The 40,684-nt window shown below is 43.7% G+C and carries 34 protein-coding genes and 2 pseudogenes; 21 read left to right on the top strand and 15 right to left on the bottom strand.

All coding sequences use genetic code 11. The features are described 5' to 3' along the window. Nucleotides 1-354: 354 nt before the first annotated feature. A complete protein-coding gene (locus F6K63_RS24965; RefSeq protein ID WP_287251472.1) occupies nucleotides 355-486 on the bottom strand; it encodes a hypothetical protein in 132 nt (43 codons plus the stop codon). A 188-nt stretch (nucleotides 487-674) separates the two neighbouring features. Between F6K63_RS24965 and F6K63_RS24960 the strand changes: the two genes are divergently transcribed. Beyond that, nucleotides 675-1,502: an ABC transporter permease gene (locus F6K63_RS24960; protein ID WP_287249193.1), complete on the top strand. Its 828-nt coding sequence runs from the start codon at nucleotides 675-677 to the stop codon at nucleotides 1,500-1,502. 59 nt (nucleotides 1,503-1,561) lie between these two features. Here F6K63_RS24960 and F6K63_RS24955 read toward each other — a convergent pair whose 3' ends face one another. The 4 genes from F6K63_RS24955 to F6K63_RS24940 all read right to left on the bottom strand — a co-directional run bounded on the left by F6K63_RS24955 (nucleotide 1,562) and on the right by F6K63_RS24940 (nucleotide 6,329). After that, nucleotides 1,562-2,872, bottom strand: coding sequence for a hybrid sensor histidine kinase/response regulator (locus tag F6K63_RS24955; protein WP_287249190.1), 1,311 nt, complete (start codon nucleotides 2,870-2,872; stop codon nucleotides 1,562-1,564). A gap of 2 nt (nucleotides 2,873-2,874) precedes the next feature. Then, nucleotides 2,875-3,324, bottom strand: coding sequence for a response regulator (locus F6K63_RS24950; RefSeq protein ID WP_008181452.1), 450 nt, complete (start codon nucleotides 3,322-3,324; stop codon nucleotides 2,875-2,877). 20 nt (nucleotides 3,325-3,344) lie between these two features. Beyond that, complete coding sequence (locus F6K63_RS24945; RefSeq protein WP_287313392.1) at nucleotides 3,345-5,381, bottom strand: PAS domain-containing sensor histidine kinase; 2,037 nt, start codon at nucleotides 5,379-5,381, stop codon at nucleotides 3,345-3,347. A 294-nt stretch (nucleotides 5,382-5,675) separates the two neighbouring features. Next, complete coding sequence (locus tag F6K63_RS24940; protein ID WP_287313391.1) at nucleotides 5,676-6,329, bottom strand: DUF8692 domain-containing protein; 654 nt, start codon at nucleotides 6,327-6,329, stop codon at nucleotides 5,676-5,678. 274 nt (nucleotides 6,330-6,603) lie between these two features. Here F6K63_RS24940 and F6K63_RS24935 point away from each other — a divergent pair, with 274 nt between their 5' ends. From F6K63_RS24935 to F6K63_RS24920, 4 genes are all read left to right on the top strand, one after another. After that, complete coding sequence (locus F6K63_RS24935) at nucleotides 6,604-6,807, top strand: hypothetical protein (RefSeq protein ID WP_287313390.1); 204 nt, start codon at nucleotides 6,604-6,606, stop codon at nucleotides 6,805-6,807. 49 nt (nucleotides 6,808-6,856) lie between these two features. After that, entirely contained in the window at nucleotides 6,857-7,750 is an 894-nt protein-coding gene (argB, locus tag F6K63_RS24930; protein WP_071104335.1) for an acetylglutamate kinase, read from the top strand. Nucleotides 7,751-7,847: 97 nt separating this feature from the next. Then, the gene (locus F6K63_RS24925) at nucleotides 7,848-8,366 is read left to right on the top strand and encodes a hypothetical protein (RefSeq protein ID WP_287313389.1); all 519 of its coding nucleotides are present in this window, start codon (nucleotides 7,848-7,850) and stop codon (nucleotides 8,364-8,366) included. 33 nt (nucleotides 8,367-8,399) lie between these two features. Next, nucleotides 8,400-8,594, top strand: a complete 195-nt coding sequence (locus F6K63_RS24920; RefSeq protein ID WP_154659714.1) for a hypothetical protein — start codon at nucleotides 8,400-8,402, stop codon at nucleotides 8,592-8,594. 20 nt (nucleotides 8,595-8,614) lie between these two features. Here F6K63_RS24920 and F6K63_RS24915 read toward each other — a convergent pair whose 3' ends face one another. Next, entirely contained in the window at nucleotides 8,615-8,938 is a 324-nt protein-coding gene (locus F6K63_RS24915; RefSeq protein ID WP_008181460.1) for a PepSY domain-containing protein, read from the bottom strand. A gap of 137 nt (nucleotides 8,939-9,075) precedes the next feature. Here F6K63_RS24915 and F6K63_RS24910 point away from each other — a divergent pair, with 137 nt between their 5' ends. Beyond that, nucleotides 9,076-9,909 (top strand): DUF3153 domain-containing protein, encoded by an 834-nt coding sequence (locus tag F6K63_RS24910; protein WP_008181465.1) that lies wholly within the window; start codon nucleotides 9,076-9,078, stop codon nucleotides 9,907-9,909. Between the two features lie 369 nt (nucleotides 9,910-10,278). Then, a pseudogene (locus F6K63_RS24905) lies at nucleotides 10,279-10,624 on the top strand (zinc ribbon domain-containing protein); the annotation flags it as partial. A gap of 274 nt (nucleotides 10,625-10,898) precedes the next feature. Here the strand turns inward: F6K63_RS24905 and secA are convergent. Continuing rightward, on the bottom strand, nucleotides 10,899-13,712 hold the full coding sequence (gene secA / locus F6K63_RS24900; protein ID WP_287313388.1) for a preprotein translocase subunit SecA: 2,814 nt from the start codon (nucleotides 13,710-13,712) through the stop codon (nucleotides 10,899-10,901). A gap of 164 nt (nucleotides 13,713-13,876) precedes the next feature. Between secA and F6K63_RS24895 the strand changes: the two genes are divergently transcribed. Further along, a complete protein-coding gene (locus tag F6K63_RS24895; protein WP_229414379.1) occupies nucleotides 13,877-14,020 on the top strand; it encodes a hypothetical protein in 144 nt (47 codons plus the stop codon). Nucleotides 14,021-14,053: 33 nt separating this feature from the next. On the opposite strand, the gene F6K63_RS24890 is transcribed toward F6K63_RS24895, so the two are convergent. Continuing rightward, the gene (locus F6K63_RS24890) at nucleotides 14,054-15,181 is read right to left on the bottom strand and encodes a hypothetical protein (protein WP_287313387.1); all 1,128 of its coding nucleotides are present in this window, start codon (nucleotides 15,179-15,181) and stop codon (nucleotides 14,054-14,056) included. A 359-nt stretch (nucleotides 15,182-15,540) separates the two neighbouring features. Here F6K63_RS24890 and F6K63_RS24885 point away from each other — a divergent pair, with 359 nt between their 5' ends. The 3 genes from F6K63_RS24885 (at nucleotide 15,541) to F6K63_RS24875 (ending at nucleotide 17,620) form a co-directional block, all read left to right on the top strand. Next, on the top strand, nucleotides 15,541-15,756 hold the full coding sequence (locus tag F6K63_RS24885; RefSeq protein ID WP_131827014.1) for a hypothetical protein: 216 nt from the start codon (nucleotides 15,541-15,543) through the stop codon (nucleotides 15,754-15,756). A gap of 178 nt (nucleotides 15,757-15,934) precedes the next feature. Beyond that, nucleotides 15,935-16,351 (top strand): hypothetical protein, encoded by a 417-nt coding sequence (locus F6K63_RS24880; RefSeq protein WP_131827015.1) that lies wholly within the window; start codon nucleotides 15,935-15,937, stop codon nucleotides 16,349-16,351. 81 nt (nucleotides 16,352-16,432) lie between these two features. Further along, nucleotides 16,433-17,620 (top strand): GNAT family N-acetyltransferase, encoded by a 1,188-nt coding sequence (locus tag F6K63_RS24875; protein WP_008181473.1) that lies wholly within the window; start codon nucleotides 16,433-16,435, stop codon nucleotides 17,618-17,620. A gap of 238 nt (nucleotides 17,621-17,858) precedes the next feature. Here the strand turns inward: F6K63_RS24875 and F6K63_RS24870 are convergent, their stop codons facing one another. After that, a complete protein-coding gene (locus tag F6K63_RS24870) occupies nucleotides 17,859-18,869 on the bottom strand; it encodes an Rpn family recombination-promoting nuclease/putative transposase (protein WP_287313386.1) in 1,011 nt (336 codons plus the stop codon). Nucleotides 18,870-19,189: 320 nt separating this feature from the next. Between F6K63_RS24870 and F6K63_RS24865 the strand changes: the two genes are divergently transcribed. The 4 genes and pseudogenes from F6K63_RS24865 to F6K63_RS24850 all read left to right on the top strand — a co-directional run. After that, entirely contained in the window at nucleotides 19,190-20,512 is a 1,323-nt protein-coding gene (locus F6K63_RS24865) for a P-loop NTPase fold protein (protein WP_287313385.1), read from the top strand. 645 nt (nucleotides 20,513-21,157) lie between these two features. After that, entirely contained in the window at nucleotides 21,158-21,733 is a 576-nt protein-coding gene (locus F6K63_RS24860) for a Uma2 family endonuclease (protein WP_044492501.1), read from the top strand. 195 nt (nucleotides 21,734-21,928) lie between these two features. Continuing rightward, nucleotides 21,929-27,757, top strand: coding sequence for a tetratricopeptide repeat protein (locus F6K63_RS24855; protein WP_287313384.1), 5,829 nt, complete (start codon nucleotides 21,929-21,931; stop codon nucleotides 27,755-27,757). A 199-nt stretch (nucleotides 27,758-27,956) separates the two neighbouring features. Continuing rightward, nucleotides 27,957-28,349, top strand: a pseudogene (locus F6K63_RS24850) (P-loop NTPase family protein); the annotation flags it as partial. Nucleotides 28,350-28,366: 17 nt separating this feature from the next. Here the strand turns inward: F6K63_RS24850 and F6K63_RS24845 are convergent. Continuing rightward, nucleotides 28,367-29,569: an RNA-guided endonuclease InsQ/TnpB family protein gene (locus F6K63_RS24845; protein WP_287313382.1), complete on the bottom strand. Its 1,203-nt coding sequence runs from the start codon at nucleotides 29,567-29,569 to the stop codon at nucleotides 28,367-28,369. A 601-nt stretch (nucleotides 29,570-30,170) separates the two neighbouring features. Here F6K63_RS24845 and F6K63_RS24840 point away from each other — a divergent pair. The 4 genes from F6K63_RS24840 (at nucleotide 30,171) to F6K63_RS24825 (ending at nucleotide 31,282) form a co-directional block, all read left to right on the top strand. Next, entirely contained in the window at nucleotides 30,171-30,317 is a 147-nt protein-coding gene (locus F6K63_RS24840) for a hypothetical protein (RefSeq protein ID WP_287313381.1), read from the top strand. Nucleotides 30,318-30,355: 38 nt separating this feature from the next. Beyond that, nucleotides 30,356-30,613: a hypothetical protein gene (locus tag F6K63_RS24835; RefSeq protein ID WP_287313380.1), complete on the top strand. Its 258-nt coding sequence runs from the start codon at nucleotides 30,356-30,358 to the stop codon at nucleotides 30,611-30,613. Between the two features lie 178 nt (nucleotides 30,614-30,791). Beyond that, nucleotides 30,792-31,121 (top strand): hypothetical protein, encoded by a 330-nt coding sequence (locus F6K63_RS24830; RefSeq protein WP_287313379.1) that lies wholly within the window; start codon nucleotides 30,792-30,794, stop codon nucleotides 31,119-31,121. A 14-nt stretch (nucleotides 31,122-31,135) separates the two neighbouring features. Continuing rightward, nucleotides 31,136-31,282 (top strand): hypothetical protein, encoded by a 147-nt coding sequence (locus F6K63_RS24825; RefSeq protein WP_287313378.1) that lies wholly within the window; start codon nucleotides 31,136-31,138, stop codon nucleotides 31,280-31,282. A gap of 18 nt (nucleotides 31,283-31,300) precedes the next feature. Here F6K63_RS24825 and F6K63_RS24820 read toward each other — a convergent pair whose 3' ends face one another. The 5 genes from F6K63_RS24820 to F6K63_RS24800 form a co-directional block, all read right to left on the bottom strand. Then, nucleotides 31,301-33,373, bottom strand: a complete 2,073-nt coding sequence (locus F6K63_RS24820) for a heavy metal translocating P-type ATPase (protein WP_287313377.1) — start codon at nucleotides 33,371-33,373, stop codon at nucleotides 31,301-31,303. 245 nt (nucleotides 33,374-33,618) lie between these two features. After that, on the bottom strand, nucleotides 33,619-34,014 hold the full coding sequence (locus tag F6K63_RS24815) for an ArsR/SmtB family transcription factor (protein ID WP_287313376.1): 396 nt from the start codon (nucleotides 34,012-34,014) through the stop codon (nucleotides 33,619-33,621). A 505-nt stretch (nucleotides 34,015-34,519) separates the two neighbouring features. Further along, complete coding sequence (locus F6K63_RS24810; protein ID WP_287313375.1) at nucleotides 34,520-34,774, bottom strand: hypothetical protein; 255 nt, start codon at nucleotides 34,772-34,774, stop codon at nucleotides 34,520-34,522. 679 nt (nucleotides 34,775-35,453) lie between these two features. Beyond that, a complete protein-coding gene (locus tag F6K63_RS24805) occupies nucleotides 35,454-36,803 on the bottom strand; it encodes a TIGR03279 family radical SAM protein (RefSeq protein ID WP_287313374.1) in 1,350 nt (449 codons plus the stop codon). Between the two features lie 13 nt (nucleotides 36,804-36,816). Further along, entirely contained in the window at nucleotides 36,817-37,803 is a 987-nt protein-coding gene (locus tag F6K63_RS24800) for an undecaprenyl-diphosphate phosphatase (RefSeq protein WP_502708354.1), read from the bottom strand. Nucleotides 37,804-38,516: 713 nt separating this feature from the next. Here F6K63_RS24800 and F6K63_RS24795 point away from each other — a divergent pair. Further along, a complete protein-coding gene (locus F6K63_RS24795; RefSeq protein WP_287313413.1) occupies nucleotides 38,517-39,158 on the top strand; it encodes a DUF3120 domain-containing protein in 642 nt (213 codons plus the stop codon). A gap of 320 nt (nucleotides 39,159-39,478) precedes the next feature. Then, nucleotides 39,479-40,519 (top strand): adenylate/guanylate cyclase domain-containing protein, encoded by a 1,041-nt coding sequence (locus F6K63_RS24790; protein ID WP_008181506.1) that lies wholly within the window; start codon nucleotides 39,479-39,481, stop codon nucleotides 40,517-40,519. Nucleotides 40,520-40,684 lie beyond the last annotated feature (165 nt).

The raw sequence follows: 40,684 nt of genomic DNA, 5'->3' as shown, positions 1-40,684 counted from the left end.
ATGTAGGGTGGGCAGTGCAGCAGACAGATCATCAAGCTTGCAAACCGCGTTGGTAGGCACTGCCCACCCTACGATTAATCACAATGGTGCTGAGGGTCAGTTGATGTAGGGTGGGCAGTGCAGCAGACAGATCATCAAGCTTGCAAACCGCGTTGGTAGGCACTGCCCACCCTACGATTAATCACTGTTACAATTCCCAGTCGGGAGTAGTTGATGTAGGGTGGGCAGTGCAGCAGACAGATCATCAAGCTTGCAAACCGCGTTGGTAGGCACTGCCCACCCTAGGATTAATCACTGTTACAATTCCCAGTCGGGAGTAGTTGATGTAGGGTGGGCAGTGCAGCAGACAGATCATCAAGCTTGCAAACCGCGTTGGTAGGCACTGCCCACCCTACGATTAATCACAATGGTGCTGAGGGTCAGTTGATGTAGGGTGGGCAGTGCAGCAGACAGATCATCAAGCTTGCAAACCGCGTTGGTAGGCACTGCCCACCCTAGGATTAATCACTGTTTGACTGAGTTGATGTAGGGTGGGCAGTGCAGCAGACAGATCATGAAGCTTGCAAACCGCGTTGGTAGGCACTGCCCACCCTACGATTAATGACAATGGTGCTCAGGGTCAGTGATAATATTGAGTGATGTAAAGGAAAATTAACTTAATTTAAACCAATACTGTGAAATCCAATCTATCACTGCCCCATCACAATACCTTCAAAGGGTCCCAGTTACCGACTATCGTGACCGATAGCTTCACGGTTTTGTGGGGGGACTGGCTAAAGTTACGGGTGCGAGTCACGCAAGTCGTTGCTAGTGGGCTAATCTCCCCACTGATCTACATATTGGCATTTGGTCTCGGTCTAGGGAGTACCTTAGATCGGACAATGGTTCCCCCAGTTGGTGAATCCTATTTAGAATTTATTCTGCCAGGAATGGTGGCGCTGTCGTCTATGACCATTAGCTTTGCTGGCACCACCTTTTCCATTTGCGGTGATCGGCTATACACGAAAACCTTTGAGGAAACCTTGTTGATGCCAGTCCATCCCTTAGCCTTGCATGTCGGCAAAATGATGGCGGGGATTTTGCGGGGATTAATGACATCTGCTTCAGTAATTTTGGTAGCAGTGCTGTTTACTGGGAAAGTATGGAGTTTTCTCAATCCCTTATTTTTCTTGTTGCTAGTGCTTAATTGTGCTGTGTTTGCCGGTTTAGGGGTGATAGTGGGATTGAATGTCAAATCCTTGGAAATGGTTGGTCTTTTCAACAACTTCTTAATTGTGCCGATGTCCTTCCTAGGTGGGACGTTTTTTGACCCAGCTACCTTACCTACAGCCCTAAAAGTTATTGTCTATCTATTGCCTCTAAGTTATACCAGCACTGGACTCCGGGCTGCTGCTTACTTACCTGTGTCTGAGTTTCCCTGGTATGCGATACCGATTCTGCTGGGGTTTGCGATCGCACTTTCTCTATTTGGTGCTCACCAATTTGCTCACCAGCAAGACTGATTAGGCACACTTACACGCTTACAGTAGGTATTAAGCGTTAACGACTAACCACTATTAACCTAAGACCTAACACCTGAAGAACGGGATGAGTGTAATGGTAATGTGACCGTAAAGGCTGTACCAACTCCCACTTCACTCTCTACACAAATCTCACCACCGTGGAGGTTAACACATTTTTTGACAATTGCTAATCCTAGTCCGGTACCAGAGATAGTACCAACATTACTACTGCGCTGAAAAGCCTCAAATAACCGTTCTTGGTCTTCTGGGGGGATGCCAATTCCGGAATCTTGGATCCGGAACATGGTACTATGATCACTCATGATCAGATCAAATTGGATATCACCCCCATCCGGTGAATACTTAATCCCATTGGAGAGCAAATTAGACAGAATTTGCCGCAATAGTTTTTCATCTAGATCAGCTTTTTCAAACCAACCCTGATTAATACAGCAGGAGGTTTCCTTTGAATTATTTGTACAGTTAAAGTTAATAGTCAACCCAGTATTAGCTGTTAGTTTAAATTCTTCGACAATTTCCTTACAGAAGGCTACCACATCTATAGGTAATGGTTTGAATTCCAATTTTCCTGCCTCAGCTTTACTGAATAGCAGTACATCACTCACTAACTTAGTCAGATGTTGAACCGTGGTTTGAATCCGCTGAAAATGACGTCGCTTTTTTTCGGAAGACCATTTATGACTATAATGTTCTAGTAATTCTGTCGAAGAGAGGATGGTGGCTAGTGGGGTGCGATATTCATGAGAAACGACAGAAACAATCCGAGATTTGAGGTCATTGAGTTCTTTTTCTTTATTCAACGCCTGACGAAGTTCTTCTTCCAAGCACTTCCGACTGGCAATTTCCCGTTGCAGGTACTGATTTTTTTGCCTTAATTCATCAGTTTGTTCCGCAACGCGATGCTCTAATTCTTCATTGAGTCGTTGCAATTGCTCCTCACTTTGTCGAAGCTGCTTCATAGTATTGGCTCGCTCAATAGCATAGCGAATGGTGCGGATCAGCAATTCACTATCAATTTTGCCCTTGACTAAATAATCTTGTGCTCCTTTTCGTAAAGCTTCTAGGGCGGTCACTCTATCATTAAGACCCGTTAACACCACAATGGGTAAATCCGGTACTACCTCGTGGGTTTTTGTGACTGTAATCAATCCCTGTTTATCCGGTAACGATAGGTCTAACAAGATTATATCAAAATGATGTTTACTGAGAGAATCAATAGCATCTTGTAACTTTTCTACCTGCACCAGTGACCACTGAATCTCTTGGGCATCAGTTAAAATGATTTGGAGAAGATCCGCATCAGCTGGGTTATCTTCTACTAGGAGTATTTTCAGGGAATTGGTGTCCATATTTATTGATATGATGGCAGTCTAACAAGGTCTAACCAAAATTCTTCAATCTGCTTCACCATCGACAGAAAATTTTCCCAATCAATGGGTTTACAAATGTAGCAGTTAGCTTTTAGCCTGTAAGTATTGATAATATCTTGCTGAGAGTCAGATGTGGTTAATATAATAATTGGTATCGTACTTATCTGGGGGTCTTCCTTGATTTCTTGGAGAACCTCGCGACCATCTTTTTTAGGTAAATTCAGATCCAGAAAAATTAAATGTGGACGTGGGGCTTCCTGATATTTTCCCTGCTGACGGAGGAATGCGATCGCTTTAGCACCATCATCAACCCAATGAAAGTTACTAGATAGGTTGCTATCACATAATGCCTCTAAAATGAGTTCGGCATCACTCGACGAATCTTCTACCAGCAGAATATCAATTGGTTGAGTATTTGTGATAATATTCATGATGCCAGTTCCTGAAATTTCTAGATAATGTTTAAATCCTGGTGATGCTGTGGTATTGAGAAGTAAAATGTTGTGCCTACTCCTAGCTCTGACTCTACCCAAATTTTTCCGCCATGACGCTCTACAATCTTCTTACAAACTGCTAGACCAATGCCTGTGCCGGGATACTCACGGCGGGTATGCAAGCGCTGGAAAATAGTGAAGATGCGCTCAAAGTATTCAGGCTCAATACCAATACCATTATCACGAACTGAAAAGATAAATTCTTTAGCCTTCAGTTCCGCTGAAATATGGACTCTGGGTAGCTCTTGGCTGCGAAACTTAATGGCATTACCGATCAGATTTTGCAGAAGTTGACTCAGTTGTATATCATCCCCCATAACTACAGGTAAGGAGTCATGGGTAACTATGGCATCGCTCTCGATAATCGCTACATTTAAATTGTCTAAAACCCGATTCAGTACTACCTCACAGTCAGTAGCTGCTAATTCTTTACCATGGGTTCCCACCCGAGAAAAACTCAGCAGATCTTGGATTAACTGCTGCATGTTAGTAGCGCCATCTACGATGTAATGAATATACTTATCTGCTTGAGCATCCAGGTTACTCTGGTATTTTTTAGCTAAGAGTTGGGTGTAGCTACTAATCGCTCGCAGTGGTTCTTGTAAATCATGGGAAGCCACGTAGGCAAACTGTTCTAACTCACGGTTAGATCGGGATAAATCTTGATTAAGTCGTTTGAGGGCCTCTTGAGCTTCTTTACGCTCTGTAATCACCTCAGTACTCATAATGATACCGCTAATTTTCCCAGCAATGTCAACCCAAGGACCGATTTCCCACTTGAGCCACTGTTGTTCACCATTAGCGCGAATAAACAAATCTTCTTCACACTCTGCTGAATAACCCTCTAAGCACCGTTGGTGTATTTTCTTCCAACCCTCAGGAGTTTCTGGAAATACCTCGTAGTAGCTTTTGCCAATGATGTTGTCATCAGATATGTTGTAATCTGAGTACCAGTGGCGACTAACAAACTGGTACCTCATCTGCTTATCGAACATGGCAATAGCTGCGGGTACATATTCCAAAAATCGGTTAAGCAGCTCTAGGTTGTTGCCTAATTCCGACTCAACCTGGCGTCGCTCTCTGATTTCAGCTTTTAAGACTTGATTAGCTGCTGCTAGTTGCTTTGTCCGTTCTAATATTCGTTGTTCTAACTCTTCATAGGCTTGGGTGAGGACATCATCCTCTAGCTTGCGCTTCGTGATATCCTGTACCACGGACACCACTCCGATGATGGTGCCATCAGATTCAATTAAGGGAGCATTGTGCCACTGGCAAAATATACTACTGCCATCTTGTGGATGGTAGTTTTCGGTAATGCAGTTGCTATACTGAAAATTCAAACAGTCTTGCAGAACTCGCTGGAACTGCTCTACGGAAGATTGCGGCTTGATCAATTGATGGGCACGATGTCCAAAGGCTTCCATCTTGGAATAGCCAAAAATTTTCTCGGCTACATGGTTCCACTGCATCACTTCACCATCCAGGCTCCACTCAATGAAACCAAGAGGAGTTTGCTCTACCAAGAGGGACAAGGTTTGTTGGGATCTCAGTAGTTCTTCTACGGTTTGCTTACGTTCAGCAATTTCCTTTTCCAGAGCTGTGTTAGTCGCTTCTAGTGGAGCTCGACTGGAGAATGCTAAGACTTTTGGCATCACTACTACTAGTGCGATCGCGCTAGAAAGAGAAAGTATGGCACTAGTCCCTTTGACTAAACCAGAGAGCCAATAATCGGGATGCCAAATTCTCCAGACCTCCAGCAAGTGACTGTTGCCACAGAACAAAACCCAGGCACTAAATAGTAATAAAATCTTGAGTAATGGCAGATCTTGGTTTTGAGACCAACAATAGATCAGCAACAGCAGAATAGAGTAATAGGATAGGGCAATTAGCAAATCCGATCCAGCATGAAGTCCAACTAATTCAGGCTTCCAGACATAGCAATGCTCCTGGGATAGATAATGACCGGAGAACATGTCTTGTAAGGTTTTGAGCATATGCCGTTGGTCAATTGGGCAAGAATTTCCAGCAGCACCGACGGTAACAGCAATGGTCAGATTAACCAGCTTGGTTTCGTACCAAGTAGCAGATCTCCCACTTATCCGTTGGAGTTAATTCCCTTTTGAAGTGGAACTGGGTATCAAGAAGGTAATCACCTCCGAGGACACTAAGACACACTTAGTTCTTATATTGTTAACGTTTTGACCACCGACTGTAAATCTGTGAAATTACGGAATTTTAACTTGCCCCATAACTCTTTGCCCAGAGAACTTTAAATCCCAATTTAGGAATTAGATAGCTCGATTTCTCTTTCTATTCCAAGATTGCAGCATCACCTGCCAGCATACCTGGCTGAAATAGAGAGTGATGTTCATAATACCCAATAACCGAGTGGCATCTTCTAGCATGGCTCGGGTTCCTTTTCCTGACAAATGGGAGAAGTCCACCAAACCAGATATGACAAATAAAATTGCCGCAATCATCAGGAGTATATATGGTGTAGCTCGAATTATCCTCCAAAAAGCTAATCCATAGAGGATGGCACCTATGCCATACATAAAATACACCGGCGCTTTGGAAATCCCTTGTTTTGCTAGTATTAAATTAATCCTGAAGACATCATCAATTAATAATATTCCAATGCCAAGGGCAGAGTATAAAAGAAATCGATTTATTTTTTGATTGGGCTGGATTTTGTTCAGCAATAACCAGCACCATAAACAAATGGTTACTACTACGCACCACATTAATTCAGACACAGCTGATAAAGTGCCGATGTAGGGGCGATTGAGAAGAAAAGGATCATCAAAAAGTCCTACGACTATATAACCCCTGTCCTGAATCTTGACATAGATACTTAAAACTAAAAATAGTATAATAATAAAGCTGTTATACCAAAGAATATAATGCTCGTGGCGCAGCTGTTTGAGAAGGATTTTCAGCATGGAGGTGAAACAGGTAAATAAGCAATTGTTTGTTGGGCTATATACTTAAGCTAACACAGGAGCTAATGGTAATCGGTCATTGCTCAGTAGTAGTGAGCGAAAATTACTGATTACTAATTACCCATTAAGGTAAATCTAAGATAAAGCCCTGCTTGAAGCTAGTAGCCTTGTTTTCTTCTGTTAAATTAGTCTTGGGTTTTGCTTCTAAATCCGCAATTTTTTCTAAAAACTATCTGATTTCAAGATCTGGGTGAGGTAGCTCGTCCTAGGTTAATTGGAGTCGGGAGTCGGGAGTCGGGAGTCGGGAGTCGGGAGTCGGGAGTCGGGAGTCGGGTCGAAAATTATACCCATATCACCATCTGACCATCTGACCCATCTATCTTTTACGAGAAGAAAACAGCTCTACCCCTGTTCCGCTGAAGCTTTGTCTGTTCCAATTCTTAAGGAACGAGCCATTCCATCTAGCCCTAAGCCATGAAAATGATTTAAACTGCTGTGGATGTGATTATAGATTTCAGTGATTGCCTATGCTCTATACTCAAGAGTACATTAGGGAAACTGAAGCAACCCGCGTGCGGGTACTCAGTGAAGCACTACCCTACATCCAAAAGTTTGCTGGTCGCACAGTCGTGGTTAAGTATGGTGGTGCGGCAATGAAAGACAGCAATCTCAAAGAACAGGTGATCCGGGATATCGTCTTCTTAGCTTGTGTAGGTGTACGACCAGTCGTTATCCACGGTGGTGGTCCAGAAATCAATAGCTGGCTGGGGAAATTAGGGATTGAGCCACAATTTAAGAATGGTCTGCGGGTGACCGATGCTGCCACGATGGATGTAGTGGAAATGGTGCTGGTGGGTCGGGTGAATAAAGAGTTGGTCTCTGGGATTAACTACGCCGGTGGTAATGCTGTTGGGCTGTGTGGCAAAGATGGTAACTTATTCGTAGCACGCCCAGAAGGTCAAGAGGGTATTGGCTTTGTTGGGGAAGTGAGCACTGTGGATGTGCGGCTAGTAGAGTCTTTGGTCAATAGTGGCTACATTCCAGTAGTGTCTAGCGTGGCGGCTGATGATACTGGCCAAGCTTACAATATCAACGCTGACACGGTGGCCGGTGCGATCGCAGCTGCTTTAGAAGCAGAAAAGCTGATCTTGCTGACTGATACCGCTGGGATTTTGAAGGATCCATTAGACCCATCTAGCCTGATTCCTCAGCTAGATATTCAACAATCACGGCAGTTGATTGAGAGTGGGGTAGTCTCTGGTGGGATGATTCCTAAGGTAAACTGCTGCGTGCGATCGCTTGCTCAAGGGGTACGTGCGGCTCATATTATTGATGGTCGCATTCCCCATGCCCTGCTCCTGGAAATCTTCACCGATGAAGGAATCGGTTCGATGATTGTCGGATCAGCATTTACCAACTAAGGACAAATGGAAAATGGCAACTAGGAAATTGTTAATTGAAAATGGAAATTAATAATTAACAATTAACAATTAACAAGGAAAAATTAACAAATTACTAATGGCTAATGAAAAATTTTACCTTGAGTACCAGTCAGGAAAAGCTGCATTTGAACGAGGAGAGTATCGTGCTTCTATAGAGCATTTGACTACAGCCAGGAATTTGGTAAATCTATCCTCTGGGCTCGGGGGAGAGGTGCAAATGTGGTTGGTGATGGCTTATGAGGCAGCTGGGCAAAAAGCGGAAGCGATCGCACTATGTCAACAGCTGACTAGCCATCCTGACCTAGAAACCTCCAAAGAAGGCAAAAATTTACTCTATATTCTGCAAGCTCCTCAGCTTACTAGACCAGCAGAATGGATGACCAACATTCCTGACTTAGGTGCGATCACAGAAAGTGACGACCGGGAGAGTTATGTGAATTATAGGTCTTTTAGCGGACGCAAGCAGCCTAGCCTAGGCTTGGTACCAGAACCCCTAGATCCTGCTGAGATTAACACTAAGGATAATCAATTCGTCTGGCTAGCTGTTGGTTTGGTGAGTTTAACCCTGGGTGGATTGATTTGGTTTGGGCTTTGATATGACTAGCTAGCAGAGACTGTTTTTTTAACTTTGCTTAAATCCAAGGGTTGGGTGGGTCGCACCGCGTCGCAAAAAGCGCGGGTCGCACCGCTCCCGATTCCCGATTCCCGATTCCCGATTCCCGTTCCCCTCCTGGGAGGGGTTAGGGGTGGGTTCCGATTCCCGATTCCCGATTCCCTGCTCCCTGCTCCCTGCTCCCTAGAAAAATGTACCTCACCGAATTAAAAACTGCTATAGTCAGTTGATTAACTATCTGGGGCGGTTTTTTTATCCATCGCTTTGCTAGAAAAAAGACCTTTCTTGCTGATACTTCTCCAATACATTACTATACCTGTAATTAACATAAAAAGTAATCCTAAACCATTTAAAAGTACATAAATTGGCCTCAGTTGATCACCAAGGAATCTTCCTTCGTGAATCACCATTAAAAAGTGGGCTTGATCTTTGGAAAGCCCAAACCAGCTTCTCCCTAATCGATAGGCTATCCCGGTGATTGCTGTGATCATGAAAGGCAGTAAGATGATTGGAGCTAAGGTACTATGCAGTTTACGTAAAGTAGGCTGATTCATAGGATTTCGGCTGGTTTTTGATATTCTATAACATGATTACAGCATGTTATGGTATCAGTTTTGGGTTATGTATGTAACAAATCGACCTATTGTTTAAGAAATCCCTAAGGACACTAAGAAAAAAAGGAGAAGGGTTGGTGAAGTTAAATTTTGTGAGTTTAAGGCAGTTGGTTAGTGGAACTCTGGGGCATTTACGGGTTCTGGGGGTGATTGTGCTGGCATCAGTGCTACTGTCTGGTTGTGTCAAATATGATCTTGGGGTCAGGTTTGACGGTGAACACCATGGCAAGATTGTCCAGCAGATCAAGCTTGGAGAACAGCTGACAAAGTTGAGCGATGCTGAAGCGACTGAATGGCTCAGAAGTCTCGAAAGTCGGGCAAAGCAGCTTCAGGGGAAAACTCAGCGCCTCTCAGACCGAGAAATTGCGATCGCAATTCCCTTTAACAACGGTAAGGAATTAGTATCCAAGTTTGAGCAGTTTTTTAACCCAGTTGGTCACCCAGAAGATGCCCGATTAGCACCAGAGAGTGATAGTAACCCCAGTTTTAACTCTAATTTACGCCTAGATCAAAACAACTTTCTGGTGGTGCAACGAAATCACTTAAGCTATGACCTGGATTTGCGCAGCCTAGGGGTAATCAACTCTGATAATGGCAAGATTGTGGTTACTGCTGGTTCACTGTTCGATTTGCAGTTTAGCCTAGAGACCCCTTGGGGAGCACACAGTATTGAGAAATCCCCCAATGTCATTAGCCCCAAAATTTATGATGATGGACATCAGCTAGTTTGGACACTGCAACCTGGTCAAATTAACCATATCGAAGTGGCATTTTGGCTACCCAGTTTCCTAGGTATTGGTATGATTATTATCATACTGGTGGTATTAGGTGGTTTCTACATAAAATACAAGTCTTTCCCCTGGGAAAGAACTGAAACTAATCAACCAGCAATACCATCAAAGGTGATGTAGTTTAAACCAGTTAGAGTTATACCAGTTAGAGAAACCAGTAATAGCTATTGGTTTCTTAACCACTAAGTTAATCAACATTAACTGGTAAGCATTCAGCCGTTAGCTGTCAGCCGTGAGCCTTTGGCTCACGCTACGCGAACAGCCTAATGCTTAAAATAAACCTCGAACCAAAAAATTTAACAGTTCGAGATTTTATCAAATTGAAAGTCTGGGTAAAAGCCCATCTAAGCATTCAGCAGTCAACCATTGGCCTTTGGCAAAGTGTGCCCATAAGCACATCAAGTAGCGTGCCCATAGCCCATAAGCTGATACGCGACACGCTGATAGCTGAATGCTTACGTTAACTTTCTATCATCTTATGAATAATTGTGGTTGGAGCACTTTGGTAATAAATTTGGCAGGATAACGGTTGCAGTAAATCCTGCTTATACTAGCCAGAATTGTTCTGAGTGCGGCGAAATTGTGAAAAAGTCTCTATCAACTAGAACCCATATTTGTAAGTGTGGATGTCAGTTAGATTCGCCGAAGGCGACGCTACGCGAACGAGACCATAACGCCGCCATTAACATCCTCGCCCATAGCATTGGGTACGGTGGGGCACATCGGAACCCTGGTCTTAGACCGAAACGCTTTCGGAGAACTGTCCTCTACTCTTCCTGGTTCCGACCTGGTTGAGCAAGACGGTTCTGTGAACAAAGAATCCCCGCGTCTTTAGACCGGGGAGTGTCAAATTCCTTTGCAACGAGCCAGAAAGATTGCTCAGTATCGTCAGGCAGAACGAAAGTTGATTCGACCATAGAGTTAAGTGCAACATTTTTGAATTAAGAATTAAGAATTAAGAATTAAGAATTAAGAATTAAGAATTTGGAATTCTACATTCTACATTCTACATTCTTAATTCTGCATTCTACATTCTACATTCTTAATTCTGCATTCTACATTCTACATTCTTAATTCTGCATTCTACATTCTACATTCTACATAAGACATCAAACTGCTTGTGGTTGCATTTGTGGCTGGAACTGGAACAGGGAGAATACCACATTGCGGCGGATATCGATCATCATTTCCAAGAACATCTCATAGCCTTCCTGCTTATACTCAATCAGGGGGTCTTTTTGGCCATAACCTCGTAATCCCACTGACTCCCTTAGGGCATCCATGGATTGTAAATGCTCTCGCCAGAGGTTATCGATTTGATTCAAGATAAAGAATCGCTCCGCTTGCCGCATTAGTCCTGGCTGAATTTGATCGACTTGAGCTTCCTTGATATCGTAGGCTTTGCGGACTTCTTCATGGAGGAAGGTTTTGATTTCCCCGACCGTCATATCTTCTAGATGCTGTGGTTCTAGATCTTGCAGTAAGTAGACAAATTCTTTGACCTTTCCTACCAAGCTCTCTAAATCCCACTCTTCTGGTGGTAACTCTGGGTTAACGTAGGCGTCTACAATATCACTCATAGTCTTTTCGGCATACTGGATGACTTGTTCTTTGAGGTCTAGTCCTTCCAGCACTCGCCGTCTTTCTGCATAAATTGCCCGCCGTTGGTTGTTCATTACCTCGTCATACTCAAATACCTGCTTCCGGGTATCGTAGTAGAAGGTTTCCACTTTCTTCTGGGCATTTTCTAAGGAGCTGGTGAGCATCCCGGATTCGATGGGCATATCTTCCTCAACCCGGAACATATCCATCATTTTTGCTACGCGATCGCCTCCGAATATCCGCAGCAGATTGTCTTCCAAACTGAGGAAAAATCGGGTAGAACCGGGGTCCCCTTGCCGTCCAGCTCGTCCTCTGAGCTGGTTATCAATACGGCGGGATTCATGACGTTCAGTACCAACAACGTGCAGGCCACCTTTTTCTACCACCTCATCATGTTCTCGGGTGGTGAATGCGTCATATTCCCCTCGAATTGCTTTATAGACTTCCCGCAGCTTTTGAATGACTGGGTCATTGGTGGGAGCATTTTCTGAAGCGATCGCTAATTTCTCTTCTGCTTCTAGTTCCGGTAAACTCTGCTGTCCATATTGTTCAACTGCAAAATTTACTGCCTCTTTTAGGCTTTGTTCCGTTTCCCGGGACAATTTGGTCGGGAAAATCTGAGGGCTAACTTTCCAGCTTTTCGGTTTCTTTCCTGGAGCAAACCCAACAGCATCTTTAGGCTTGGCAGTAGTTACCGCTATGGGGGCCAAGGCTTCGTCTTCCTCCGGCTGCACTATTTTGGGCATAAAATATTCCCGTAGCTTCAGCCGTGCCATGAAGTCAGCATTACCTCCCAAAATAATATCTGTACCTCGCCCGGCCATGTTGGTGGAAATAGTCAAAGCTCCTTTCCGTCCTGCCTGAGCCACAATTTCTGATTCCCGCTCTACATTTTCGGGTTTAGCATTGAGCAGGTTATGGGGTACCCCTTTTTCGGCTAACAGACCCGACAACAACTCGGATTTTTCTACACTCGTGGTTCCCACTAGCACCGGACGGCCTTGTTCATGGAGTTCAGCACATTCTTCTGCTACTGCCCTCCACTTAGCTGGCTCGGTCTTGTAAACCACATCGGAAACGTCTCGACGTTTAGAGGGTTTGTTAGTGGGAATAATCGTAACTTGCAAGTTGTAGATTTTTTCAAATTCCGCTTCTTCTGTTTTCGCGGTACCTGTCATACCGGCGAGTTTGGGATAGAGCAAGAAGAAATTCTGATAGGTAATGGTTGCCAGGGTTTGGGTTTCATTTTGAATGTCTACCCGTTCCTTGGCTTCTATGGCTTGGTGTAGACCATCACTCCACCGGCGTCCTGCCAACACTCGGCCAGTGAACTCGTCTACAATCACTACTTCCCCATTCCGCACGATATAGTTGACATCTTTCTGAAAGAGTTCCTTAGCCTTCAGGGCATTGGAAATATAATGAGCCCAAGGGTCTTTCGGGTCGTACAAATCTTTAACCCCTAGAAGTTGCTCTGCTTCGATAAACCCTTCATCGGTCATCAAGATGTTACGGGCTTTTTCATCAACTTCGTAGTGTCCTAGTTGATCAGGATTGTCTGGATCTTCTGGATAGAGCATGCGGGCAATTTCTGCGGCCTTAATGTACTTCTCGGTCGGTCGCTCCACTTGCCCAGAAATAATCAGTGGGGTTCGGGCCTCATCAATCAGTACTGAGTCTACTTCGTCAATAATGCAATAATTAAATGGACGTTGCACCACATCTGACATTGCTGTGGCCATGTTGTCCCGGAGATAGTCAAAGCCTAATTCACTGTTGGTGCTATAGGTTATATCACAAGCATAGTTCTTTTGCCGCTCGACCGGGGACATGCCCGATTGAATCAGCCCCACCGTCAGACCTAGGAAGCGATGAACTTGTCCCATCCATTCCGCGTCCCGACGGGCTAAGTAGTCGTTAACGGTTACAATGTGAACCCCTTTACTATCGATGGCATTGAGATAAGCTGGTAGAGTAGCCACCAGGGTTTTTCCTTCACCAGTTTTCATCTCTGCGATTTGTCCTTTGTGCAGGACAATGCCACCCATGACTTGGACATCATAGTGACGCATACCCAGCACTCGCTTTCCTGCTTCCCTCACTACAGCAAAGGCTTCTGGCAGAATTTGATCAAGAATTTCATCACGCTCTTGACTAGTGTTGGCTTTCTCCAGCTGCTGTTTAAACTCTGCGGTTTTGCCCCTGAGTTGTTCATCCGATAGTTGCTGGATGTCTTCTTCGAGGAGGTTAACTTCTACAACATCAGGTTGGTACCGTTTGAGCTTACGTGCGTTGGGATCACCAATTAGTCTCTTAAGCATAGCAGGAGAGGGAGATGTATAGTTGTGGGATGTATAATTGTGCGTTTAGGTACACTTTTATAGATATACTACCAAACTCCTGTGTCAAAATATGGGAAAATAGGGTAATAGGTAATTCAGCACTGACCCAACTATACCTTATTCTTTTGCTTGGGATACCCATCATGCCATCATCCCATCTTAAGCATTCAGCATTCAGCATTCAGCATTCAGCTAATGGGCTACGCCCACGCTACTTGAGGTGCTATCAGCTAATGGGCTACGCCCACGCTACGGGAACGGCGGACGCTACGGAAGGTTTAGTTTAAGCTGACCGCTGACCGCTGAATGCTTACATCCCATCATCGCTTTTCCATTCCTGCGATCGAGTCACTCTTCCAAGGAGAAATTAAAACAATTAATCGCCGGAATAGGTAAGTAATCATTCTTTTTGAAAGGTATGGTGTCAGGGATTTTAATCCTTCTCGCTGGACTTTTCTGAGGTAAAAGACAATTCCTCTGAAAAAATCATGCCAGCGTCTCCCCCAGTATTCTTTCTGAATTCCACCTGGATCAAGACGTATATTGTATGGATTGTAATTATATATATTTAATGAATTGAGTTGAGTTAGACCTTCTTGAGCGGCAAACTGTTCATAAGTGATGCCATTGTTCCGAAACTGGGGATTAGTATCGGGATAAATCCATTCCGATACCATCCAATCTTGACTAGCAAACAAGAATTCTGCACAGTTTTTCGTTACCTGAGCATATTTCAGTCTAATCCCAATGGGAATTTCAGCCCAAGGACCATGCTGCCAGACGAAATCTGGGTCAAAAAATGCTTTAAATGCCACGTCTTTGCCATTAATTCTGAGGCGAGCTACCCGACCAACCATGCCAGCTCCAGCTATTTCTACCTCAACTTTCATTCCCCCTGTAGATAGCATTTCAGGATGAATTGGAGCTGGTTGTGTAGGCAAATCCTGGGAGGGCAAATCCTGGTATAGCATGGCCTTGGAATATAACCCCTTGGGGTTGACTTCTAATTTTTCTCTGGAAGGCTTCACCTCTCTTGGTGCGCTTTCCCTAGGTCGGGAAACCCGACCGGGGTCGCACCGCTCTACAACAGATTTTGGACTGTGCTGACATACTCTGGTTTTTTTTACTAAAACAACTGTCTTGTTTACCCTACCTAATCTAAGCCGCACTCTTTTTAGGTAGAGTGTGACTCGGTGTCCTTCTGAGGAGGTACTACTGACATAGTTGGCTAATTTGTCGAAAAATTGTCTTAACTCTTTGATGGTAATCCCGTTAGTTACATCCAGTAGCTCGGAAGGTGGTGGATAAAAGTATAGCTTTTTTTGACCAGTAGATTTGATCACCTGTTGGCAGAGGGCATGAAATTTCCTGGGAGACATCAGTTTTTGCTGAGCCTGACGTATAATTGGTGCGACGAGCGATTCCTCCCACTGCTGGTAATCTGCCATGGTATTATCCTTTTTATGCCAAATTTATTATTATCTACTGTTTTAACTATCTTTGAGATCTAAACTTCACACTTTTTAACGATTTTGGTGAGGGGTGAGGGTTGGTGGTCAGTAATCGTAAGCATTCAGCAATCAGCCTTCAGCCTTCAGCCTTCAGCCTTCAGCCTTAAGCCTTCAGCCTTAAGCCATTCCCCTAGCGTGCCCATAGGCCAAGGCTCAAGCTAAGGAAACAGCAGACTTAACTCAGATTAAACAAATGCTTACCTCTTTTATTCAAAATGCTTTCCTCATCAATAAGAATGTGCATAACCCATGAGCTGATACGCGACACGCTGATAGCTGTTCGCACCTCAAGGAGCGTGGCCATTCGCGTAGCGTGGCCAACGGCCAAGGCCAAGCGTGCGCGTAGCGCATTAGCTGAATGCTTACGTTCCTTTGGAACCGCTTCGCGATCGCATAAAAATACCACCAGAGAGGGGGGTATGGGAACATTCGTTAAGGTAAGCTACGTCTATCTCGTCTATCTGTGTAAGTATTTAGCGATCAGTTATCAGCTATCAAGGATGGATCTTTAGTTCGACTCTCTTGGTGCGCCTTCCCTAGGTCGGGAAACCCGACCGGGGTCGCACCGCAAAAACACCTGACTAAAAAGGTGAAACAAACCTAACTAAACGCCTTTAGCTGATAGCTGACGCTTTTACCTCATCTATCGCTAGCTGAAATAGCATTGCTCTTCCACAGGAGGTCAGCAATATGAAATTCTCAATTGTGCTTCTCACAGGACTGATGGCTCTAGTGCCTGTCGCTCCAGTTAAGGCTGAAAGCGGTGCGACCCCGGTCGGGTTTCCTGACCTAGGGAACGCGCACCAAGAGAGTCCCATCGTTGTTGGGGATAGTAACCGAGACGTTCTCATCTCTTCATTCGGGCGTAAATACAAGAATCGTTCACGCCGCAGGCGTCGGCGCATCTATTATCCCAGGCGTGGGCGTGGGCGGGTGCGCATCTATTCTCCTAAGCGTGGGGGGGTGCGAATCTATTCTCCTAGGCGTGGGCGCGGGCGAGTCTATTATCCCAAGCGCAGGGACGATGAAATCTACTATCGTAACCGTAGGGGAGTAAGAATATATTCTCCCAGGCGCAGGCACGATTCGATTTTTTATCGTTACTAAAAGATTCAAATCCGATTGGTATCGATCACCATTAAGGGAAGTTTGTATTATAGTAGTATATGTAATACAAACTTCTTTAATATGACACTTGGGTTGGACTATAGTCCGGTTGACAACTCACAAGACCTTGAGCAGATTGGGGTGATTATATCTCAGTGCTTTGGGGTTTCCGTAAGTGACTGTGAGGCTTACATTGAGCGTATTGGTACTGAAAACTTTCGCATCATTCGCCAAGCTGGAAATGCGATCGCTCATTTAGCAATTTATCCGATGGCACAATGGTACGGTGGTAAACCTGTGCCGATGGCAGGAGTTGCTGTGGTTGGTGTAGCGCCAGAGTATCGCGGTCAAGGGGTAGCTTACCAATTAATGGCTGAGACTATCATGCAACTCCATGACCAGGGCGTGCCAATTTCTACTTTATATGCTTCTACTGACACCCTATACCGGAAAGTAGGCTATCAACGAGCAGGAAACCGTTGCCTGTGGAAATTGTCTACCAAAACGATTTCGTTAAGCGAACGCAATCTTCCCATGCATCGAGTGGAGCCAGAGAATTACCAGATCTTCGAGGAGATCTATCACCAACAAGCTCAAGCCAACAATGGGAATTTAGACCGCCATCACGCTATCTGGAAACATCTGGTGAAACCAATAGTAGCAAAACCAGAAGAAACTATCTATAGCTATCTGATTGGTTCAGAAACTCTACCGGAAGGTTACATTATTTTTACTCAACAGGAAGACGATCACGGGCTTCGGATTACGATTGACGATTGGGCATTGCTGACCACAGCTGCTATCAAGCGTTTTTGGACTTTTATCGCTGATCATCGCTCCCTAGTCAAGCAGGTGTATTGGTATAGTTCTCCCCATGACCCGTTAATGTTACTGTTACCAGAACAAACGGCAAAAATTGACACTCGATATTACTGGATGTCACGAGTGATTGATGTTCCCAAAGCCTTAGAAAAGCGAGGTTATCCGGTAGGAATTGATGGGGAATTACACTTAGAAGTTGAGGATGATTTGATTAGTGCTAATAACGGTAGATTCCGTTTACGTGTTAATCAAGGGCAAGGTGAAGTTACTCCAGGAGGTAATGGGGATCTTCAAATTAGTATCCGAGGCTTAGCGTCTTTGTATACTGGTTTATATAGTCCTAGACAACTGCAACTTACCGGTTATTTGAAAGCCACAAACGAAGCTTTGTCAGTAGCGACATTATTGTTTTCTGGATCTGAACCTTGGATGCCAGATATGTTTTAATATAAGCAGTCAGCGCTCAGCGCTCAGCTATCAGCTATCAGGTTATGGGTCACAGGCTAGAAGCCTGTGCCACGATTTGTCAGAGGCTTGTTATATCATATTCAGATAATAATTTATCAAAAAACATAGCTTACTTCTGGTAAGTAATTTCCATCTTCATCCCCTGTTCCCTGTTCCCTGTTCCCTGTTCCCTGTTCCCTGTTCCCTACTATTTATAAATGTTCAACCGAACATGATATTACTCTTGAGTTGGATTCAACCAAGCTCTTAAATCCTCAAGATTAGAGAAATCTAAACAGGCTTCACTCAACTCTTCCAACTGCTCCAGTGATAGTTCACTAATTTGCTGTTGCAGTTCACTGGGTATTTCTCCTAAGCTACGGGTTAGCAGACGGAGGATCAGTACTCGTTCTCGTTGTGCTCCTTCTTCTCGACCTTGTTTTAGCCCTTCTTCTCGACCTTGTAGCAACCCTTCTTGTCTAGACGTCTCGACAATATTATTCATGTCTCGGTAATATTTGAGACTATTTTGGTAGTTATCCTGTTCAGTGCGAGAAAAGTTAGCAATTTCTGCCACGTCAAACAGTTGATTAAAGATTGACTCTTGGAAAGGTTGAGGGCGATTGTTTAATTCTGAGAGATTTTTCAGGACAAACAGCCATTTATCAAAATGTGTTTCTAATTGGTCTATAGTTTTGGTAAATTTGGGCAACTCGATATAGCGGTGCGACCCCGGCGAGGTTTCCTCGCCAAGGGAACGCGCACCAAGAGAAAGGAATTTGAGTTTATCATAAAACACCTGACAATCCTGATTTTTTAGATCCACAGTATGTAGGATTGTCTGATCATTTTTATGGTCGTCAAAAACAAAATCTAACACCCCGACAGTATAAACCGCCTTTAATTGATAATCCCAATCGCCTTTTTGCGCTTGTTCTTGGATTGGAAATGTGGAATAGTAAACACTTCTATCTTTAAAGAAGTTTTGTTTGGCTTTTTGAATCTCGACTATAAAACGTTCCCCAGTTTTGGATTGACAATAGATGTCAAAAATTCCTTTGCGGTCTACAGGAGTGTTTCCTAAATTTTCCGTATTCTTGAAGGTGACATCTTCAATGTGATGACGGGGTGGTAAAAGGGTGTTTAAAAAATCAATAAGTAGCCCTTTATTTGGCTCAGTACCAAAGACACGCTTAAAGCCAAAATCGGTGAGTAAACTAATGTACTTATCTTTGAGTGGATAGGCCATGACACTGCTAGAGCAATCGCCCCATTGATGCTCATGTATGAATGGATTTATTTGATTAAATTATACTATATTTTTGATAATTTTGCAAGTTACAAAACCAGTATAAAAACACTTTTATTTAAATCAATAAAAACTGAAATAAATGTCAAAATTATCTGAATGCTTCTAATTCACTGAAAAATTAAGTTATTCTAACTCCTGACTCCTGACTCCTGACTCCTGACTTATTCAGGTATAGTGTTTATGATAGTTATCAAGTACATCTAAATTTTATTCCCTACTCCCGACTCCCTACTCCCTACTCCCTACTCCCCTTAACGATGAGCAACGCCAAGTATTGGAAACCAGCTTACCAACTGTTTAACCCAGATAAAGCCCTGACCACACCAGAGGAAATGAAAGATTTTTATATCCAGCGCACCGATAGTCCAGTAGAAGATGTAATCACTACTCTGGAAGTGGAAGACCAGCCAGTTAAGTTTTTATTAGCTGGTCATCGGGGCAGTGGAAAAACAACGGAATTGCGACGCATTCAACAGGAGCTAGCAGAAAATTATGCTGTAATCTGGGTTGATACGGCAACAGCTCTCGACCTGTATAACATTGGTTATGCTGAGGTGCTAGTCTTGATTGGAATGGAGGTTTGTCGCCAAGCCATTAAACCAGGCTGGTGGTCAAATCGGGCTCAGCACTTACTGGATGATTTGGAAAATAGCCTGACTACCGTAATTTATCAAGATAAAGAAACGGAGAATTATGGGTTAGAGTTACCAGAGGTTTTGAAAAAAATGGGGTTAATCCTGAAACGGGGATTAACTCGAGAAATGACCAAAATTATTGAGGTTCGCCCTGTTCTTAGTGACATCATTGCTCGGATCAACGCTATTATCAAAGCTGCTGAAAAAGACCGTAAGCAAAAATTATTGGTAATTGTAGATGGTCTCGATCGCCATGATTTGAAAACCGCTCTGGAAATGTTTGCTAGTCCGCTCCTGACAGAATTAGAGTGTCATATCATCTACACCATTCCAATTTCTTTACGATATTCCCCTAGCTTTCAGCAACCGAGAGAAAGCTTCCAATGTTTGGATTTGTATAATTTGCCTGTATTTGAATGCCATTGGCCTACGGCCACGCTACGCGATCGCAATTCTGGTCCCACCTCAACCCCTAACCAAGTTGGTCGAGATATCTTGAAGTCTGTGATTACCAAACGATTAGCTAAAATTAACGAGACGGATCTATTCACTCCCGATGCCCTAGAGCTATTATCTGAGAAGAGTGGTGGTGTGATCCGGGATTTAATCCGACTAGCGCGGGGGGCTTGTCAGGTCGCCCTGAAGAAACGAAAGGAATATGTAGACACAACCATTGCTAAGGAGGCAATTCAAGAAGAACGCAAAGCCTATACTATCAACGACTATCATTTTCCGGAATTGGCTACTGTTCACGAAACTGGTCGCTTAACTACCAATACCCATCATTTGCCCAAGCAAGGCAACATTGTGATTTGTGATGAACTTTTACAAAATAAGTATGTCTTAGGGTATTACGGTGACCATACCTGGTTTGATGTGCATCCGATTATTATCGAAGACTTGGAACAGTGGCAAGCTAGTCAGAATTCAGCTGTTAGCTCTTAGGTTTTAGGTAAGCATTCAGCATTCAGCATTCAGCATTCAGCATTCAGCATTCAGCATTCAGCATTCAGCTATCAGGGGCTTGTGGCCAACCTACTTGAGGTAATTTTGGCGTTGCTGATTCTGGGTATGGTTTTGCCCCCCTAGGGTGTGTTTTCAAAGTTTTCCGCAAGATATTAGATCCCCCCCAGCCCCCCTTATTAAGGGGGGAGCCATACTCAAAGTCCCCCTTTTTTAAGGGAAACGGGGGTACTCGGAGTTTGAAGACACGCCCTAGCCCCCCAATTTTGGGGGGAACAAGACTTTCAAAGTCCCTTCCGGTGCGCTTTCCAATGGGCGAGTAAATCGCCCTTGGGTCGCACCGCAAAATTGGGGGATTTAGGGGGCTTGACTAAAACCAGATGTCCGCGCATTCATTCCTTGATTCAGCAACGCCGTAATTTTGAATAAAATAAGCTGTTCGCTTAGCTTGAGCCTTGCCCTATGGCCACGGGACAGGAATGGCTGACAGCTGACTGCTGACGGCTGAATGCTTACGTAGCGTGAGCTAAAAGCGGACGGCTGACGGTCTAGGCTTTGGGTTTTGTTAGAATTAAACAGCCCTGCTTAAAAAGGGGGGAAGGGCATGGGTAATCGGGAATGGAAGCAATGACACAGACACTCTCAAAACCAAAAGACCAACGGCTGATTCACTCTGGGATGAATTGGCAACAATTCAAATTACTGGAACAGAGCTTTGTTGATTCACCAGGAATACGGTTATTCTACTACAGAGGAGAAGTAGAAATCTTGGCAGTTTCTCAAGACCACGAAACCTTTAGCCGCTTGATCGGGATTCTGTTAGCTATCTACTTTGAAGAAAAGGGAATTGAGTTCACCCCTACAGGAAGCTTTACCCAAGAAAAACCAGGGGTAGCCTCAGCACAAGCGGATGAGTCTTATTGTATCGGAAAGCCAAAGAAAATTCCAGACTTATCTATCGAAGTAGTTTTTACCAGTGGTAATCTCTCCAAACTCAATCGCTATCGGGAGTTGGGTGTACCTGAAGTCTGGTTCTGGGAAGATGGTCTATTTACCTTACATCATCTCAGAGCAGACGGTTACGAACGAATTTATACCTCAGAGGTGTTACCAGACCTAGATATGGAGTTGTTAACTAGGTCTGTAGTAATGGCGTCTACAGTTGAGGCAATGAGGTTTTTCAGAAAGGCAATTTCTGAGTAGTCGCGATGGTAATGGGTAATAGGGAATTTAGAATTTAGAATTTAGAATTGATAGGGTTTCTTGCATCTATTATGAGGTACTCTTCTCAACCTCATAAATCCAATAAATTAACGATTTTTGTGAATACTAATCCTCGCTCCCACACTCCCCATCTCCCCATCTCCCCATCTCCCCACTCTCACTCAAGATTCACCCATGGAAACAGCCCCTGACCCATTGACGCCTGCTGACCATAATGAGCTGGATAGCTTAGTCACGACTCTAGCACTATCTAGTGGCACCACCATTATTTTTGCTATTGCTCCCGAAAGTGGTCCCAACCATCCGGTGGTGCAGCAGTTTACATCTGTTGTTAATCAAGAAGCCTTTAGTGAGGAAGAGTTTCAGGTTCGCAACTTTTTCTACAGTCAGGATTCTTTAATTAATTTTCTATACCGTCTCAATCCCGTTGATCAAGAGACCTCTGTCAACACTCCTGCTCCCAGTCGTCCTCTGATCATGGCCTTCGGGATTGATCAGTTGGAGATACCTCGTCGCATCAAAGAGCTAAAACGACTGAATGTCGGTAGAGAATCCCTGTTTGAGCGAGACATGGTATTGATGTTTTGGCTCAATAAACCACAATTTTTGGATGAGTTTCGCCTCCGGGCTCCGGATTTCTGGGATTGGCGGGAGCAGATTGTGGAATTTCAAACCCATCCCCCCCTGGCACAGTTATTTTATCCCTATCTGGATTGGTTAATTGCCCAGAATTCTTATCTCAAGTTTAGTGGCGTGATGCAGGTGCAGCGCCAAGTCGATATTTTTCTGGATCAGGTTTATATTTCCCTCAAGGCTGAACGTCAGAAGCTGGTGGTTGATAGCTCCGATGCTAGGCATTTATCTAAAGCTAATTTATCTAGCCCTTCGATTAGGTTTGATGAGTTTGAAGCAATACCCCAGGATATCGATATCTCTAGCAGTACTAAAACTATTCCGGAAAAGGTTGATTTAGCGAAAGCTATACAGGATAGTCAGTATAGCGTGATTTTGGGAGACCCTGGTGCTGGGAAAACTACCCTGCTGAAATATCTAGCGCTCCATTTTGCCACCGCTCAACGGGATGACCAGAAAACGGTATTGGCAGGGGAGGCTAACGAGAATTTGGGGCAAACTCGCTTACCGGTGTTCTTTCGGATTGCTGATTATGCGGAACGCTTGGCAACCCAATCCGACTTGAGCTTGCAACAGTTTCTTAGGGAATTCTCTCAGCAGTGGCAAAGTGAATTTACAAATCAGACTGATAACGAACTTAGCAATAGCCCCCTAAATCCCCCAATTCTGGGGGACTTTGATAGCATTTCCCCCCAAAATTGGGGGGTTAGGGGGGCGGGGGACTTTGATAGCATTTCCCCCCAAAATTGGGGGGTTAGGGCGTGTTTTCAAAGTTTTCCGCAAGATGATGATCCCCCCCAGCCCCCCTTAATAAGGGGGGAGCCATACTCAAAGTCCCCCTTTTTTAAGGGGGATTTAGGGGGATCTCCGAGTTTGAAGACACACTCTAGGGGGGCAAAACCAAGTCAACTTTGTAGATCCGATAATACTACAACCATTTTTGAGCATTTATGTCACAAACTCCATAGTGGGATGTGTCTAGTGCTGTTGGATGGCTTAGATGAAGTGTTTAATCAGGAAATACGCCAACAGATAGTTAACCAAATTGAAGAGTTTGTTACCAAATTCCGTGATAACAAGTTTGTGATTACTAGCCGGATTGCTGGCTATCGGGAGGTTAAATTAAGCCAACGGTTTTCCCATTTCACCATTACTGAGATGGAACCGGAACAGGTGGAGCGGTTTCTGGACCGATGGTGTTTAGCGGTGGAAAAAGCTCAAAGGCCGGATGCCAGTAAGCACTATTGGCAGCAGGAAGCGGATCATCAAAGTCGGGAACTTAAGGAGGCGATCGCAGCCAGTGAGGGAGTCAAGCGTATGACCGGGAATCCCTTATTGTTAACGATTTTGGCATTAATTCACCGCAATGGCTCTCGCTTGCCCAATCAACGGGTAAAACTCTATGAATTAGCGGTCCAAACCTTGACCGAAGATTGGCAATTGAGCAAAAAATTGCCTGGTGTTGAGACCGTAGTGCTCAAAGAAAGTCAGGTGATGGGACTGTTGGCTCCCTTGGCTTACTGGATGCATGAACAGAAACCCTCGGGATTAGTCAGTGAACCAGAGGTTAGGGAAAAACTCGCCCAAATCCATGGGAAGTTCAATGATGAAGACCCGGATTCCCAGAGTGTGCAGTGGCAAATTAATGATTTTTTGCGCAGGGTCAGGGAAACAACCGGTTTGTTTGTGGAACGTGCCCCTGGTAGTTATGGGTTTATGCATCTGACCTTTGAAGAATATTTTGCCGCTCGGTATATTGCAGATAATGATGTTAGTGAGATTCTCGATATTATTAATTCCCATCGATATGAAGCCCGTTGGGATGAACCAATTTTGTTAGCCTTAGGGTATTTGGGCAGTGAGAATCCCAGACGGATTAATAAGTTAGTTCCAAAGTTGTTTAAACCCTTAGACGAGTATCAGCCTAGGATTGACGATGGCGAAATTAAGATTAGAAAAACCTCATCGAAGGATGTGGTTTTAGTTTGGCCAGTTTTAGGGGAAGATTCAACCGTTTCATATCGGGAGTCCCCATCGGTATTGCAAGATTTACTGTTTGCGGGTCAGGTTTTAGCTGATGTTGATGTCAACAGCAAGATTCGAGCCAGGGTGATTCAGCAGTTAGTCTCGACTTACTTGGGATTAGATGAAGACTTTGAACATGAAACTATTAAGGAATTGTTGACCAGGCTACGGGAGATTGAAAGATTTAATCAGAAGGATGAAGTGATTAAGTATTTCAAAGAAGCAGCTAATAATTTAAACCTAAATGAAGAGAGATGGGTAAAGACTAAGTTAGCAAGTTTATACGTAGCTTGTGGTCAAGCGGGAGAAACCTTAGTTAGTGGTGTAAATGAATTTGTTCAACAGCTAGTTAACCAAGCAGAGCCTAAGCTATTCAATAATCTGATCGATTTAGTGACAGATCTAGGGGAAGAGATGACCTCAGCTCTGGAAGCAACCAGACAACATCCGATTCGGGATCATGGAAGTCAACAAGCCATAGAGTTTGTGACAGCACTGTCTTACCTCCGCCCGGATAACTATAATCAGGCTATTGGGATTTTAGAGGAGATTAATCAAAACCCAGATAGTCCAATCAAAGGTTATATTGCTTGGGCAATAGCTACCTGTTACCGGAAAAAGGAGGAATATGATAAAGCGATCGCATTCTACCAAGAAAGCCTTGACATCAATCAGCAATTGGGGAACCAAAAGAATGTAGCCGATTTGTGGTCTTGGCTGGGTATTTCTTATCGAACATCCGATAATTATCAGCAAGCTCTCGATTGTCAACTCAAAGATTTAGCCATCCGTCAACAGCTTGATGACACACCAGAAAGAGCATTAGCTTACTATCAACTAGCTAGAATCTATCAAGCTTGGGGTAAGTATGACGAAGCGATTCGATACCACGAACAAAGCCGTGAACTCTATCACCAGTTGGATTTACAAAAGGATGTCGCCGATTCCTGGTATTGGCTAGCTGATTGTTATCGAGACTGGGGTAAATATCAGCAAGCTGTCGATTGTCAACTCAAAGACTTAGCCATCCGTCAACAGCTTGATCACCAATCAGATGTAGCATTAGCCTACTATCAGCTCGGTAGAATCTATCAAGATTGGGGTCAGTATGATCAAGCGATCGCATGGTACCAACAAAGCCGTGAACTCTGTCAGCAGTTGGATAAACAGAAAGATGTCGCCAATCAGTGGTATAGGCTAGGTGATTGTTATCGAGACTGGGGCAAATATCAGCAAGCAGTCGATTGTGAACTCAAAGACTTAGCCATTCGTCAGCAGCTTGATGACCAACCTAGAATAGCATTAGCTTACTATCAACTAGGTAGAATCTATCAAGATTGGGGTCAGTATGATCAAGGGATTCGATACCACCAACAAAGCCTTGACCTCTATCAGCAGTTGGATAACCAAAAGAATGTAGCCAATCTGTGGTATTGGCTAGGTGATTGTTATCGAGACTGGGGCAAATATCAGCAAGCAGTCGATTGTGAACTCAAAGACTTAGCCATTCGTCAGCAGCTTGATGACCAACCTAGGATAGCATTAGCCTACTATCAACTAGGTAGAATCTATCAAGATTGGGGTCAGTATCAAAATGCGATCGCATACTACCAACAAAGCCGTGAACTATATCACCACTTGGATAAACAAAAGGATGTCGCCGATTCGTGGTATTGGCTAGGTGATTGTTATCGAGACTGGGGCAGATATCAGCAAGCTGTTGATTGTGAACTCAAAGACTTAGCCATCTGTCAACAGCTTGATGACCAACCTAGGATAGCATTAGCCTACTGGAAGCTCGGTTACATGTATCAAACTTGGGGTCAGTATGAAAATGCGATTCGATACCACGAAAAAAGCCGTGACCTTTATCAGCACTTGGATTTACAAAAAGATGTCGCCAATTCGTGGTTATTCCTAGCTGTTTGTTATCGAAACTGGGGTAAATATCAGCAAGCTATTGATTGTCAACTCAAAGACTTAGCTATCCGTCAGCAGGATGACCAACCAAATATAGCATTAGCCTACAATCAGCTCGGTAGAATCTATCAAGATTGGGGTCAGTATCAAAATGCGATCGCATACCACCAACAAAGCCGTGACCTTTATCACCAGTTGGATAAACAGAAAGATGTAGCCAATCAGTTGTATTGGCTAGCTGATTGTTATCGAAACTGGGGTAAATATCAGCAAGCTGTCGATTGTCAACTCAAAACCTTAGCTATCCGTCAGCAGCTTGATGACCAACCTAGGATAGCATTAGCCTACTGGAGCCTAGGTAGAATCTATCAAAATTGGGGTAAGTACGACCAAGCTATACGATACCACCAACAAAGCCGTGACCTTTATCAGCAGTTGGATTTACAGAAAGATGTTGCCGATTCCTGGTATTGGCTAGCTTTTTGTTATCGAAACTGGGGTAAATATCAGCAAGCGGTTGATTGTCAACTCAAAGACTTAGAAATGCGTCAGCAGCTTGATGACCAAAAAAATCTTGCTGATGCTTACTATCAGCTTGGTAGAATCTATCAAGATTGGGGTCAGTATGATCAAGCGATTCGATACCACCAACAAAGCCGTGACCTGTATCAGCAGTTGGATTTACAAACAGATGTAGCCAATCAGTGGTATTGGCTAGCTGATTGTTATCGAGAATTAGATGATTACACAACAGCCATTGACTATTACCAGCAAAGCCTAAATCTCCATCAACAACTTGGTCAAAATGAAAAGATTGCTAATCGGTATCGAAAAATTGGTAACAGCCAACGCCTCCTAGCCAGAAATACTCCAGACACAACCCAAGCCCTCCACTTACTCAGCCAAGGGGAGCAAAGTATTGGTCAAGCCATCGAAATTAGTAAAGCTAACGACTACAAAGCCAACCTAGCCTACAACTATACCGCTCTTGGCTTACTCTATTCCGAACGCTTGCGCCGATTACCCTCCAACCACGCTACTTTACCGGAACAGATTGAGCAATTTGAAACCAACTACACCATGGGCTTAAGGTTACTTTCAGAACTTGGAGAAATTGTCGATAGGGCGGAAGAAATTCTAGATATGTCCCGAGCTTACCTAGAGGTTAATGTCTTAGAAAACCTTGACCGAGCGGAAGCGTTAGCCATGGAATCTTTACAAGTCTTCCTAGACTACAACCGTCGGAAACTACAAGCCTCGGCTCGCCAGCTCTTAGGGGAAATTTACTTGCGTCGTGTTGAGGGTAATCAACCGAATGCTAAAGCAAGGGCTTCCCAATTTTTTAGTGAAAGTTTAGAATTTTACCGGACCTTAGATATTCAGGGAAAAGTGATAGAATTGGAGCAACAATTAAAGGGAATTTAGAATTTAGAATTTAGAATGGAGAATTTAGAATGGAGAATTTAGAATTTAGAATTTAGAATTTAGAATTTAGAATTTAGAATTTAGAATGGAGAATTGGGAACAGTATAGCGTTTTTTAGCCTAATGAGGTACACAGGATTTTTCCCTGTTCCCTCTTATCTGTTCCCTGTTCCCTGTTCCCTGTTCCCTACTCCCTAACTATGAAGAGAGTTGCAGTATTTGGCAATGCTGGCGCTGGCAAATCGACCCTCAGCAAACGTTTAGCGGAAATAACTGGATTACCCCTGGTACCCCTCGATCTCATGCAATATAGACCGGGCGGTGCTGAGGTGCCCCATGCCGAGTTTAAAGCCGCCCATGATCACCTCTTGCAACAGGAGCAATGGATCGTTGATGGATTTGGCTCACTCGATACGGTGTGGCAACGGCTAGATGTAGCCGATACCCTGGTCTATCTCGATATGGCTGTGCTGCGACATTACTGGTGGGTCACAAAGCGATTTGTTAAAAGTCTTTGGGTACCACCGGAAGGCTGGCGTGAAAATAGTCCCCTAGTAAAAGGCACACTGAATTCCTATAACACGATCCGGCTGTTTGACACTCCCCATAGCTAGAAGCTAGGGGATTCTCGGTTCAACGAGTCAACTTGCTCAACCAGGTCGGAACCAAGAAGAGTAGAGGTCGATTCTCCCCGAGCGTTTTGGAAAGTTCCCGTGTGCCCCACGGTACTTAAGGCTCTAGTTAGGATGTTTTTGGCGGCATTATGGTCGCGGTCTAACCGGCACCCACATTTGCAGACATGGGTTCTAGTTGACAATGACTTCTTGACTACTTCGCCGCAACTAGAGCAATTTTGGCTTGTATAGGCAGGGTTAACTGCAACAGTTATTCTGCCAAACTTTTGACCAAAATACTCTAGCCATTCTCGGAACTGATACCAACCTGCATCATTAATAGACTTGGCGAGACAGTGGTTTTTGAGCAAGTTCTTAACCCTTAAATCTTCGTAGGCGACCAGGTCGTTAGACCGGATTACGCAACGCGCCAGTCTCTTGGCATGTTCTTCACGCTGCCTACTTATTTTAAGGTGCTGTCTACCTAGTCTGTTAATCGCTTTTTTGCGATTGGATGAGCCTTTCTTTTTCCGAGAAATTCTACGTTGATAAAACTTTAAACGTTTTTCCCCTTTTCTATAAAACCTGGGATTTGGTTCTGAACATCCATCAGAGTCAGTGTAAAACTCTTTTAGACCTACATCTAAACCAACGGAGAAACCTGTAACTTCCAACTGTTCTGAGTCATCTACTTTGACGCAAAACTGGACGTAATATCCATCAGCTTTTTTGACTATACGAATCCGTTTTATTAGCTTTTGTTCGAAACGCCACAAGTCCCAGGTACCTTTGAGCTTGACCTGTCCGATTCCTTTTTTATCGGTAAACTTTATCGACTTCTTATCTGGGGACAGTTTCCATCCAGATTGCTTATATTCGACTGACCTAGAATACTTTTTAAAGCGAGGATACCCTTTCTTTCCAGGAACCTTTTTCTTGCAGTTGTCAAAAAATCGCTTGATAGCACGCTCTACGTTTTCAACAGAAGCTTGACAAGCATGACTGTTGAGATCTTTGACAAACTTAAATTCATCCCTTAACTGAGTGTTGTACCGGTAGAGTTCTTTCTTCCCTGTCCCGCGATTGTCCATCCAGTACCGAAGTACCTTGTTACGGACAAAGCGAGCTGTTCTAATAGCTTCATTTATTGCCAATTTTTGATGCTCTTTTAAAACAGCTTTGAACTCCATAACTAACACTCAAAATTACCTCCTTGATTCGTTGGTTTTATTTGTTAATATAGTCGATATTTTAGCACAAAATTTCCTGGACTGTCAGGGAATAAATTCCTGTTCGGGCTAACCCCATGGTTTGAAGTTACCGTAAGGAGAGTGGAGCCTTAATCAATAAGTTTTAACCTTTTTATGCATAGCCTGCCAACCATAAAGGCTCCACTCTCCTAAGGTTTCGTCTCCGGGATAGAATCCAGGGGCTTGCGCCCTCAGGATTTTCGGTCATAAAAAGCTAACGCCCAAATACCGCACTTATGTGGAAGCGGCTAAAGCAACAAAGCAGGTTTACCATTTGCGATCGCCCCAAGAGGTAAAGCATTTTTTGCAAACTATGGTCACCGAATTTGAAAGGTAGCTGAATTAAGGAATGAATGCGCGATCATCTGGTTTTATTAAAGCCCCCTAAATCCCCCAATTCTGGGGGACTTGTCTTGATGCAGTCGCTCATGGGGGAAACCCCCAAGACCGCGCTGCATCGCTTGATAGTTTTGTTCCCCCCAGAATTGGGGGGCTAGGGGGGCGAAACCATACCCATAATCAGCAACGCCATAATTTGAAAGGTAGCTGAATGATTACCTCCCAACACCATGATAAATTTGGATGGTTTAAGGATGACCCGACCTTTGACGATCTACAGGCTGAAATTGCTGCCTATCGGCAAGAAATCGATCAAGAGATATTGATTTTACCAATTCTATCCCCTGATTGTCTATAATATAGTTGCCCATTGTTATCGTTGCTGGGAATGTGACCATGACGACTTTAGTAAAAACTCAAAAAATATATGATGAATTTATTAATTTTATTGCTCAAGGAACTAGCCCAAAAAGTGTAACTAAGTTTCAATATTCGGAAGCTACAAAAGAACAGATAGACGATTTAGTGGAACGAGCAAAATTAGGAGATTTATCCCCATCTGAAAAAAACGAACTTGAACAGTTTTTAGTGGTCGAACATCTGATTAGATTGGCGAAAGCTAGAGCTCATCAATACCTTAAATCTGTCTCTTAAGTATAGAGAGAAGTATATAAATAAATTAATTATGCCTAGACAGTACATGACTAAAGAACTGAAACGATTAGTCAGTCAGCGGGCTATTTGTCTTGACACCCTGTTTACTTTCTAGCCTTGTTGTTACCACCTCAGCTAAAATTGAAATAGCGACTTAATATGAGCAGGAGATAGGGTCATGATTTATGAAGTTATCCTCAGTAGAGAAAACGATAAATATATCGCCCGTGCCAAAGAATGGCCCGAAGTCATGGTTGTAGAAAATAGCCGTGATGCTGCCATCAATCAGCTTAAAGCTCAACTACTTGACTATCTAACGAATCAGGTTGAAGTAGTTGAAGTTGACATTCCCCTACTAGGGAAGACAGGAAATCCTTGGCTGGATAAATTTGGATCGTTTAAGGATGACCCGACCTTTGAGGATCTACAGGTTGAAATTGCTGCCTATCGGCAACAAATCGATCAAGAGATATTGATGTTTCCAACTCTATCCCCTGATTGTCTATAGCGTTTATCATAGCTATGAGGTACACAAGATTTTTTCACTCTTGCCTCTTGCCTCTTGCCTCTTGCCTCTTGCCTCTTGCCTCTTGCCTCTTGCCTGCTCCCTACTCCCTGCTCCCTGCTCCCTGCTCCCTGCTCCCTAAAAAATGTACCTTACTTAATTGAAAATCGCTATACTCATCTTCAATTCTCCCTTATCTGCAATACCCGACTAGCATTAATAATCGCTAATAGAGCCACTCCCATATCAGCAAATACAGCTTCCCAAAGAGTTGCTACGCCCATCGCACCCAGGGCAATAAAGACGACTTTCACTCCCAAAGCAATAATAATATTTTGCCAAACAATACCTAGGGTTCGGCGGGCGATGGCGATCGCTTCTGCTACTTTAGAGGGAGCATCAGTCATAATTACCACGTCGGCGGTTTCGATAGCAGCATCTGAGCCTAATCCCCCCATAGCTATACCCACATCAGCACGAGCAATTACTGGTGCGTCGTTGATGCCATCTCCCACAAATGCGGTTTTATGGTTAGTTTGGTTTACTGCTGTGAGGATCTTCTCTAAAGCATTCACCTTATCCTCTGGTAAAAGTTCGGCTTGAAAATCATCTATCCCTAGCCTTCGAGCCATAGTATTAGCTATGGTTTGACTGTCTCCGGTCAGCATCACAGTTTTAATCTGCTGTTGGTGCAGTGCTTGGATAGCATTGATGGCATCTTCTTTGAGTTCATCGGCAATTAAGATACGCCCACTGTATTCACCATCCACCGCTAAGTGAGCTACCGTAGTATCAGCCACACAGACATCATGGGAAATTCCCTCTCGATGGAGTAAGCGATCGTTCCCTGCGATGACAACTTTTCCATTAATTTGGGCGAGAATACCCTGTCCCGCAATTTCTTGATAATTTTCAACCTTAGAACTGTCAATCGGTTTGCCATGAGCTTGTCGAATCGATTGAGCGACGGGATGATTTGACCCAGATTCTACATGAGCAGCTAATTCTAGTAGTTGCTCTTGACTCAAACCATTATGGGTAATAATATCGGTGACTCGAAAGTTTCCTTTAGTAAGGGTGCCAGTTTTATCAAAGACGACGGTTTTCACCTGAGTTAAGGCATCCAAAAAGGTAGAACCTTTAATCAAAATACCGCGCTTGGCTGCCCCTCCAATACCGCCAAAATAGCCCAAAGGAATACTAATTACCAATCCACAGGGACAGGAAATCACCAATAGCACCAAGGCTCGATAAGTCCAGGTACTGGCGCTTGCTCCGGAAATCAGCAAAGGTGGTAACAGGGCAATTGCTAAGGAAAGAAACACCACAACGGGAGTATAGTAGCGGGCAAAGCGAGTAATAAACTTTTCCGTGTCGGCTTTTTTGCTTCTGGCGTTTTCCACCAAGTCCAAAATTCTGGCAATGGAAGACTCGTCAAAGGGCTTAGTAACGCGAATGGTTAGCCCTCCAGACTGGTTAATCATCCCTGCTAACACCAGATCTCCTGTTACAACCGTACGGGGGACTGATTCTCCTGTGAGGGCAGAAGTATCCAGTTCGGAACTTCCTTCAATAATCTCACCGTCCAGGGGAACTTTCTCCCCAGGGCGTACCCGAATCATTTCTCCAACAGCAACTTGATCGGGGGAAACAGTTTTTATCTCGCCGTTAACTAGTAGATTAGCAGTATCGGGACGCACTTCCAGCAAGGCTCGAATCGAACGACGCGATCGCCCCACCGCAGACCCCTGTACCAATTCTCCCACCTGGTAAAACAACATCACCCCCACTGCTTCCGGTAGTTCGTGAATAGCGATCGCGCCTATGGTGGCAATGGTCATCAAAAAGTTTTCGTCAAAAATCCGACCCTGTAGGATATTTCGCCCCGCAGTGGTTAGCACTCCCCAACCACAGAGTAAGTAAGCAGGAATCAAGATGGCATATTCAGCTATGGCAAAACGAGTCTGATGTAAACTATCTTGAAAAATCAGTCCGATTAACAAAAGAGGAGTAGCGATCGCGACCGCTCTTAATTCGCGCCACAATTTAAATTCATTCTGTCCTTGAGTGTTGCCGCAGCAGTGATCATGGGTTGTCACCTCCTTTCTTTGAGTGTTGCCGCAGCAGTGATCATGGGTTGTCACCTCCTTTCTTTGAGTGTTGCCGCAGCAGTGATCATGGGTTGTCACCTCAGCAACCGCTTCAACGGAATGCCCAGAGTTGCAGCAGTCTTGATGATGATGGTGTTTTGCCATAGCAATATCTAACTGTGAACATCTCCTGAATATCTGAAAGACTATTCAGATGAAAGATTATTCAAATTATATAGTAAGTAGCTGTGCAAAATAAATTATTTACAGCGTTTTATCATAATTATGAGGTACACATTATTTTTTATATGTTTCGATATACCAGGCTTACTAGTCCCTAAAACCCAGATATTTGTACCTCAGAATTCGTAAAATTATATATTACTTCTTTCCCTATCTGTGCTCAATAATCAACTTTGATCAAGGTGTTGAGCGACCTCTCGATAAAAAGTCACAATATGTTCATCGGCAAGGCTATAGTAAACGTTGCGACCTTGACGGCGATATTTGACTAGCTTTTGCGATCGCAATACTCGTAGCTGATGAGATACTGCCGATTCCCCCATTTTTACTATCGCTGCTAAGTCGCAGACACAAAGCTCTTGCTGTGCCAGGGCTGAAAGCAACTTTAGCCGATGGGGGTCGGAAAGAACGCTAAAAAACTCTGCCATCTGTTGCGCTTTTTCCGTTGCTAGAACCTTACTCTGTACCTGCCACACATTATCTAGATGAACTAGGGACTCATCACAGCTTGGAGCATCAGAAGAGTAGACAGTTGGTTTATTTAAGGAACTAGAATCGGCCATGATCAATTATATTTACTATTTAATCTCTAGATCTATGATACTATAGCGTTTCCCGCAGTTATGAGGTACAGTTTTCTTTTACATTGATTCCCTGTCTGATGCGCTCTTACCATTAAGAATTAAATTCGCTCAAGGTGCGACCCGAACGCGCACCTTGAGGCAAAGCCGACGCGGGGCGCGTTCGGGTCGCACCTCTTGATGCAGCGCATCGCTATTCCCAATTCCCGATTACCTACTCCCAATTACCGATTCCCGATTCTAAATTCTAAATTCTAAATTCTAAATTCTAAATTCTAAATTCTAAATTCTAAATTCTAAATTCTAAATTCTAAATTCTAAATTCTAAATTCCCTACTCCCTTAAAAAAAAATAGCCGCAGAAATACTATCCACGGCTAAGAAATTGACCATTAGTGATTCCGTTTTCAACCCTATCGGGACCTGCTCCCATGGGAGCAGACTCGATGATTTTGCCAGGGGGCAAAGCCCCCCAGAAAGTTAATCCGTTAACCCAAAGTTAGGTACTTCGTCATCATCGTAATAAATTCCCCAGGAATCCCCGTTGGTTGCAAAGGACTCCACTCAGAAATCTCGGCATAACGCAGCGCATAGAGGCTATGCATCGTGTTAATTATAGCCTTGCGGGAGCCCTTCAAAATGTGCTGAACAGGGTATTTTTTTGGAGAAGATTCCTGAGGATTATAACTAGGAGTTATATCCTCAGGGTTGTTTTCAGGGTTTGGGCGAAATTCGGAATCCATAAGGTTCACCTTTGGTTTAGTGATTATACTATAATCATAACGATTATAAATTATTTTGTCAAGGGTTTTTAGAATTTTTTTTTTGGGAAAGGTAATTGAAATAAAATGTACGGTAACGGAATGGAAACTGATTTTTTTAGGAGTAGTAAAAAAAAGATATCAGGAAGCAGTAAATAGTTATATATTTATGATTGATGACTGATTAGGTAAGCTAGCAGCCATCAGCTATCAGCTATCAGCTATAACTATTTGCGATCGCAAGACTGATACAGCGCTTCTCTTATTAATCAGGTACACAGGATTTTTTCCCGATTCCCGATTCCCGATTCCCGATTCCCGATTCCCGATTCCCGATTCCCGATTCCCGATTCCCGATTCTAAATTCTAAATTCTAAATTCTAAATTCTAAATTCTAAATTCTAAATTCTAACTTCTAAATTCTAACTTCTAATATTAGCTATAACTATTTGCGATCGCAAAACTGATCTAGCGCTTCTCCCATTAATCAGGTAAACAGGATTTTTACCTATTGCTAGCTTGCCTCTTGCCTCTTGCCTATCCCCAATTCTAAATTCTAAATTCTAACTTCTAACTTCTAACTTCTAACTTCTAACTTCTAACTTCTAACTTCTAACTTCTAAATTCTAACTTCTAACTTCTAACTTCTAACTTCTAACTTCTAACTTCTAACTTCTAACTTCCCTATTGCCCCATCGATCAATTCCTCAACACCATTAACCGGAATAATCGGAGTCTTGAGCTGATCAGCCACTTCTGCCACAGTCATATCATCCAGAAACCGGGTATCACCATGCTTAAGCATCAACCCAGGTAACAGAATCATTTCCCCTAAATCTTTTCCTGTTAATCCCTTCAGTAAATCCTGTCCAGTCAGCAAGCCAGTAACCGTTATCTCCTGACCCCAGTAATCACTAGATAACGCAACCATGTTAATCTCCAATCCTGCCACAGCATTGAACCGCTCTACCACAGGTTCAAACGCTTTTTCCACCGCATTACCCACCACCCAAGTCCCCCGCCGGGGGATTTCTAGACCCTTAGGCAACCTTTCAGTAGCAGCAGTTTGGAATTGTTTCAGGAACAGACGAATCGAACCAACACCATTTCCAATTTGAGGGTAGTCTCCATAATCCGATTCTGTCGGTAACTCTTCTCTAGCAATCAAAAACCACTCATCGGCCAACCAAGCAAAGGTAGACCCCAACTCGTGCTTAAATTTCTCCTGAAGCCTTTGAACCTGACCAATCACTTCCCTTGCTTTGTCCCCAGTAACACTAATTAGTTCATCCTCCTGGGGTCGAAATCGAGTCAATCCCACCGGTACTACTGCCGTTGAAGCCACTGCGGGCAGATCATCGGTATAGAATTGCGCTAAATCTAGCAGAGTACGTTCTAAGTGAATGCCATCATTAATCCCAGGACACACCACTACCTGGGCATGAATTTGCAGCCGTCGCTCCTGAAACCACCTTAACTGCTCTAAAATTTGCCCAGCCCGAGGATTTTTCAGTAACCGTATGCGCACATCCGGTTCAGTAGCATGAACCGAAACATAAAGAGGAGATAGACGCATCCGTTCGATCCGATCCCACTCGGTTTGAGTCAGATTGGTCAGAGTTAAGTAAGACCCATAGAGAAAACTAAGCCGATAGTCATCATCTTTGAAATAAAGGCTTTGGCGCTTACCTGGTGGTTGTTGGTCGATAAAGCAAAATGGGCAACGATTATTGCACTGAATCAAACCATCAAATAACGCTGTCTCGAATTCCAGCCCTAAATCGTCATCATAGTCTTTCTCAATTTCGATCACATGAGTCTTACCCGCCCCATCCAGCACTTCCAGTTCTAAAATTTCATCCGCACACAGGAATTGATAATCAATCAAATCACGGGGATGGCTACCATTAATCGCAACAATAGAATCCCCTGGTTCAAATCCAATCTCAGCGGCAATGGAGTTGGGAAGAACCTTTGTGATTAATACTGGACGAATCGAGCTTTGACTCATTCACTTGCGGACGCTAACTATTTTGTAACAGCCCAGTTATGATACCACCTAGAATTGCTATCCCAAACAATAACCGATACCAGACAAATATCCAGACACCTTTTTTCTTGAGATAGCTGATCATCCATGCGATCGCTACGTAGGAAAATACTGCGGATGAAATCACCCCTACAATCAGTGACATTGCGCCAGCATCCCCGATGCCATCTTTGAGCAAACCGACTAACTCCACTAAACCAGCTAAGGTAATTGCCGGGATGCCCAACAAAAAGGAAAATCGTGCTGCGGTTGCTGGTTCCAAACCCATGAATAAACCAGCAGTGAGAGTTGAGCCAGACCGGGAGACACCAGGCATTAAAGCCAACGCCTGAGCCAAGCCCATCCCGATCCCATCTTTAAGACCTAAATCCTCAAAGTTACGCTTACGCTTACCCACCACTTCAGAAACACCCATCAACAAACCCATCACAATCGAGACATAGGCGATTGACATGGTACTCCGTATCGGAGAATTGTCATAATCAGGGATAAAGATTTTAATCAGCAGTCCAAAGAACACAATGGGTAGGGTTCCCAACGCAATTCCCAGTGCCATCTGGAAGTCTTGGGATTGGTAATCGGATTTACGGATAGCTGTGAATGCGCCAGTAGTGACTTTAGCCAAGTCTCCCCAGAAGTACCACACCACCGCCGCAATGGAGCCTAGTTGAATCACAGCTGTAAACGCAACCCCTGGATCACCCCAGCCTAATGCCACAGGTACCACTTTTAAATGAGCGGTGCTACTAATAGGCAGGAATTCCGTAAACCCCTGTACAAAACCCAGCACCACCGCCTGAAAAATAGTCATGTGGGGGGTAGTAATTGTGGCAGTGGTACTGGTTGAGGATAAGACATCTGGGGCAGGAGTTGTGGCGAGAACCTTCAAGGGGAAGGTAAGGCAGGCGCTAAGGACAGCAATGATAGAAAAATTGATAAATTGACGTTTTGATAAGACCATTCTTTCCCCTATTGAGGTTGCTCCAGCTGAATCAGCCAGCCTTAATTCAATCGGTATTCTGGCATAAGTTACCAATAATCGCCAAGGGAATCTGGATGCTTAGCAAACTCTTTATCTTATCCCAATTCCATTCCATCTTGATCTTTAATCCTTAAACCTTAATATTTCATCCTTTTTGGGAATCGGGAATCGGGAATCGGGAATCGGGAATCGGGAATCGTGAAAAAGTCGGCGTTGCTGAATTAAGGAATGAATGCGCGATCATCTAGTTTTATTAAAGCCCCCGTTGGTCCCCCAAGCGAGCAATCCCTCGCTTGGGGGACTTTGAGAGTTTTTCCCCCCAAGCGAGCAATCCCTCGCTTGGGGGGCTAGGGGGGCGAAACCATACTGAGAATCAGCAACGCCAAAAAGTCTAGCAATAGCCATGGCCCTATCGGTAGCGCACCACTAATGGCTTGGCAAATCTTAATTTTTCATTAGTTTTTGAATTTATCCTTCAGATTAGATATTTCAACCCTTGCCATAAACCACCACATTCAAGTACTCTTACCAATATGCCCCTAGGGGGGATATTGGTAATGATATATTAAGTTGAATAAAGATAATTAAAGATAAATAACAAAATTTTGTTGAAAAATACTTGGTTTTCTGGTATATCCCCAAGGAATTCTAATAATTTAGGGCAACTACTTCTATCGATACCCCCTAGGGGAGTGAGTAATCCTCAAGGATGGCTATTATTTGCTGCCGCCTCCTTCCTGGTTTCTGTGCCAGTGTTCTTCCAAGCTCCCCTAGTGCGCCTTTTCCCACTGTTGAGTTTAGTCATCACCCTGGCTTGGGTGTGGCTAGGGATAAAACTGCTCCAACGTCCATCAACCCAAGTCTGGGGTGACTTGCTGTTGGGATTTAGCTGGAGTTGGCTGGCTGGTTCACTATATTGGGGTTGGTTGCGCACTGAACCTCTACTGCATTTACCGGTAGAGGCAATTGGTCTACCATTCGCTCTGTGGGGATTGTGGCGGGGTTGGGGAAAGGTAGGAAATCTGTTTTACTTGGGTTCGTTATTCGGTACAGCCATGACCGACATCTATTTCTACTTGACGAATCTAATTCCCTACTGGCGTCAGGTGATGGTAGTAGAGCCAGTACTGGCAAAACCAGTCTTTCAAAATGCGATCGCACAAGTCCAAACTCCTTGGGGAATTAGCTGGGCAGTGGTTTTGGTTGCTACGCTAGGAATAGTTGGTCTTTGGTCATTGACAAAAGAACAGCCCCATTGGTGGACGTTTAGTGGAGCCGTTTTGAGTACAATCGTGGTAGATAGTCTTTTTTGGTTGGCAGCTAACCTAGCATGATGACTCCAGACACTGACCCTAAAAGGTACAGTGTGGGCTTCTTCGGAAGCCTTATTCATTTATTTATATATAGATATTTATATATATATATAAATATTAGGTAAGTTTTGACCATTGTCATTGTGATGGTTATTCCGAAATGACTCCATCATCCTGTGAATGTATCTACTAGGGTCAGCTTCTGAGTCTTGCTGGGTTTTTGACAGCAGCATACTCAAGCTCGATTAGCAGTAACTAGTCAGTAACTTATTGCTGCTATTGTTTCTCCAACTTCTGCGCTATCCTTCCCTGATCAGGGGAAATCTTGGAAAATTGATGCAATGATCAACCTCTCCGTTAACCCTGTTGTTGCTCCTATATCTGTGGTGACTTTGCGATCCACCCCTTACCTACTTATGCCTACCGACTCTGACGATCAGTATATGCCATTAGTTGGTAGTAATTGCTGGACCGTCGGTCGTAGTTATGATAACAATTTTGTACTTTCAGATCGCTGGATTTCCAGAAACCATGCGATGTTGCAGTGTACCGAAAACGGTGATTTCTATCTTATTGATTTAGGCAGCCGTAACGGTACATTTGTCAATGGACGCAGAGTCAGTATTCCGGTGACCTTGCGCAATGGCGATCATCTTACCTTTGGTCAGACAGAATTGGAGTTTTATTGCCCACCCAAGGCTCATAAAACTGAACCATCCGAACCTATACATAAAGATACCCAAACGTCAATATTGCACGTGCGCCGCCTGATTTCTGTGATGGTGGTGGACATCCGAAACTTTACCGTACTCACCCACCAGTTAGATGAAACCACCCTCTCAGTGGCAATTGGTAGTTGGTTCCGGGAGTCTGGAGAAATTCTGAAAAGGTGTGGCAGTTGGGTAGATAAATACATCGGTGACGCGATTATGGCGATTTGGTTTCATGGCTCTCAAGGGGTCAGTGATCAAGAAGCCATGAGTATTTTGCAAGCAGTCAATGACCTCAACAAAATGACTACCAATCTCTCTAAGGAATATCCTCTGCCCTTCCCACTGCGAATTGGTACTGGAATCAACACCGGTTATGCTATTGTTGGTAACACCACTGGTAGTGGCGATCGCCCAGAATACACTGCTGTTGGGGATACTGTAATTGCCGCTTTTCGCCTCGAATCTGCCACCAAGGAACTTGGTCTAGATATTGCCCTAGGGGAGGATACATACCGTTACGTTTCTAAAATCGGAAAGTCTGAGCTTAACTTCAAGCAACACACTGTAAATCTCAAAGGTTATGATAATTCCACTATTACCTACGCTGGAACCTATGGAGATTTAGATAATTTCTTGCGAGTTAACTCTACTATACCAATTGTTGAATAAGCTTTAGGAAAAAGTATCACTCATTTTGGTAAAGGTTAGTAGAATTTAGAATTTAGAATTTAGAATTTAGAATTTAGAATTTAGAATTTAGAATTTAGAATTTAGAATTTAGAATTTAGAATTTAGAATTTAGAATTTAGAATTTAGAATTTAGAATTTAGAATT

It is taken from the genome of Moorena sp. SIO1G6, from assembly GCF_010672795.1.
Classification (GTDB): domain Bacteria; phylum Cyanobacteriota; class Cyanobacteriia; order Cyanobacteriales; family Coleofasciculaceae; genus Moorena; species Moorena producens.
Note: the sequence above shows the minus strand (reverse complement) of the source record. Positions and strands in the feature narration are given on the sequence as shown.

What these genes read in the sequence shown, in the direction of transcription:
- F6K63_RS24870 (WP_287313386.1), bottom strand. Translation starts at nt 18,869, where the DNA reads ATGGCCTATCCACTCAAAGATAAGTACATTAGTTTACTCACCGATTTT.
- F6K63_RS24890 (WP_287313387.1), bottom strand. Translation starts at nt 15,181, where the DNA reads ATGGCAGATTACCAGCAGTGGGAGGAATCGCTCGTCGCACCAATTATA.
- F6K63_RS24945 (WP_287313392.1), bottom strand. Translation starts at nt 5,381, where the DNA reads ATGCTCAAAACCTTACAAGACATGTTCTCCGGTCATTATCTATCCCAG.
- F6K63_RS24825 (WP_287313378.1), top strand. Translation starts at nt 31,136, where the DNA reads ATGAGGTACACAAGATTTTTTCACTCTTGCCTCTTGCCTCTTGCCTCT.
- F6K63_RS24840 (WP_287313381.1), top strand. Translation starts at nt 30,171, where the DNA reads ATGATTACCTCCCAACACCATGATAAATTTGGATGGTTTAAGGATGAC.
- F6K63_RS24875 (WP_008181473.1), top strand. Translation starts at nt 16,433, where the DNA reads ATGACACTTGGGTTGGACTATAGTCCGGTTGACAACTCACAAGACCTT.
- F6K63_RS24815 (WP_287313376.1), bottom strand. Translation starts at nt 34,014, where the DNA reads ATGGCCGATTCTAGTTCCTTAAATAAACCAACTGTCTACTCTTCTGAT.
- F6K63_RS24940 (WP_287313391.1), bottom strand. Translation starts at nt 6,329, where the DNA reads ATGCTGAAAATCCTTCTCAAACAGCTGCGCCACGAGCATTATATTCTT.
- F6K63_RS24830 (WP_287313379.1), top strand. Translation starts at nt 30,792, where the DNA reads ATGATTTATGAAGTTATCCTCAGTAGAGAAAACGATAAATATATCGCC.
- F6K63_RS24865 (WP_287313385.1), top strand. Translation starts at nt 19,190, where the DNA reads ATGAGCAACGCCAAGTATTGGAAACCAGCTTACCAACTGTTTAACCCA.
- F6K63_RS24805 (WP_287313374.1), bottom strand. Translation starts at nt 36,803, where the DNA reads ATGAGTCAAAGCTCGATTCGTCCAGTATTAATCACAAAGGTTCTTCCC.
- F6K63_RS24810 (WP_287313375.1), bottom strand. Translation starts at nt 34,774, where the DNA reads ATGGATTCCGAATTTCGCCCAAACCCTGAAAACAACCCTGAGGATATA.
- F6K63_RS24955 (WP_287249190.1), bottom strand. Translation starts at nt 2,872, where the DNA reads ATGGACACCAATTCCCTGAAAATACTCCTAGTAGAAGATAACCCAGCT.
- secA (WP_287313388.1), bottom strand. Translation starts at nt 13,712, where the DNA reads ATGCTTAAGAGACTAATTGGTGATCCCAACGCACGTAAGCTCAAACGG.
- F6K63_RS24860 (WP_044492501.1), top strand. Translation starts at nt 21,158, where the DNA reads ATGACACAGACACTCTCAAAACCAAAAGACCAACGGCTGATTCACTCT.
- argB (WP_071104335.1), top strand. Translation starts at nt 6,857, where the DNA reads ATGCTCTATACTCAAGAGTACATTAGGGAAACTGAAGCAACCCGCGTG.
- F6K63_RS24880 (WP_131827015.1), top strand. Translation starts at nt 15,935, where the DNA reads ATGAAATTCTCAATTGTGCTTCTCACAGGACTGATGGCTCTAGTGCCT.
- F6K63_RS24855 (WP_287313384.1), top strand. Translation starts at nt 21,929, where the DNA reads ATGGAAACAGCCCCTGACCCATTGACGCCTGCTGACCATAATGAGCTG.
- F6K63_RS24950 (WP_008181452.1), bottom strand. Translation starts at nt 3,324, where the DNA reads ATGAATATTATCACAAATACTCAACCAATTGATATTCTGCTGGTAGAA.
- F6K63_RS24790 (WP_008181506.1), top strand. Translation starts at nt 39,479, where the DNA reads ATGATCAACCTCTCCGTTAACCCTGTTGTTGCTCCTATATCTGTGGTG.
- F6K63_RS24835 (WP_287313380.1), top strand. Translation starts at nt 30,356, where the DNA reads ATGACGACTTTAGTAAAAACTCAAAAAATATATGATGAATTTATTAAT.
- F6K63_RS24800 (WP_502708354.1), bottom strand. Translation starts at nt 37,803, where the DNA reads ATGGTCTTATCAAAACGTCAATTTATCAATTTTTCTATCATTGCTGTC.
- F6K63_RS24895 (WP_229414379.1), top strand. Translation starts at nt 13,877, where the DNA reads ATGCCATCATCCCATCTTAAGCATTCAGCATTCAGCATTCAGCATTCA.
- F6K63_RS24925 (WP_287313389.1), top strand. Translation starts at nt 7,848, where the DNA reads ATGGCTAATGAAAAATTTTACCTTGAGTACCAGTCAGGAAAAGCTGCA.
- F6K63_RS24915 (WP_008181460.1), bottom strand. Translation starts at nt 8,938, where the DNA reads ATGAATCAGCCTACTTTACGTAAACTGCATAGTACCTTAGCTCCAATC.
- F6K63_RS24820 (WP_287313377.1), bottom strand. Translation starts at nt 33,373, where the DNA reads ATGGCAAAACACCATCATCATCAAGACTGCTGCAACTCTGGGCATTCC.